Raw genomic sequence first — 57,671 nt, forward strand, 5'->3', positions numbered from 1 at the left:
GTTCAACTACTTGTTTCATCGGGTATCATGCTATGACTGAGAGTGCCATCTATGGTAAACCAACTCACCGATTATGGGTACTTTCCTTTTAACCTTACTTTTTTTGTATAATTCTTAGAACTTTTTCAAAGCACGCTAGTCTACATAAGTGAATATGATTCGAGCGACTGAGAAATCAGCATTTTAGATTTGGGAGAAGTCGGCTCGGATGAGTGGACAAATAAGTGATCAACAATTAGTTGAGCGCGTACAACGGGGAGATAAAAACGCTTTTAACCTGTTGGTGCTTAAATATCAGAGTAAAGTAGTGAGCTTGATTTCACGCTATGTGCGTAACCAAGCCGACGTTACCGATGTGGCACAGGAAGCGTTTATCAAAGCTTATCGAGCTTTGCCAAACTTTCGCGGAGAAAGTGCGTTTTATACCTGGTTGTACCGCATAGCCGTAAACACGGCTAAGAATTATCTCGTGTCACAGGGGCGCAGAGCGCCTGCAAATGATGTGGATGCCGAGGATGCCGAATACTACGAAGGCAGCGATGCGCTAAAGGAGTTTGCCTCCCCAGAGCGACTAATGTTATCGGACGAAATCAAAAAAGTGGTTTTCGAGACATTAGAAACCTTGCCGGAAGAATTACGTATGGCGATTTCGCTACGTGAACTCGATGGGATGAGTTACGAGGATATTGCCATCATCATGGATTGCCCTGTGGGGACAGTAAGATCTCGTATCTTCCGCGCCCGTGAAGCAATCGATAAAAAACTCCAGCCATTACTGGAAGAGTAACACCCTTAAATTTAGACAGGTGAACAATGGATAAATTAGGTCAAGAATGGGTATCTGCCGCTGTCGATGGAGAGACAGATCTGCAGACTATGGCAGAACTTGCTGCCGATACGCATTCACATAATAAATGGCGTAACTATCATGTGATAGGTGATGCTATGCGGGGTGAATTGCCCCAAGCTATGGCGTTAGACCTTTCCGCCAGTATTGCAGCTGCAATCGAACTTGAGCCTGCCATTGTCTCGCCTCAAGTGAGCGCACCTGAAGTTACAGCGGCTCCACAGCAAGTCGCCGTCAATGCAGGCCAAAGCCGCGTTGTGCCCTTATTCAAACAGTTTGGTCAGTATGCGATTGCCGCAACTGTGGCCATGTTCGCCATCGTAGGCGTACAGAACTTTAACCAAACAGCTGATGATGCCGCGTCGCCATCGCCTGTGCTCATTACCCGTCCCCTGGTTGGTAGTGCATCGCCAGTGAGCTTACAGACAGGTCCAGTGCAGCAAAATCAGAGCTACACTAATGACCAAATGAATGAGCAACGTCGCCGAATTAACACTTATATTCAGGACCATATGTTGCAACAACGATTGAATACGGGTGCCGTTGTAGAAGACAATAGCGAGGTTATCCCCGTTCCTGTCAATCAGTAGTAAGGAGTTAGCTTGCGTCTAATCCTGTTGGCTTTGTTAGCCTTGGTATTCCCTGCAGTGGCGCAGGAAGATATGCCTGCCAAAGTCTGGCTTGAGAAAATGAGCCTGGCTTTAAAAGAGAAAGAGTTTAAAGCATCGATTATACAACTTCAGGCCGACCATATTCGGCCTTTGGTTTATCTTCACGGTAAGGTGAATAATCAAGAAGTTGCGTTTCTTGAGTACCTCAATGGCCCGCCAAAAAATGCGGTCAGAGTGGGCAATCGAGTCACCTTTATCGAACACGATCAACCCGCCTATAGCATCCTTTCTAATCATATTCAGGGCGTATGGCCTGCGGCTTTTTCGTCAAAGATGAGTGATTTAGAAGTGGGTTATCAGTTTGTACTCGGTGGTCGTACGCGTATTGCGGGACGTCCCGGTCAAATGATCCGTTTACTGCCAAATGATGAGTACCGTTACGGTTTCCAAATTTGGCTGGATATGGACACCTATCTGCCCCTCAGATACGACATGCTGACTCAAGATAAACAATTACTTGAACAGCTGATGGTGATTGAGCTTATTGAGTTAAATGAGCCGCCATCGATTTTACAGGAAGCCTATAAGCAAGAATGGCCAGCGGTTATCGATCAGGCTGAACGCCAAGATGGACAAAATTGGCAGTTTTCTTGGTTACCAGCAGGATTTAGCGTTGTGGTGCGTGATCACCACCGTTTGATTGGCAGTCACGAGGCGGTTGAATATATTGCCTTAACCGATGGCTTAGCCAGTATTTCTGTCTATGTCGCGCGAGCAGGTTCCACGCCATTACCCGAAGAGTTAATCACTCGTAATGGCTTGTCTTTGGTATCTGAAAAAGTGGGTAATGCTGAAGTAGTTGCCGTGGGTAAAGTGCCGACTGAAACCTTGGCCCGTATCGCAAAAAGTCTGATGTTAGAATAAGGCCTCTTATTATGATGGAAGAAGTGGCGCGGGTTGTCGCCTGCGATAATCAGGGTTGGCTGACCGTCGAGGTAGAGCTTAAAAGTACTTGCAAGAGCTGCAGCAGTAGCGAGTCTTGTGGTACGTCGGCGGTAGCTCAGGCTTTTTCGGCAAAGACTCAACAATTCTCCATTCAAAGTGAACGAAACTGCGAGGTTGGCGAACTGCTCAAGCTCGGTTTGCCTGAGAGCGTGATCCTGAAAGCGGCGGCCTTAGTTTATTTGATGCCGCTGCTTGGTTTATTTGCTGGCGCGGTATTTGGCCAGTTTTTCGCAGGTTTGTTGGAAATCAATTCGGATCTCAGTGCGATAGCCTTTGCTGCCTTAGGTGCGTTAGCCGCTTGGTTCTTTGGAAAGCACAAGGCAAAACAACTCGAAGTCGATTCGCAACCTGTCATTTTGGCTTATTTAGGCTCAGGGATCAGTTTAGAAAAATTACCCGTTTAATTTCATATTGTTATTGATTTTAATCTGGCAATAAACTTCCTCTGAGAGCCACATTTTCCGACTTAAAGAGAAGGATGAGTGAATCTGATTGGTATTGAAACCGCAATCAGGTACAATTTCGCACCTTTGAACCGTATCCATTTTTCAGTATTAGTCATAGCAGCATAATGAAACACATTAGAAACTTCTCAATTATTGCCCATATCGACCATGGTAAATCGACGCTATCAGATCGTCTTATTCAGGTTTGTGGCGGGTTAAGCGACCGTGAAATGGATGCGCAAGTTCTTGATTCTATGGATCTAGAGCGTGAGCGCGGTATCACGATTAAGGCCCAGAGCGTCACGTTGGAATACAAAGCCAAAAATGGCGAAACTTACCAACTTAACTTTATTGATACCCCTGGCCACGTTGACTTTTCCTATGAAGTATCTCGTTCATTAGCCGCCTGTGAGGGCGCGCTGCTCGTGGTGGATGCGGGTCAAGGCGTTGAAGCTCAAACGCTCGCGAACTGTTACACCGCGCTGGATATGAATCTGGACGTAGTTCCTATCCTAAACAAAATCGACTTACCTCAAGCCGATCCTGAACGCGTAGCCGCTGAGATTGAAGACATAGTGGGTATCGATGCGATGAACGCTGTGCGTTGCTCGGCCAAAACCGGTGTGGGTATTGACGAAGTATTAGAAGTCATCGTTGATCAAATTCCGCCGCCAGAAGGCGACCCAGAGGCGCCGCTACAAGCGCTGATCATCGACTCTTGGTTTGATAGCTACTTAGGCGTTGTTTCTCTCGTACGTATTAAAAACGGCGTGCTGAAGAAAGGTGACAAGTTTAAGGTGATGTCTACCGGACAAAACCACACCGCAGACCGCGTGGGTATTTTCACACCTAAACAAACCGATAAAACCGAGCTGAAAACCGGTGAAGTAGGTTTCGTTATCGCGGGTATTAAAGAAATTCACGGCGCACCAGTGGGTGATACCTTGACACTGGCTAAGCATGGCGCTGAAAAGCCATTACCCGGCTTTAAGAAAGTGAAGCCTCAGGTTTACGCCGGTGTGTTCCCAATTTCGACCGATGAATATGAAAACTTCCGCGATGCGCTGAACAAACTCAGCCTCAACGATGCGTCATTGTTCTTCGAACCTGAAAGTTCATCAGCCCTAGGTTTTGGTTTCCGTATTGGCTATTTAGGCCTGCTCCACATGGAAATCATTCAAGAGCGTTTAGAGCGTGAATACGATCTTGACCTTATCACGACTGCACCTACCGTAGTGTATGAGGTGCTGTTGACCAGTGGTGAAACCATCTATGTTGATAACCCAGCAGACTTGCCAGCGATTAACAACATCGAAGAGATGCGTGAGCCTATCGTTGAAGCTAACATTCTGGTGCCAAAAGAATACTTAGGTAACGTGATTACCCTGTGTATCGAAAAACGTGGTACCCAAGTGAACATGGTTTACCACGGTAATCAAGTGGCCGTGACTTACCACCTGCCAATGGCAGAAGTGGTGATGGACTTCTTCGACCGCTTAAAATCGACCAGCCGTGGTTATGCATCGTTAGAATACAACTTCATCCGCTTCGATCCTGCGGACATGGTGCGCTTAGACATTCTGATCAACGGCGACCGCGTAGACGCATTGGCGATGATTATTCACCGTTCAAACATTCGTCACCGTGGTTTAGCGCTCGTTGAGAAGATGAAGGAGCTGATCCCACGTCAGATGTTTGATATCGCGATTCAAGCCGCTGTTGGCAGCCAAATTATTGCCCGTTCTACCGTAAAAGCACTACGTAAAGACGTAACGGCGAAGTGTTACGGTGGTGACGTTTCCCGTAAGAAGAAACTCTTGAATAAACAAAAAGAGGGTAAGAAACGGATGAAACAAGTGGGTAACGTTGAGGTGCCGCAAGAGGCGTTCTTAGCGGTACTTAAGCTAAACGAGTAACACTCGATATAACACAATTTAGCTATTATTGCGCCGCAGTTTGCGGCGCTTTACTTAGCTTATCGTATGTTTTGTGGTGTTTTTTTAGAAATACGGTAAGTTAACTAAAGTTCGCGAGTCGAAATACAATAGTCGCTGAGTTTGGATCTTTACATTTCAAGGCAGGAGTTCAATAAGCAATGGCAGCCTATTTTTCCATTATTTTAGTGCTAGTCACCCTGATTTCAGGGCTGATCTGGTTAATCGATGTGCTGGTATTTGCGCCTAAACGCCGCGAAAGCTTAGCCTTAGCCAAGGCTTCGCAGGCTAATTTAACCGAGGAAGCCGAATATAACATCATCCGCGAACCCACAGTGGTTGAAACCGCGCATTCCATCTTCCCTGTGATTGCCTTCGTGTTGATCCTGCGCTCGTTTATTTACGAACCATTCCAAATTCCCTCAGGCTCTATGATGCCAACCCTGTTAGTGGGTGACTTTATTCTGGTGGAAAAGTTTAGCTATGGCCTTAAAGATCCCGTATGGCGCACTAAACTGATTGAAACGGGCGAGCCGAAACGTGGCGATGTGATTGTGTTTAAATACCCTGAGAACCCTCAGATTGACTACATCAAGCGCGTGGTGGGTTTACCGGGCGACAGGATTATTTACCGCAACAAGCAGTTGATGATCCAAAAAGCCTGTGGCGCAGAGCAAACTAATTGCCCAGAGCCGGAACTGGTGGCGCGTACCGAAATCAGCCGTGGTGATTTCAGCCAAGATGGTGTGCCATTAATTCGTTTTAAAGAACAACTCGGTGAAGTGGCCCACGATATTTTAATCAATCCAAGCCGCCCCGATATGCTGGGATACTTCAAGCGTGAAGCTAACTTACCCGCGGGTGAGTTCCTTGTACCAGAAGGTCATTATTTTGCGATGGGTGACAACCGCGATAACAGTACCGACAGCCGTTTCTGGGGCTTTGTCCCAGAAGAGAATCTTGTCGGTAAAGCGGTCGCTATCTGGATTAGTTTTGAGTTTGACCGTTCTAAAGCCGATTTCCTGCCAACTTGGGTGCCAAGTGGGGTACGTTTTGAACGAGTAGGTGGAATTCACTAGTATGGAACCGATTAAAAATTTGCCACGTTTGTGTCGTACTTTGGGTTATGAGTTCAAGAACCTTGAGCTTCTCACCCAAGCGTTGACCCACAGAAGTGCGGCAAATAAGCACAACGAGCGGTTAGAGTTTTTAGGCGATTCGATTTTATCTATTGTGATTTCTGACGCCTTATACCATCAGTTTCCTAAGGCGACTGAGGGTGACCTGAGCCGGATGCGTGCCACCTTAGTGCGTGGCGATACGCTCACCTTGATTGCTAAGGCCTTTAAGCTTGGGGATTATCTATTCTTAGGCCCCGGCGAGTTAAAGAGCGGTGGTTTTAGACGTGAGTCTATCTTGGCCGATGCGGTCGAGGCGATTATCGGCGCAATCTATTTAGATTCCGATCTCGAAGTGTGCCGTAAGCTATTACTGCATTGGTACGCCGAGCGTTTGGCCGAGATCCAACCGGGCGTGAATCAAAAAGACGCTAAAACCTTACTGCAAGAATATTTACAAGGGCTAAAGAAGCCGCTACCCGATTACCAAGTAATCAATATAGAAGGCGATGCCCACGATCAAACATTCACCGTTGAATGTCGTATAGATGACTTGAGCGAAAGCGTGATTGGCGTAGCGAGTTCGCGCCGCAAAGCCGAGCAGATTGCCGCGGCTCAAGTATTGGAGTTACTGAAGAAATGACCAAAAAAACAGACTTGCCAGCTGTCGATGCCGCTAACGCGAGCAATGAGCCGAGCTTAGATGAATTACTGGCAAGGATGAATGCAGCGAGCGCGGCGGCGCCGTCTGTTCACTATGATGTGACCTACTGTGGCATGGTGGCCATTATTGGACGCCCTAACGTGGGGAAATCGACCCTGCTGAACCGTTTGCTTGGGCAAAAGATCAGTATTACCTCGAAAAAGCCGCAAACGACGCGTCATCGCATCATGGGTATCCATACCGATGGTCCACGCCAAATCGTGTTTATCGACACGCCTGGTCTGCATATTGAAGAGCAGCGTGCAATTAACCGTCTGATGAACCGCGCGGCGGCGAGCTCGCTTGCCGATGTGTCTATGGTGATTTTTGTGGTCGATGGTATGACATGGACCGCCGATGATGAGATGGTGTTAAGCAAACTTCGCCGTGGCGGTGAAGAGCGTAAAACCGTTTTAGCCATCAACAAAGTTGATAATATCAAAGACAAAGAAGCCCTTTTCCCTTATTTGGAAGAAGTGGCCAAGAAGTATCCCTTCGATGAGATCCTGCCGATTTCAGCCAGCAAGGGCACCAACGTTAAGCGCATTTTAGAGATGGCGGCGGAGTCTCTGCCCGAAAATCCCTTCTTCTTCCCAGAAGATTATGTGACCGACCGTTCGCAACGTTTTATGGCTTCTGAAATTGTCCGTGAAAAACTGATGCGCTTTTTAGGTGATGAATTACCCTATGATGCGACGGTTGAAATCGAGCAGTTTAAGATGATGGAAAACGGCGTTTATCAAATCAACGCCCTGATCTTGGTCGAGCGCGAAGGCCAAAAGCGGATGGTGATTGGTAGCAAAGGTGAGCGCATTCGTACCATCGCGACCCAAGCGCGCCTCGATATGGAAACCTTGTTTGATAACAAAGTGTTCCTCGAGGTGTGGGTGAAGGTCAAATCCGGTTGGGCCGATGATGAACGCGCCCTGCGAAGCTTAGGTTACGGTGACGATTAATCGTTACTGATAATAGGCCGAGCCTGACCATGAACGAGCGCGCAGACCGATGAAACGGGGCTATGTTTTGCATCATCGCCCTTACCGGGAGTCTAGCGCGCTGGTCAATCTCTTGGTTGACGGTATTGGTCGTGTCGATGCCGTCGCGCGAGTTGGGAGCGGTAAACGCTCCATCAAAAGTATCCTCCAACCCTTTCAACCGCTGATTTTTGAATTTAGCGGTAAGTCTGAACTCAAAAACATCAGCCAAATTGAAGCGGCCGCGCCAGCCGTGCCTTTATCGGGTTATAGCCTGTATGCTGGCATGTATATCAATGAATTGCTGATGCGTATTCTGTCGGTTCACCATAATGCCGAGGCGTTATTTCTCATCTACCACCAAGCCTTAGTAGGACTTGCGGCGCAGTTTTGTGAATCGAAGCTACGGTACCTTGAGCTGGCGCTCTTGCGGGAGCTTGGGGCTATGCCATCCCTTATTCGCGATACCCAGGGCGAACCGCTGATCCCTGAACATTACTATCAGCTTGTGCCAGAACTGGGTTTTCAATTTGTGTTGAACAGTAGAGCAAAGCATACCTATCAAGGTGCGATGTTAACCGCGCTTAACGATAATCAATTGTTGCAAGAGCAGTTTTTAGAGGCTAAACGGTTGATGCGCTCTATGCTGCAACCCCTGCTCGGAAACAAGCCGCTGGTGAGCAGGCAGTTGTTTATTCAAGCGGCAGCCTCTAACAGAGATGGGAATAATTAGCCCTAGCTCCTGTTTTTTACTGTCTGTCCCAGTACAATAGGGCGCAAATCAGCGTTAATTCTAGCCTTACAAACATAAAGGAGTTCCCGATGAGCCGTATCTTATTGGGTGTTAATATCGACCATATTGCGACCCTGCGTCAGGCTCGTGGCACCAGTTATCCTGATCCTGTCCATGCGGCGGCGGTTGCCGAGCATGCGGGAGCCGACGGTATCACGATTCATTTACGGGAAGACAGACGTCATATTATCGACCGCGATGTGTATCTGCTGGCAAAAACCTTAAAGACGCGGATGAACTTTGAGTGTGCAGTGACTGAAGAAATGCTCAACATCGCCTGCGAAGTCAAACCAACTTACGTTTGCCTAGTCCCTGAAAAGCGCCAAGAAGTGACGACTGAGGGCGGTTTAGATGTGGCTGGTCAATTAGATAAAATCACTGCCGCGGTAAGCCGTTTAGCCGCCAATGGTATTCAGGTGTCACTGTTTATTGATGCCGATAAGACGCAAATCGATGCCGCAGTCGCCTCTGGCGCGCCACTTATCGAAATCCATACCGGTTGCTATGCCGACGCTAAAACAGCTGAGGAAGAGGCCAAAGAACTTGCGCGTATCAGCGAAATGGCGAAATACGCCCACGGTAAGGGCTTAGTCGTGAATGCGGGCCACGGGCTGCATTATCACAATGTTAAGCCTATTGCGGCGATCCCTGAGCTGTATGAACTCAACATTGGTCATGCTATTGTCGCGCGTGCGGCCATTGATGGCTTAGCGACAGCGGTTAAAGACATGAAAGCACTGATGTTAGAAGGTCGTCGAGGCGAATAATGGCAATCGTTGGGCTTGGCACTGACATAGTTGAAATCGAGCGTATCACGGCCCATGTGGCACGTTCCGGCGATAAGCTGGCTAAACGTGTACTCACGGAGGCTGAGTTCGAAATCTATCAACAACATAGCCAACCGAGCCGTTATTTGGCGAAACGTTTTGCCGCCAAAGAAGCTGCAGCAAAAGCCCTGGGGACGGGGATTGGTCGAGGGGTATCTTTTCAGCATATCCATATTGGGAATACGCCCGATGGTGCGCCGACGATTGATTTTACACAAGGGGCGCAGCAGCGCTTAGCTTTGCTTAACGGCGTGGTGGGACACATTTCAATCGCCGATGAAAAATCCTACGCCATTGCGACGGTTATCCTCGAATCGCGCTAGTTTCTAACCCATTAGCACAAAGGGAGCCTTAGCTCCCTTTTTTATTGCGTAAAATGCGTGGCAACATTTTTGTTACTTTTTTCTGTTCAGTTTCGCATTTTTGGGCTAGGTTAGGTCAAAAGTGGTATCTAGACACTAATTTGCAGGGACACAGCAAAAGGACCCCAGATGAAATCCGCCGTAGAGCAGCTATCAACCTATAAGAGTGTGCATTTAAATCAGCGCAACATACTTACCCATTTCGTTGGTATTCCATTGATTATATGGTCTGCTTTTCTATTGCTGGCGACTATCCGTATTCCACTTGGCAGCGCGGGCGATGTCAGTTTAGGTGTGATTTTAGGGGCAGGTGTGCTGGTTTATTATTTTCGCTTACATGCAAAGTTAGCGATTGGCCTAGCTTTATTTATCGCCCCCGTCGTATATACCACTGAACTCATGGCAGACTCTCCCAACGCCTTCTGGTTGGCTATATCGGTATTTATCGTGGGATGGATTTTCCAGTTAATTGGCCATCAATACGAGAAGGCCAAACCCGCTTTTGTGGACGATTTAAACCAACTGCTAATTGGTCCGTTCTTCTTAATGGCCGAAGTGTATTTTATCTTGGGGTTAGAAAAGGCGTTAGATGCTGAGATTACACCTATTGCTATCGAGAAGCGCCGGGCTCTCGATAGCAAAAAAGTGTAGTTTCTAGTTTATAGCCTTTTGTCATGGGATCTGCACGGCTAATCATTTACAACTCAATAAGTAAATCAATTAGCTGTGCATTCATATCTTCTGACTCGAATGTTGCGGTGAGTGAGACATTGCCTTTTCGGTAAAATACTTGTTCGAAATTATCTTCCGAATCTTGATTTTTTGATAAGAAATCAGATTTAGTGATGGGAACGTTGTAGTTTTTCAACGTTTTTATAAATTCGTCTTTGTTTTGGTTTCTCGTTAGAGACTCTGTAAATCGAATTTTACTGACTTTTCTTGCCTCAATATCATTAATGCCGAGGAGAATGTTTTCAGTGGCGATGACCCATTGCTCACTGCGTGAGGAGTCAACCTGATTGGGTATTTTTATAATGTTGGCAAGTTGAGAGGGGCTTAGGATAAATTCATCCTCGTTTTTATTTGAGATGATTTGTTTTATTTTATTGTCATCAAATTTATTGAAATTTATCGAAGTACGCTTGCCGCTGTTTTCTCGTTGAACAAACGAAAATCCAGTTAACATCTCTGCTGTTTCATGTTTATTGTTTAAACTGAAGGTTTCGAAGTGCAATATTAGCTTATTGTTTTTTCCATCGAGGCGATAATTGTTGCCTTCTTGTTCTATTTTCTCGAGCGACTGTATTTGCGCTAACTTATCTTTAAATTGTATCTTGCCATCGATAATCCAGTTGTCTTGATCATAGTTATCACTAGGCTCAATCATATTACTACCATGATTATTTAGAATACTCTGGTTTTTATCGATCCTAACAATCTGGCTGTTTTTTGCATAAATCCACAGCGTTCTACCGTAAACATAGACAGTTGAACCGTCCTGCATAGACAATTTTACGCTCTCTGGCCCCATCAGTTGGTTTATAGATGATTCAGGGTCACCATTACTTAAGCCATAAGCATGATTTAATGTAACATTCGCTGCTGGAGCAAGATGGTTTTCTGCTTGTTTATATTGACTGACGTTGTTTGCGAATTCTACATTAACCTCTTCGGTCTTTTGTATAATCTGCTGACCTCTACTGTTATACGGCGTAGGTTTCGTTGTTAAACTTCTACCTTGGCATAGCTTGATATTTTTCACTGTGTTGAGAATTTTAAATTTCTTAACATATACTTTGTTCTTGATGGGTTTACTCTCAAAAATACCCAGGTTAATTTTTTCAATAATAATAGCGTCGGCACCTTGTGATAGTGCATCTTGTTGAATGCTTGATAGCATCTTGTCTAGATATCTTCCATCAAATGACGTTATGTTAGCGTCTTTACTTTCTAAGAGTTCATTTTCATCTAGCTCATACGTGTAATTGTTATTTTTTGTAGCTATTACTTTGTATTCACAGTCTGGATAATAATCCAGAATTTGAGGAAGATCGTCTGCTGCTAAAGTAAAGGTGGACGAAAATAGAGTGAATGAGAAAACTGAGTATTTAAACATGTTTCATCCTTGAGAGTTTAATCGTATCGTGGGGTAGCATTAAGGCTATGCAGTTAAGTTTATTTACTATCAAAGATTTAATATTGTTGCAAGCTTGTTATTCCCTGCGGAGCATTTCTACGATTAGCCGAGGGTGGTGTTTAGATAAAATTGATTCGTAAACAAAAGCGAATTAGAAAGAGAATGGAAGTTGGTTAGAGTTTTCTCTTAAAAATCTATAATATATTGAAAATTTTACGGCGACCTAAATACCATGATAACTGATGGTATTTAGGTCGTACACGGTATTGCGAGCTATTTGCTAAGGGGTAAATCAACCATGCATTTGGCGTAGAGAGGTAATCTAGTTACTTTTGAGACTGATAATGCTGTGGAATGATACGCACTGTTTTGACCATATTGTCAGCAACTTCAATGACTTCTAATGGATAACCGGCTAGACGAAGGCTAGTGTTTTCGGCAGGGATATCCTCTAAATACTCTAAGATCAGGCCATTGAGGGTTTTGGGGCCATCGGTTGGGAAGTCCCATTTCATTTCTTTATTCAAATCACGGATAGTGATACTGGCATCGACTAAGTAGCTTCCATCCTGCTGGGCGGTAATGTCTTCACTCGGTGTGGCCAGCATAGAGGTGGTGAAGTCACCGACAATTTCTTCGAGAATATCTTCGAGTGTCACCAATCCTTGGATATCACCGTATTCATCGACCACTAGGCCGATGCGCTCTTTATTGTGCTGAAAGTTGGCTAATTGCACATTGAGCGGTGTACCTTCGGGAATAAAGTAGAGTTCTTTTACCGCACGTAGCAATGAGGACTTACTGAACTGCTCTTTTGATTGCAGGCGCAGAGCGTCACGCAGATGAATAAAGCCGACGGCATCGTCAATGGTATCGCGGTATACCAACACTCGAGTATGTGGGCTTTGGATCACTTGGCGATTGATAAATTTAAAGTCATCGTTGACGTTAATCGCGTAGATATCTGAACGTGGCACCATAATGTCTTCAACGGTCACTTTTTCTAAATCGAGAATCGATAACAGCATCTCTTGGTGGCGTTGGGGGATCAAGGCGCCAGCTTCATGTACAACCGTCCTTAACTCTTCTTGGCTAAGTGCATCGCTGCTACTGATGGTTTTGATGCCGAAGAGACGCAGTATGCCTGTGGTTATCCAGTTAACGCTGGTGACGACATAGGCGAAAATCGTTGATAGACCAATGAGTAAAATACTCGATGGGAAGGCAATGCGTTCAGGGTTTAAGGCGGCGATAGTTTTGGGGGTGACTTCGGCAAAGACCAATACGACCAAGGTCAGCACACCAGTGGCGACCGCGACGCCTAAATCGCCCCAAAGGCGCATACCTATAATGGTCGCAATGGCCGAGGCGAGAATATTAACCAGGTTATTGCCTATCAGAATTAAGCCAATTAAGCGGTCTGGTCGTTCGAGTAACTTGAGGGCGCGTATGGCACCTTTATGGCCGTTTGAGGCGAGATGTCTTAACCGATAGCGGTTAAGGGTCATCATGGCGGTTTCAGAACCTGAAAAGTAGGCAGAACAAAGGATAAGCACTAGTAAGAAAATGAGGAGTGCGCTTGTCGATATAGCGTCCAAAAATAGGCTCCAATCAGGCCGATAAGTTTAAGTTGATACCGAGAAATAAACGGGGTGTCAAGTCAGCTCAGGGAATAAGCGCCTAAGCTGACTTGAAATTATTAACTAAGAATTAACTCTTTGACAATCCGAGCGCCAAAATAAGCTAAGGATAACAAGGTCGCGCCCGTTAAGGTGTAAATGACCGCGGTGCGAATTTTACAGCCGACCCAATACTGCTGCCATAGCATGGCGATATACACAAACCACGCGATGATAGACAGAATCGCTTTATGGCCTTTGCCATCGGCAAACATATCATCGAGGAAGATAAAGCCAGTGGCGAGGGATAAACTCAATAAAATTACCCCAATAATTACAAGATGATAGAGCTGCTTTTCTACCGTCATCAGCGGCGGAATGCCTGGGCTTAACATTAATTGTTTTTTCTTGAGTTTATTTTGGATCATCGCCAGCTGAATCGCGTACAGGGCGGCGATCATCAGGGCGCTGTATGCCATGAGAGAGAGCACAACGTGGGCCAAAACCTCAGGGTACAGCTCAAAGTGAGTAATAAATTTAGGCGGCAATAACCAGAGTAGTGCTACAGAGAGCACAGAGCAGGCGTAAACCACGGGCACAACCACAATCACTTTTAGCCTAAACATCATCACAGTAAAGGTGAAGGCGATGATCCAGTTCACTAACGAGATCACATTAGTGAGGCTGAAGTTTTGTCCATCGGTTGTAAAAATCGCTTGAGAAAGGGCGGCTGCGTGTAAAATCACGGCGATGGCGGCGACACCGGCAACGGCCTTACGATTAGGGCCTTCAGGATGGAACAGTCGACTTGTCACTAATACCAATGCGATGCAATAAAAAAACATGGCTGAGGCAGAAAAAATGACCATGGGTAATTAACCTATTCGTGTTGTTAATGGTGCCTTGAAAACGGGGCATACAGATCAATATTTTGCCTAGAATAACATGAGCCGTCGGCAAATGGGCAGTGACATAAGTTGCAAAATTTAGCAGATTCTTATTGTTAGACGTAAATAGTCGTAGGCGAATCGCAAAATATGACCTAAAGCAGGTTAGTTGCCGAAGTTAACGCAAGTAGGGCATAGCAGTAGCATAATACGCCCGCATCGTTATAATACAGCCCATTAATCGAGATCCTAAAGGTATAGAGCAGGACGATGTTTGAGAATCTAACCGACAGACTGTCACGCACGCTGAAAAATATCAGTGGCCGTGGTCGCTTAACCGAAGAAAACGTTAAGGAAACCCTGCGCGAAGTGCGTATGGCGCTGCTGGAGGCCGATGTTGCCCTGCCTGTGGTGCGTGAATTCGTTAACAATGTAAAAGAACGTGCCGTTGGTCAGGAAGTGGCGAAGAGCTTAAGCCCTGGTCAAGCCTTTATTAAGATTGTTCAAAGTGAACTTGAAAAATCCATGGGCGAGGCCAACCAAGCTCTGGATTTAGCCACTCAGCCGCCAGCCGTGGTGATGATGGCGGGTCTTCAAGGTGCGGGTAAAACGACCAGCGTTGCCAAATTGGGTAAGCTGCTGCGTACGCGCCATAAAAAATCGGTACTCGTCGTCAGCGCCGACGTTTATCGTCCTGCGGCGATTAAACAGCTTGAAACCTTAGCGACTGAAGTCGATGTGGAGTTCTTCCCATCGGATGTGAGCCAAAAGCCAATCGATATCGCCAAGGCGGCCATTGCCCACGCTAAACTCAAATTTATCGATGTGGTGATCCTCGACACCGCGGGTCGCCTGCACGTCGATGAAGCCATGATGGATGAGATCAAGGCGCTGCACGCGGCGGTTAAACCGATTGAGACACTGTTCGTGGTCGATGCCATGACAGGTCAAGACGCGGCAAACACAGCCAAAGCCTTTAACGAAGCGCTGCCGCTCACCGGTGTGATTTTAACTAAGGTCGACGGTGATGCGCGCGGTGGTGCGGCATTATCGATTCGCCACATTACCGGCAAGCCGATTAAATTCCTCGGTGTCGGCGAGAAGACTGATGCCCTAGAGCCTTTCCATCCAGACCGTATCGCCTCACGTATTCTCGGCATGGGCGACGTATTATCGCTTATCGAAGAAGTCGAGCGCGGTGTCGATAAAGACAAGGCGATGAAGCTGGCTTCTAAAGTGAAGCAGGGCGGCAGTTTTGATCTCGAAGATTTCCGCGAGCAGCTACAGCAGATGAAAAACATGGGCGGCATGATGAGCATGATTGAAAAGCTGCCCGGTGTGGGTCAATTGCCACCGGATGCCCTAGCGCAAATCCAAGACGGTAAAATGACCCGTCAAATGGAAGCAATCATTAACTCAATGACGGCCAAAGAGCGTAAAAACCCTGATTTAATCAAGGGCTCACGTAAGCGCCGTATCGCTGCGGGTTCTGGTACGCAAATTCAAGACGTGAACCGTTTATTGAAACAGTTTACCCAAATGCAAAAGATGATGAAAAAGATGTCGGCCAAGGGCGGCATCCAGAAAATGATGCGCGGAATGCGTGGCATGATGCCTGGCGGCATGAAATTTCCTGGCCGTTAATTCCAGTGATTTTCATCAAAGTTGATGTTTTATCAGTTGGTTGATTTTATTTGAAATGAAGCGGGCAATCCTAAGACAGGTTTAATAATCGCCAGATTTGGTTGCATTCGTTGAAAAGTCAGGTAAAATCTTCCGGCTTTCTATCTGGGACTCTTCGCGAACACGGGGTTCCAGTTTTTATTTTTGCTTCAAGCAAATCATTAGAGGATTGAAAACGCATGGTTACCATTCGTTTAGCTCGTGGTGGCGCTAAAAAGCGTCCATTTTACAACATCGTTGTTGCTGACAGCCGTAACGCTCGTGACGGTCGTTTCATTGAGCGTGTTGGTTTCTTCAACCCATTGGCTCGTGGCCAAGAAGAAACTTTACGTTTAGACCTAGCTCGCGTTGAGCACTGGGTTGCGAACGGCGCTGCGACAACTGATCGCGTAGCAAAATTGATCAAAGACGCTAAAGCAGCTGCTTAATAGCGTTAAGGTATAGATTGATGAGCAGTAACCAACAGCCAGTCGTACTGGGGAAATTAGGCTCCTGTCATGGCATTAAAGGTTGGCTGAAAATCACCGCCTATACCGATTCTGTTGAAGGTATCTTTGACTATTCACCTTGGCTTATTAAAGAAAATGGTGAATGGCGTGAAGTAAAAGTCATTCAGTGGCGTTACCAAGGCAAGGCGGTTGTCGCCGAGCTTGAAGGTGTCACCACGCGGGAGCGAGCACAAATGCTCACCAATTGCGAAATTGGGATCCTGCCAGAGCAGATGAACGCATTGCCAGAAGACGAGTTCTATTGGCGTGACCTCATCGGTTGTGAAGTGATTAATACCAATGGCTATAACATGGGTGTTGTCGATCAAATCGTGGAAACCGGTTCGAACGATGTGCTCTTAGTGAAAGCCAACGCGAAAGATAGCTTCGGCAAAGTGGAGCGTATGCTTCCCTTTGTTCCTGGACAATTCATCTTAAAGGTGGATATCCAAGGTAAACAGATTTTAGTGGATTGGGATCCTGACTTTTAAGTCGAGGTACAACATATGTGGTTAGGGGTAATAACCCTGTTCCCAGAAATGTTTCGTGCCGTAACAGACTTTGGGGTTACGGGTCGTGCCGTGAAAAACGGTCTGCTTGAGTTGCACACGTGGAATCCTCGCGATTTCACCCATGATAGACACAGTACGGTAGATGACAGGCCTTACGGCGGTGGTCCCGGTATGTTGATGATGGTGCAACCCTTACGCGATGCCATTCATGCTGCGAAAGCGGCGGCAGGCGAAGAGGCGAAGGTGATTTACTTGTCACCTCAAGGACGCAAGCTGGATCAGCAAGGCGTCACTGAGTTGGCTGAATCATCCCGGTTGATTCTGGTGTGTGGTCGATACGAAGGTATTGATGAACGCATTATTCAAACGGAAGTGGATGAAGAATGGTCGGTTGGGGATTACGTGCTTTCGGGCGGCGAATTACCTGCAATGACCTTGATAGATGCAGTATCGAGATTGGTTCCTGGCGTGCTAGGAAAACAAGCTTCGGCGGAGCAAGATTCTTTCTCCGACGGTTTACTGGACTGTCCTCATTACACGCGCCCTGAAAGCTTAGATGGACTCGATGTACCCGCAGTACTGCTAAGTGGCAACCACGAACAAATTAGACTCTGGCGTTTGCAGCAAAGCCTTGGTAGGACTTTTCTAAGACGGCCAGAATTATTTGAAAATCTAGCTCTGACTGACGAACAATCGACTCTTTTAGCGCAGTTCGTTGAAGCAATGGACAAGAATGCTTAGTCGTAGCTCAGTTAATTCTAGAACGGAGTAAGTTATGAACAACATCATTAAAATGCTCAACGATGAGCAAATGAAACAAGACGTACCTGCGTTTGGTGCTGGTGATACAGTAGTAGTTCAGGTTCGTGTTAAAGAAGGTGATAAAGAGCGTTTACAGGCTTTCGAAGGCGTTGTAATTGCTAAGCGTAACCGTGGTCTGCACTCTGCATTCACAGTACGTAAAATCTCTAATGGCGAAGGTGTTGAGCGTGCATTCCAAACGCACAGCCCTCTGATCGCTAGCATTGAAGTTAAGCGTCGTGGCCGCGTTCGTCGCGCCAAACTGTACTACTTACGTGATCGTTCAGGTAAATCTGCACGTATCCGTGAAAAGCTGGCTACTAAGTAATAGTACCCGCTACAGAAAACAAGACGTAGTGTTCGCACAGAAAACCGCCCTCGTGGCGGTTTTTTGTTGTCTGACGTTTATCTATTTAGCCATTTCGCGTGCGTTTCGGGTTAATACGGCTTTCGACAGAGAACCACTATGCCTTCAAGCCTTCGCCTTGTCTAAAGCGCGTTTAACTTCCGCGGAATGAACAGATATTTAATGCGATTGGTATAAATGCCGATTTTGTTAAATTCTTCCTTGATCTTCTGCCAATTAATAGGCATATTGGTCGCTCACTGTAATGGTGTAGCGTTACGATATTACATGGTGGCCTCGGCTATTTATTTTTCCCCGCAGCAGTTTGAGATCCAGACTCCTGATAATGTGGGGATATGACTTCAGTTTTAGGTGGTAAGCATGCAACAGGATACGATCAATAACGTACACATCAGTTCAGAGAAAGTTCTTATTACACCGCAGGAGCTAAAAGCGGTCCTGCCACTCTCTGAGCACGCGTATCGTTATATCCTCAATGCACGCAAAACCGTGGCGGATATCGTCCATAAGCGCGATAACCGCGTGCTTATCGTTACTGGACCCTGTTCTATCCATGATATCGATGCCGCTAAGGAATACGCCTTAAAACTTAAAAAATTACACGATGAACTCAGCGATGAGTTTTACATCTTGATGCGAGTGTATTTTGAGAAGCCTCGTACCACAGTGGGTTGGAAGGGGATGATTAACGATCCTGATATGGACGAGTCCTTCGATGTTGAGAAGGGTTTAAAAATGGCCCGTGAGCTGATGATTTGGCTAGCTGAGCTCGAACTGCCAGTGGCAACCGAAGCGCTCGATCCTATCAGCCCTCAGTACATCTCGGAATTAGTCACTTGGTCGGCCATTGGTGCTCGCACGACTGAGTCGCAAACCCACAGAGAAATGGCGTCGGGTTTATCTATGCCCGTCGGCTTTAAAAATGGCACAGATGGAAAGCTTGATGTAGCGATTAACGCGCTGAAATCGGCGGCCAGCAGCCACAGATTTATGGGGATTAACCAGCAGGGCCAAGTGGCGTTATTGCAAACCGCGGGAAATCCCGATGGACATGTGATCCTCCGTGGCGGCGCAACGCCCAACTATGATGCTAAGAGCGTTGCCGAGTGTGAGGCGCAGTTACATAAAGCCAAACTCAATGCTCGCCTTATTATCGATTGCAGCCACGGTAATTCCTCTAAGGACTACACCAGGCAAGTTCCAGTGTGTGAGGATGTATTTGACCAGATCTACAACGGCAATAAGTCCATCATCGGCGTGATGTTAGAAAGCCATTTAAACGAAGGTAATCAAAGTTGTGATAAACCATTGAGCGAACTGGCCTATGGGGTTTCTGTGACGGACTCCTGTATTAATTGGGAAAAAACCGAAAGCGTTTTACGTGCGGGCGCATCGAAGTTATCTTCGGTATTAGCAACCCGTTTCGATATGCTCAAAGTGGCCAATGCTTAAGAGTCAATCTTAAGAGCCGAATGTTTAAACACCTTATTTTAGGTGTGTAGTGGACTGATAAGATGAACGAAAAAACCACAACTGAATTAGAACACCTTCGCGGTCTCATCGATGGTGTCGACCAGCAATTGCTGCATTTACTACGTAAACGCTTAGATTTAGTCGCCCAGGTAGGGACGGTAAAACATGCCGCAGGACTGCCGATTTATGCACCGCAACGTGAAGCGGCAATGCTGGCAAAACGTCGCGAAGAAGCCAAAACCATGGGCATTGCGCCGCAACTGATTGAAGATATTTTGCGCCGCTTGATGCGTGAATCTTATCTCAACGAAAAGGATGTCGGCTTTAAGCAAGTGAAAAACGATCTCGGTTCGATCGTGATTGTTGGTGGTAAGGGTCAGCTTGGTGGACTGTTCCAACAAATGCTGTCGCTCTCGGGTTATCAGGTCAAAGTGTTGGATAAAGACGACTGGCAGCAAGCGGAAACCTTATTTGCCGATGCTGGATTGGTATTGGTGACTGTGCCTATCGCCATCACCTGCGACATTATCCGTGAGAAACTGACTCAATTACCACAGGAATGTATCTTAGCCGACTTAACCTCGATCAAGACTGAACCCATGAATGCCATGTTAGCCGCTCACAAAGGGCCCGTTGTCGGCTTTCATCCCATGTTTGGCCCAGATGTCGGCAGTTTGGCTAAGCAGGTTGTGGTGGTGTGCCATGGCCGCGAAGCCGATAAATACCAATGGTTGCTCGAGCAAATTGGAATTTGGGGCGCACGGATTGTCGAAGCTGAGCCTGAACGTCACGACAATGCGATGCAGCTGGTACAGGCGATGCGTCACTTCTCGACCTTTGTGTATGGCTTGAATCTTTGCAAAGAAGAAGCGGATATTGAAACCCTGCTGCAATTTAGTTCACCTATCTATCGCTTAGAACTCGCCATGGTAGGGCGTTTGTTTGCTCAAAGCCCTGAACTCTATGCCGATATTATTTTTGCCCAGCAGGATAGCCAGCATGCGATTGGCGATTATTTGGATAACTACCGCGAGGCATTAGAGCTGTTAAAACGGGGCGATAGGGACGCGTTTATCAGCCAGTTCCAAACGGTTGCAAAATGGTTTGGTGATTTTGCTCCGCAGTTTCAGCGTGAAAGCCGCATGATGCTGCAATCGGTCAGTGATATGAAAACAAACTGATAATGAATGAGTTAGCCATAAAAATGCCCATCTTTGATGGGCATTTTTTTTAGGATTTCAGGCTGATTTTACCCTGTTAATTAGCAATTGCTGAAGGTGATCTCTCTCTAAGATTTCGCATTCGAACCAAGAAAATGCTATCGCTTATTCATGGTTTCGGTAGACTTATTTTAAACATGCAAAAATAAAGCATGAATTTAAATTAGGAGTCTATCCATGTTTTGTATTCAGTGTGAGCAAACTATTCGTACCCCAGCTGGCAACGGTTGTAGCTATGCCCAAGGCATGTGTGGCAAATTGGCCGCGACCTCGGATCTGCAAGATTTGTTAATCTATATGCTGCAGGGTGTTTCAGTGTATGCGACTAAGGCGCGTGAACTGGGCGTCATTAACCCTGAGGTGGATACCTTTGTTCCTAAAGCTTTTTTCTCGACCTTAACCAACGTTAACTTCGATGATGAACGCATCATCGCCTATGCCAAGCAGGCCGCTGAATACCGTGAAAGTTTAAAAAATGCCTATGAAGCGGCGTGTGAAGCTGCGGGTAAACGGGCTGAATCACTCCCTCCTGTGGCGCAATTTGTACTGGGTACCAGCAAGCCCGAAATGTTGTCTCAAGCGCCAGTCGCCTTACTCAATAAAGATAAAAATGAGATCCACGAAGATATCCTTGGGCTGAGACTGCTGTGCTTATATGGCCTTAAAGGGGCGGCGGCTTACATGGAGCACGCCCGTGTATTAGGTAAAACTGATGCTGAGATTGCTGGTCGCTTCCATGAGATCATGGCGTTTCTTGGTGAGCCGAGTGTCGATGCCGATAAACTGTTCACAACAGCCATGGATATTGGTCAGCTGAACTACCGTATCATGGCGATGCTCGATGCGGGCGAGACCGAAGCCTTCGGTCATCCAGAACCGACTGTCGTCAATACTAAACCTGTTAAAGGCAAAGCGATTCTGGTTTCTGGCCATGATATGAAGGACTTAGAGCTTATCCTCGAGCAAACGGCGGGCAAAGGCATTAATGTTTATACCCATGGCGAAATGCTGCCTGCGCTTGCGTATCCCGCCTTTAAAAAATATGCCCATTTAGTGGGTAACTACGGCAGTGCATGGCAGAATCAGCAAAAAGAATTCGCTAATTTCCCCGGCGCTGTAGTGATGACGTCAAACTGTATTATCGACCCGAATGTGGGCCAATACAGCGACCGTATCTTTACCCGCAGTATCGTGGGTTGGCCTGGTGTGACCCATGTAATTGGGGATGATTTTTCAGTTGTGATCGACAAGGCTCTCTCACTCGATGGCTTCCAATACGATGAAATTCCACACAATATCACCATTGGTTTTGCTCGTAATGCCTTAATGGCCGCAGCGCCGACTGTGGTGGAAAACGTCAAAAACGGTTCTATCAAACACTTCTTCTTAGTTGGTGGTTGTGATGGTGATAAGTCGGAGCGGAGTTATTTCACCGATTTAGCGAAATCGGCGCCAAAGGATTCCGTCATCCTGACCTTAGGTTGTGGTAAGTACAAATTTAACAAGCTGGAATTTGGCGATATCAACGGCATTCCGCGCTTACTCGACATTGGCCAATGTAACGATGCCTATTCGGCTATTCAGTTAGCTATCGCGCTATCACAAATCTTTGAATGCGATATCAATGAATTACCATTGAACCTCGTACTTTCATGGTTTGAGCAGAAAGCCATTGTCGTGCTGCTGACGCTGTTGTCGCTTGGGGTGAAAAACATCCGCACCGGCCCAACACCGCCGGCGTTTTTAACGGCTAATCTTGCCAAAATTTTGGAAGAAAAATTTGGCCTGCGTAACACCACCACAGTTGAAGCCGATCTGAAGACCATGCTGAACGTGGCCTAGGCCGATTTATGCATGGAGTCACTGCGGCTTTCGCGTTAAAGCCGCAGTGTTATGGATACAAAGACGATGAATATCAGTACTATGCAAAATATCATGCCAAGTCCCGCTTTATCTTCTGCGCCTGCAAGTGTTGTGGGTTTTAGCCAGTTAGTGTGTGTGGAGCGCTGGAACGAAACCGCCGATGTGGTGAGTTTTCGTTTTCAAGCCGGTGAGCCGATGAAGTTTGATTATAAGCCGGGGCAATTTATGACCTTAGTGCTAGAGATCAACGGTGAGCAGGCTTGCCGCAGTTACACCTTGTCCTCAACCCCTTCGAGACCTTACTCCTTAATGTTAACCATTAAGCGAGTCGATGGTGGACTGGTGTCGAATTACTTGATTGATCATTTACACCCGGGGCAAACGGTACGCGTCTTACCGCCAACGGGGCAGTTTAATCTGTTTGATATTCCTGCCAAAAAATACCTATTTTTGAGTGCAGGCTGTGGGATCACGCCCATGTATTCGATGTCGCGTTATTTAACCGACAGCCAAATGAATGCCGACATTGCTTTTGTACATAGTGCTCGCACCCAGGCCGATATTATTTTTAAAACGTCATTAGAGACCATGGCTACGCGCCATCGAGATTTTAAGCTGCGTTACATTGTTGAGGATGTCACTGCGGACACGGCTTGGCATCCCGAGGCGGTATTGCATGATATCGGCCGTTTAAGTGCCAATAATCTTCGAGCTTTAGTCCCTGATTTTGCCGAGCGAACCGTATTTTTGTGCGGGCCAGAGCCTTATATGCAGGCGGTCAAAACGATTCTTGCTGAGCTTAACTTCGATATGACTCAGTTGTATCACGAGAGTTTTGCCACAGCGGTGAAAGAGGCGCAAAGCCGCGTAAAACAGGCAGAAATGCAGACTGAGGCTCCTGTGAGTGGCAGTAACAGTTTTATGTTATCCATAGGCGATAAAAAGCGGGCTTTAACGGCCGAGCAAACCTTGCTTGAAGGGATTGAAGCCGAAGGCTTACCGATTATTGCAGCCTGCCGTTCGGGCGTATGCGGTGCGTGCAAATGCCAAGTGCTCGAAGGGGAGACCGAGTCCACAAGTAGCATGACCTTAACACCTACCGAAATCGATGCCGGATATGTGTTAGCTTGCTCGACTAAACTCAAATCGGATGTGACTCTGTCTTTGACCTGATATATGCCAGCGAAGGGCATTGGTCGATTCATTACATTGGTGGTTTAAAAACTCTCGCGCGGAAATATTTTTGCGCCTTAGTTGCGATTATGTCTGCGAGAACGTAAGGTTAAAGACGAGGGCGGAGTAACGCCCAGTCCCATCGTCTGGCTGGAGTCTCTCAATGACAACGACAACCACATATGCCGCAAAAATTGAAGATCGCAGCTTAGGCCATTTGCTTTACGCCTTAATGTCAGGCTTCCCGCTGTTACTGCTGCCGGTGTTGTTGAGTCTATTTATCAACTTGTCTCAACGGCATACGCAAGGTAATGCCTTGCTGGCATCGCATTTACGCTGGCAACGTCATTCCAATGTGATATTTCTCGGCCTGTTGGTGTTGGGCTATTGCCTGCCGATCACTTGGCTCAGTCTTTCGATTTATCTCTTTGGTATCATTTGGTTTTGCCATCGGATTATTAAAGGCTGGTTAAGTCTGTTGGATGGTTTAGAAGTCTAAAACTTGTGCTAGAGTCTCTTCATCTTAGGGTGATTAGAGACTCTTATGACGAGTTATCAAATTCTCTGTATTCTCTGTGCGTTAGCCTTAGTCACGTCTGTGGCATCCTCGCGTTTGCATAAGCTGCAAGAAACCGTCGCCATTACCGCATTGGCGTTGGGCATGAGCCTGTTACTCTTACTGGGTGGTAAAGCGCTTGGCGGCCATGTTTATGGTTACTTTGTGGCTGGGCTGGAGAAGCTCGACTTTCAGGCTCTGTTACTTAACGGCATGTTGGGTTTTCTCTTGTTTGCTGGGGCATTACAGATCCGCTTAAAAATCTTAAGGCATCAGAAGTGGGAAATTCTCATTCTTGCCTTTGTCAGTACCTTGCTCTCGACTTTTATCGTCGGTGGTTTGCTTTACTACATTGCTCCCATGCTGGGATTGCCCTTGGCCCTAAGCCATTGTTTGCTCTTTGGCGCCTTGATTTCACCCACAGATCCAATTGCCGTGTTAGCCATTCTGAAGAAGATGGGCGCGCCCGAAGATATTGCCATTCAGGTAGAAGGGGAGTCACTCTTTAACGATGGCATAGGGTTAGTGATTTTTGTGGCCATCTCCCATCTGGCCTTTTCAACTGAGCCGCTGACCTTTTCGCAAATCTCGCTATTGTTCGTCCAAGAGGCGCTCGGGGGCGTCGTTTATGGCGCCGTGCTGGGTGTATTGTTGCACCATTTCTTTCGCTACTGTGAGGAAGAAACCCAGCTGATGTTGGTGACTTTACTGATCCCGACGGCGGGTTATGTCATCGCCGAAGTGTTAGGTGTGTCGGGACCGCTGGCGATGGTGAGTGCGGGGATAATTATCGGTAACTACAGCGTGCCTAAGTATTTTGCGCGTCAAGAGCGGGTAAAACTCTACACTTTTTGGTCGCTGATTGAATCCTTCTTCAATGCGCTGCTGTTCCTTCTGCTGGGATTATTACTCCTGCTCGTCACCTTTAAGGCGCCATTATGGTGGTTTATGTTAGTGGCCATTCCATTGGTGTTAACTGCTCGGGCGGTAAGTGTATTGCTGCCCTATATCGGGTTTAGGTTGGTTAAGTCGTACAATCCCTATGCCGAGTCGATACTCATTTGGGGAGGACTCAGGGGCGGTTTAGCCTTAGCTATGGCGATGAGTTTACCCGAGGGCGTGATTATCGATTCACAAACAGGTGCCGAGCTGCGAGAGCTTGTGCTCGTGATGACCTATGCCGTGGTGGTGTTTTCAATCCTAGTGCAAGGCTCGAGTATGACGGGGTTAATTCGCCGCAGTAATGCGGTGGCAACAGAGGCTAATAATCAGATTGCAACTGAGCGAACCTAGGTCAGCTGGGATTACCCTCGAGGGATAAACCCAAACGCGAAGCGCTAAATCCGCAGCCCTAAATCTACAGTCTTAAATCCTAAGCCCTAAACAATACAGCCACGATATTCGTGGCTGTATGTTCTTCAGTATCCTTATACACGCAAATTAGCGATATAACTCCCTTACGACCTCGCTCATCAGCGCCAATGAGTCATGTGTTTTATCTTCTTCAAGGGAGCAATTTAGCACTAGGCCATCGGCTTTCAGCTGTTTAATCCCTTGAGTTTGCAGTGGCAGCGCATCTTCGCTGATGGCATAACAAGGGTTAATCACTATGGGGAGATGACTGTTGGCTTTTATTTGAATGAGGCTTGCTAAATCCAAGGTGGGTAAGTTGGCATTGTTATAGGTTCGAATACCAGAGTCACATAGGATAAGCTGTTGGTTCCCTTGACTTAAAATCGTCTCCGTGGCCGCCATAAATTCCTCATAACTTGCCATATCGTTACGTTCGAGGAATAGCGGAATCGGCAAGGTGCCTGCCTGAGTCAGCAAGGTCTGATTAAACATTTGTTTGCCCGTTAAGAACAGCATGTCGGCATGACCAGTCGCCAATGGCATATCCGTCGCCTGTTCGATGGCGATGACACAGAGCAAATCATACTGATGTAGGGTTTGGCGCAGCTTAGGGATGATGGCTTCGGCCGAGGCGAGTGAGTGACATCCATCTAAAATCACCGCTTGGAAACCCGCTTCTTTTAGCTGTTTTACTCTGCGCTCAAAGGCGGATAAGGCGGCCTGTGACGACTCTTGCTGCAGTAGGCTTTTGCTCAACGTGATTTTGGCTATAGCACCAATATGGCCTGCGCCAATGGTAAAGGGGCCGCAGTGAATTTCACTCGCCTGCGCCTTGTACGCCTTACTGAAGCGATAGGGCGACGGGTCAAGGCTCACCGTGCTTATCACCTCAGCTTTTGAGGTGTTCGGCTCGATGAGTAATTGGCTATTACTGAGTTGCGTCGGTTTGACGGTTTCGCAGGGGTAACATCCTAATACTTTGATAAAGCGCGTGATCCTCTCGAGCTGCTTTAGCCCTTGCTGCATGGCTTCGCTGGAGATATTGGCATCGATATCCAGATAGAACATTTCTTCCCACGGCGTGCCTGGAATAGGGCGAGATTCGAGTTTGCTCATATTGAGCTGATGCGCTTTAAGTACCAATAGGGCTTCTACCAACGCCCCTGCCTTTTGGCCAGTAGCCATAATCAAGGTGGTTTTAGCGGGCAATTGCTCGGGTACGGCTACGGCTTTTCGAGCCACCACGATAAAGCGGCTCTGGTTAATCTTTTGATTGGCAAGGCCTGACTCAATCGACTCGAGTTGGTAAAGCGCGCCACCTTCGGTGCTACCAATCGCAGCGGCGCTATTGTCGGCAGATTGATTGACCTTCTCCATTGCTTCGGCGCTGCTTGAGCAATATTCCAGTCTTAAGTCCTTGTGCAGGCTCAGATAACGGCTGCACTGACTGATTGGCTGCGGATGGGCATAAACAGTTTTGATATCGCTCAGTTTGCTACCCGGTTTGCCCAACAGGCAATGGCTGACTTCGATAGTCGTCTCGCCTACGATGGACAGACTCGTATGTTGCAGCACATCATATACTTCGTTGATTGAGCCAGACGAAGTGTTTTCAATCGGCAAAAAGCCATAGTCGGCGTGGCCTGACTCAACGGCTTGGACAATCTCATCGAAACTTTGGCAGCCTAAGTCGAGCATCTCAACCTGACGACGTTGGCAATAGCGAGAAGCGGCTAAGTAAGAGTAGGAGCCGCGGGCGCCAAGGTAAGCGATACAGTACTGCTGTTTTTGGGTTTCTGGATTAGCACGGCCGTGGAGATAAGCCTGTTGATTAAGGACTGAGTCTTCGATAATGCTTTGATACAGTGAGATCACGTAATGGGCATCTAAGCCTTTTTCTCGACCAGCTGTGACTAATCTTGCCAGCAGTTCTTTTTCCCTTTGGGTGTCGCGAATGGGTCTCACATCCACTTCTTTACTGCGGGCCACTTCAAGGCTTAGGCGTCGACGTTCGGCGAGTAACGAGAGAAGCTCATTGTCGAGGTGAGTAATTTGTTCTCGCGTTTGATTTAAAGGCTGTGGTTTTTGCATTCTGACCTCATTTGCCACCGTATTATCGAGCGTTTAAGACGAAAAAGCCTCCCAGTGGGAGGCTTTGGATTTTTACTTTCGTTTTTACACAGTAAATCCGCCTCCTAGAGTGGGGGTGTAAAAAAGAAAGTAAAAAAAGCTGCGGTATTTGTTTTCATAGGGAGTAAAACTAAAGGGCGAGGGCGTGGCTGTCAATCAAAAATTATTCAATCGTGATTTTCTTTCCTCTTGGCGTTGCTAGGCTGCAATTATTCCTGAGTCAATCGTCATTTTGCCTTCGAGCCAAATAAAAAAGGCGAAGAAATTCTTCGCCTTTTCAGTGTTGTTAGCGATTATTCGCCTAATTCTACGCCTGCGCGATTGATCAGGAACTGAGTCAAAATTGGCACAGGACGACCCGTTGAACCCTTATTCGCGCCGCTGTTCCAGGCAGTACCGGCCACGTCTAAGTGAGCCCAGTTGTACTTCTTGGCGAAACGAGACAGGAAACAAGCCGCAGTAATCGCGCCCGCTGGACGACCACCTAAGTTGGTCATATCGGCAAATGGGCTATCGAGCATATCTTGGTACTCATCCCACAGTGGCATACGCCATGCGCGGTCACCACTCTGCTCACCTGCGTTGAGTAGCTCGTGCGCAAGTGGATTATGTGATGAGAACAGACCCGATGCATGTTTACCTAAGGCAATCACGCAGGCGCCAGTGAGCGTAGCAGTGTCAATCACTAATTCAGGATCGAAACGTTCAACATAGGTTAACACATCACACAATACTAGACGGCCTTCGGCGTCGGTGTTCAGAACTTCAACAGTTTGCCCTGACATGGTGGTTAAAATGTCACCTGGGCGGTAAGCGTTGCCCGATGGCATGTTTTCACAACCTGCGAGAATACCGACGACGTTGATAGGTAGCTTCATTTCACAAATGGCTTTCATTGTGCCGATAACACCTGCTGCGCCACCCATGTCGTATTTCATTTCATCCATGGCTTCGCCCGGTTTTAATGAAATACCGCCTGAATCGAAAGTCAAGCCTTTACCAATCAATACGATAGGTTTTTCCGTGCTGTCGACGGCACCCTTATATTCCATCACTGTCATAATGGATTCATTGGCGCTGGCGCGGCCTACGGCAAGGTAAGAGTTCATGCCGAGTTTCGCCATTTGCTCTTCACCTACAGTTGATACATGTAGATTTTCGTGGACTTCGGCCAATTGGCGAGCTTGAGAGGCTAAATAGGCTGGATTGCAGATATTTGGCGGCATGTTAGCCACATCGCGGCATAAATGCATACCGGCAGAAACGGCCATGCCGTGCTCAATCGCGCGTTCACCTAAGGTTAATTCGCGACGTGTTGGCACATTAAATACTAATTTACGCAGCGGACGACGGGTCTCACCTTTACGGGTTTTGAGCGCATCAAAGCTGTATAAACTGCTATTGGTGGTTTCGACCGCTTGGCGAACTTTCCAATAGGTATCGCGACCTTTAACGTGTAACTCGGTTAAGAAGCATACGGCTTCCATTGAACCTGTTTCATTTAAGGTGTTGATGGTTTTAGTGATAATCTGCTTGTACTGGCGCTCGTCTAGTTCTCGTTCTTTGCCGCAACCGACTAACAGCACTCGTTCACTCAATACATTAGGAACGTGGTGCAGTAATAACATCTGCCCAGGCTTACCTTCTAAATCGCCGCGACGCAGTAGATTACTGATATAACCTTCGCTAATCTTGTCTAATTGCTCGGCGATACCGGATAGACGGCGGGGTTCATAAACACCGACAACGATGCAGGCTGAGCGTTGTTTTTCGGGGCTACCGCTCTTTACGCTAAACTCCATGAGCACTCCTAGATTCTTAAAGACAAATTTTTATATTTATTGGATAATGTCTGCTTGTCCCGAAAAGGGCCTAAGTTATTACTCCAAAGGTGATTTATTCTCGGCACTTGAGTCACGTTTTTGTGAAAAAGCCGTGACATTTAATGTAAGCCAGGAACCCCTGAAGTTGGTCAGAAAACTACCAAAAGTAAACAGTTTACATGAAAGTTAGTCTGTTACCAGCAAAAAGATAAGTTTAGAGACCGGATCCTACCTGTGATTGTATTTAGATACCTTATTCGAGAAGTTTTAAAGGCGCAAATTGCGGTACTTTTTGTACTGTTAACTATTTTTATTAGCCAGCATTTCGTGCGCATATTAGCCGACGCCTCAGACGGTGAATTTCCCGCTTCTCTCATCGCCACCTTGATAGGCCTCAACTTACCCTATCTGGTTGTTCTGGTTTTACCTTTAAGTCTGTTCCTTGGGATCCTCATGGCCCATGGCCGCATGTATGCCGAGAATGAAATGGTCATTCTGCACGGTGTTGGTGTGAGTGAATGGTATGTTACCCGAGTAACTTTGATTCTCGCCGTTATTAACATGTTGTTTACTGGGTATTTATCCCTTTATGTTGCGCCTTGGGCCGAGGAGCAACAAAACCAAGTGCTGGAGAAAGCACAATCTGAAGCAGGCCTTGCCGCGCTCGTGCAAGGGCGTTTTCAGGCCAGCCCCAATGGCCGTGCGGTACTGTTTGTCGAACGCATTGGCAAGGATAATGAGCTTGAAAAAGTATTCGTGGCCCAACTCCCCGATCCAAATGACGAAATCGGCTTGACTAACGTCGTTGTTGCCAAGGGGGGGCGCGTTAATGAAGATCAAAATGGCTCACAGCAGTTACAACTCAATGATGGGGTGCGTTATCAGGGCAGCCCACAACAAAAAGACTACCAAATGATTGAATTTGGTGGCTATAAGATGCAAATCAAAGAACAACAGGTCGATGAACGTCGCCGTAAACTTTCAGCTTTACCGCTGGCAGACTTGATGAAAGTGGAAGGTTCTGAAGCCGTGGCTGAGTTTCATTGGCGTCTAGCAATTCCGTTGGCGATTCCTATTATGACCTTAATTGCAGTGCCTTTGGCTCGCGTCAATGTGCGACAAGGCAAGTTCGCCAAAATGCTCCCCGCTGTTCTCTTGTACCTAGGTTATTTTGGTCTGATGGTTGCGGGTCGTAAAGCGCTGCAAGATGGCGTTATTCCACAGTATTTAGGCATGTGGTGGATCCATTTGTCGGCACTGATTATGGGGATTTTACTGCTCGGTAAAGACAGGCCCCTATTTGCCCGTTTATCAGCGGCAATGGCGCGTAAAAAGGTGGCTGCATGAAGATTTTAGACCTTTATATCGCCCGAGTTTTATTAAGCACTTCGGCGCTGTGTTTGCTGGTGTTGACGGGCTTGTCGGGCATCATCAAGTGGGTTGACCAGCTGCGCTTAGTGGGACGTGGTTCCTACTCCATGATGGATGCGGGCATTTATGTGTTATTCCTCGTGCCTCGCGATATTGAAATGTTTTTCCCGATGGCGGTGCTGTTAGGCGCGCTGATCGGCATGGGGATGCTGGCCTCGAACTCTGAGCTGGTGGTGATGCAAGCCTCGGGCATGTCGCGGTTGCAAATCACGTTATCTGCGATGAAAACTGCAGTGCCATTGATGTTGATGGTGATGGCCTTGGGAGAGTGGGGCGCGCCTGTGGCCGAGCAAAAGGCCAATGAACTCCAAGCCATTAAACTCTCCGGCGGCAGTTTGATTAAATCCCACCGAGGCATTTGGGCAAAGGATGGTGATTTGTTCGTGAATATTGGCGAAGTCGCCGATATTGATAAGCTGAATAATATTACTTTGTATAAGTTTAACAGTGAGTTAAAGCTTACGAATGTTGTGCATGCCAAGAGTGCCTTGTTCAGTAAGGACAGCTGGCATCTTATGGATGTAAAGCGTACCGACCTAAGCTACGACGAAGTGAAGCTCGAACACTTAGATGAAGATATTTGGCGCTCAAGTCTCACGCCCGACAAACTTAGCGTAGTATCGGTCAAGCCCGAGGCCTTATCGATTCGCGGCTTAATGGGTTATTTAGATTACCTTAAAAATAACAGCCAAGACCCAAGCCGTTACGAATTAGCCCTGTGGCGCAAGGTGATGCAGCCTGTGACGGTCGGGGTGATGATGCTGGTGGCCTTATCCTTTGTGTTTGGGCCGCTGCGGACCGTGACTATGGGCGCCCGGGTGCTGCTCGGTGTAGTGGCTGGGTTTAGCTTCTATATCAGTAACGAGATCTTTGGCCCTATGAGTATGGTCTATGAGTTGCCGGCCTACGTGGGGGCCATTGCGCCGAGTCTGCTGTTTACTGGCATTGCCTTCTACTTTATCCGGCGGTGATAAACGCGGATAATAAAAAACGACGCCATATGGCGTCGTTTTTTATTGGGGCAAATTAGCTTAATCACGGTTGTGAGGCTTAGGTGCTAGGTTTAAGCGCTACGCTTTATGCACCATGCCAATTGCGCATTTGGTTGGCTTCCTTGGATAACACTACGACCTCTGAGCGAGTCATCATATCCTGTAGTGCGAGTTTATCGTCGTTGATCAGCACCCACAGATTACCAATGCCGAGTAATGACCAGACGATGCGTGCATAAGCGGTGATAAGGCTTAGGTTTTGGCCATTAGGATGTTGGATCTTAAGGCGCCAAGCGCGCATCCCGAGGGTTTGACCGCCCTTACTCCAAAAAAGCGCATAGAAGGTGCCTACACAGAGCACTAACCAGAGTTGATAAATCCCATGGTAAATCGGTGTGCCATTGAGGGCGTCGGACACATGTTCAAAGCCATTCATGCTAATCAGGCCGGAGGCTGTGAGTCCGAAGAAAATACCAAAGCCGATGGCGCCAGCAAACATATAAACGGCTACTGCGAGCAGCAGGTCATAGATCATTGCCCCTAAGCGGCGGAAGAATCCTGCACGGGGAAAGTTAGCATGTTCAGCATTTAACATCTGCAATCCTAATTCTAAATGGATAAATGACGATAAGGCTTAGGCCTCGGGTTCTTCATCGCGTACAAAGTGGATATTGCTAAACCCAAAGCGCGCAAACTCGACCTTACGATAGTCTTTTTCGGCCTTGGCACCTTTGCGTGAGGTCATGGCAATTTGTTGTTCCATCGCGAGAAACTTGGTTAAGTCTATGCCTTCGGCTTCGGCCACGGCTTCGTATAAATCGCGGTGTTTATCATAACTAAAGGCGATGGTTTTCGTCTCACCTTTGAAGGTGTAAGTCACTTGACGCGCCATGGTTTTCTCCTGAAAAAGTCCTGAAATAAGTCTGGAATTAGTTAAATTCGCTTCTAAAAATAAAATACACCGCACCGAGGATACACAGGCCAGCCCAGAGATAGTCGAGTTTGAGCGGTTCCTTCATGTAGAAATAGGCGAAGGGCACAAACAAGCTTAAGGTGATGACTTCCTGCAGGATTTTTAATTGGCCGACATTCATCACTGTGTAGCCGATGCGGTTAGCGGGCACTTGCAGTAGGTATTCAAATAAGGCGATGCCCCAACTGACTAAGGCGGCAATAATCCAAGGCTTTGAGCCTAAGGATTTTAAATGCCCATACCATGCAAAGGTCATAAAAATATTGCTAAGACAGAGTAAACCAATAGTCGTTAGGGTGGGGTTCATCATTCTTCTCGATGATTAAGCTTATAAATCATATACATTGCATCGTCGGTATAGCTGCCAAGGCATTTCTCAATGGCTTTAGGTTTAAAGCCCATTTTACGCCAGTAGCTATCGGCACCTTGTACCGCGACCAGAGAGAGGGAGCTCAAGTTAAAGCGATCCGCGAGTTGCTTTAAGCGCATTAGGGCTTTGGAGCCTGCGCCTAAACCTTGGGCCTTTACCGAGATGGCAATATCGTGCAGATACAAGGTATCAGCCTTAGGTAACTGAGTGATGGGCTCATACAGTGCGGGAGGCATATTGGTGGTCCAAGGGTGGGCGAGGCAATAGCCCACCACAGCCTCATTTACCTCAAACACAAAGCAGGATTGAGGTGAAACGTGCCACTTGCTTTGCAATACATGCAGGGGTTCAGGATCCAGTTGGGAGTAACATTCTTCCTGGATCTGTAAAATAGCATCCCAATCCTCTGGGGTGATTGCACGCAGTAACATGGTCGACCTTTTTCCGTCCAAAACAGTGTGAATAAATAAGTTGGGGATTATATACCCAAATCGCAGCAAAAGCTTTGAAACTCGCCAGTGCTGCGATTATCTCGGCTGCTTACGGCGTTTACCCCAAATAACGTTGCTTCAAATGTTTGGCAAGATACTGGCTATTGAGCGGTTCGCCTGTGGCTTGAATGATGAGTTCATCCGTTGTCAGTAATGAGCCTTTGGACCAAATATGGCTGCCAAGCCAGTCAAATACTTGGGATAACTGCCCGTTATCGATAAGGTTTTCAATCGGACCTAAGCTTCGCTCCAGCGCAAAACGGCATTGGGCGGCATACATGGCGCCTAAGGTATAACTTGGGAAATATCCCAATTCACCTACAGCCCAATGGATATCCTGCATACAACCATCGCGATAGTTTCCATCGGTATTGATCCCGAGCAGTTGTTGCATCTGGCTTGACCAAAAATCGGGGAGATCATCCACACTCAGGCTACCGTCGACAAAGGCTTTTTCGGCTTCAAAGCGCAATAGAATGTGGCAAGGGTAAGTGACTTCATCGGCATCGACACGGATAAGCCCGGGATTGACGCGGGTATAGTGTCTTGCCAAGTCTTGGGCGCTAAACTCACAGCCCAAATGCTGTTTAATCAGTGGTTGTAATTGGCGTAAAAACGCGGGATTGGCACCGAGCTGCATTTCACAAAATAAGCTTTGGCTCTCATGGACGCCCATGGAGCGAGCCAATCCTGCGGGCTGACCGCGCCATTGTTTCGGTAAGCCCTGTTCATAACGGGCGTGGCCAGTTTCATGCACTATGCCCATGATAGCGCTGCTAAAATCGTCTTCGTTATAACGCGTCGTGATGCGTACATCGCTTGGCACTCCACCACAAAATGGGTGGCTGCTGATATCGAGCCTGCCATGGTTAAAATCAAACCCTAAATAGGCCATCACCGCTTGGCCTAGGGCTTGCTGTGCCTTGATTTCGAAGGGGCCGTTAAGGTTAAGCTTGGGTTCACTGGCTTGTTTTGCCAGCACATCTTGGATAAGACTGGGTAACCACGTTTTTAAGTCGCCAAAGGTCTGCTCAAGCTTTGCCGTGGTCATTCCAGGTTCAAATTTATCGAGCAGGGCATCATAGGGGGAGATGTTCAGGGCCTGCGCGCGAATTAAGGCTTCTTCCCTCGCGAGGGAAATCACCGCTTTTAGATTCGGTTTAAAACCTTGCCAATCATTGTTTTTGCGTTGCTCGCGCCAGGCATTCTCACACTGGTAGGCCATTTTCGTTTTGGCCTGTACTAGCTCACCCGGCACTAAGGTCGCCTGTTGATACTGATATTGCATTTCCCTCAGATTGGCCTGTTGTTCTGGGCTCAGCGCCTCTTGCGAGGCTTGTGCGAGGTTATCGCCAAGCTCTGGCGCCGTTTTAAGGCTGTGGATATGTAACGCCAGCTCTGCCATCGCATCGCCACGCTCGCTGCCACCACCGAGGGGCATCATGGCGGCCTGATCCCAATCACCAAGCGCACTAAAATGTTCAAAATGTGAAATTTTCTGGAAATGGGCCGTGAGTTTATCGTAACTTGGCGTAGGTTCTTTGGTGTTCATAGCGGTATCCATAGACTCAATCTTAAGGTGCTGTCGTTATCTATTAGCACGAAAAAATAACAATAACAGGATGATAATATCATGCAGCCAAAATCACATCACACTAAAACCCTTAAAGTCATGACCATGGCGCTGTTGGCTGGCTTATCCAGTGCCGCCCATGCCGGAGCCGAGAGCTTTGCGCCTGGAACGGCTATCCCCGAATTTGGTCAAGTGGCTAAGGTCGAAAGCAACCTTGCGATCCCTGCTGGGATGAAGTTTAAGGTGGCATTCGATATGAGTAAGGCGGCCGATGTCGGCCAAGTGAATCGTCAGCTCGACAGCCTTGCCCGTTTTATTAATATGCACGTGGCGGCTGGCGTTAAGGAAAGCGATATTGAGCTAGCGATGGTGGTGCATGGCAGTGCCGTTGGCGATTTAGCCGATGATAGCTTTTATGCCAAGCAGCACAACGGGGCGCAAAACCCCAATAAAGCCTTAGTGAAAACCTTAGTGGCCCACGGGGTGAAGTTTTATATCTGTGGTCAGAGCGCCGCTTATTTTGACTTACACAACGCTTCTTTGTTATCGGGCGTCGATATGGCCCTGTCTGCGATGACAGCCCATGCGATTCTGGCGCAGCAAGGATTTAGTCAAAATCCGTTTTAGGGTGAATTTTTTGTTTGGAAACTAGGCTCGCCTTGCTATTCTGTCACTCGTAAGTTGATAATTACAGTGAAGTAAATGGAATGCTGTATCGTTCAAGGAGATGACTATGTGGGCGTTTTTAGTTGAACAGCCTAACCTACCTTACACTATTGCCTTCGCCTGCGTGCTTGTCCTTGGTGTGTTTGAAGCCTTAGCCCTAGTCATAGGGTTAAGCATGATGAGTGCGCTCGACCAATGGGTGCCCGCCGATGTGGATTATGATGCCGATATTGGTGGTACTGGCCTGACGGGGATTGCGGGCTGGCTATGTCTGAATCGATTACCCTTACTTATCTGGTTTGTGCTGGCACTGACCAGCTTTGCGATTGTCGGTTATATTGCAAATTACCTGAGCCTGCTATTCACGGGCATCTTGTTACCGCAACTCTTCACCTTACCTATTGCTGTGGTCGGCAGTGCGTTTGCCTGTCGCTATCTCGGGCGGATCTTGGCCGATTTACTCCCTAAGAATGAGTCCACCGCCATATCCCTTGATGATTTAAGTGGTTACGTCGGTACTATCACCTTAGGCTGCGCCATGAAGGGCATGCCATCGGAAGCCGTGGTGCGGGATAAACATCAACAAAAACATTATGTATTAGTCGAACCCGAAACCTCGGGTATCGAGTTTGCCAGTGGCACGCAAGTGGTGCTGCTAAAACGAGAAGGAAGAGTCTGGTCTGCGACTCGCTTTGATAATTAATTTTCCAAAGCCATTAACGAAAAAGGAAAGCAAATGGATGTGTTAAATGATGTAACCAGTTCGAGCAACTTCGTGTTGTTAGTTGCCGGAATGGTATTGGTTGGCCTGATTGTGATTGGTCTGATTTTCGCCAAATTATATAAACGTGCGACGAAGGAAATGGCCTTTGTACGTACGGGTTTTGGTGGTGAAAAAATTATTAAGGACGGCGGCGCAATCGTCTTACCCGTGCTGCATGAAACCATAGCCGTAAATATGAATACCCTGCGCATCGAAGTGGAGAAAACCCAAAAAGATGCGCTGATCACTAAGGATAGAATGCGTGTCGATGTGAAGGCCGACTTCTATCTGCGTGTGGCGCCCAATGCCGAAGGCATTTCGATGGCGGCACAAACCTTAGGTACCCGTACCACGCGTGTGGAAGAGCTGAAAAAGCTGATGGAATCTAAGTTTGTTGACGTGTTACGTGCGGTCGCCGCGGAAATGACCATGACTGAAATGCACGAGCAGCGCGCCGATTTTGTCCAGCGGGTACAGAATAACGTCGCTAACGATCTCGAGAAAAACGGGTTAGAACTCGAATCCGTTTCGTTGACGGGTTTTGACCAGACTGATCTGCAATTCTTCAATGAAAATAACGCATTCGACGCCGAAGGTCGTGCACGTTTAGCTAAGATTATTGAAGAAAAACGTAAAGAGACCAACGATATCCAGCAGGAAAACCGCATCAAGATCGAGCAGCGTAACCTAGAAGCTGAAAAAGAATCGCTGGAGATTGAAAAGGCCGAAGAAGAAGCGCGTCTGGTGCAGCAGCAGTCACTCGAATTTAAGCGTGCCGAGCAAAAAGCGGAAATTATTAAGCAAAAAGAAAACAAGTCCCGTGAAGAACGCGAAGCTGAAATTGCCAAAGAGCGCGCAATCGAAACTGCGGAAATTGAAAAGACCAAAGACATCGAAACCCGCGAGATTGAAAAGCGCAAATCTATCGAACAGGCCCGTATTCAACAGCAACGTGATATCGAAGTTGCCGAGCAGGAAAAACACATCGCGGTAGCCGCGAAGTCGGAAGAAGAGTCTGCTGCCCGTGCCCGCGCCGCCGAAGCGGAAAAAACCAAGGTAGAGAAAGAAGAAGCGGTTATTACGGTGCGCCAAGTGGCTGAGGCGAATCGTCGTAAAGAGATTGAGGTCATCGATGCGCGCAAAGAAGCGGAGCGCGATGCGGTAGGCGTGACAGTACAAGCCGAGGCGGAAAAACGTGCCGCCGAAGACAGATCGAGCGCAATTCTGATTGAAGCCCGCGCCAGTGCCGATGCCAAGAAACTGCAAGCCGAGGCCGACGAGAAGGTCTATGCGGTTGAAGCGGCGGGTAAACAAGCTCTGTACGAAGCGGAAAACGTGCTGCGTGATGAGCAGATTGCGCTGCAAAAATCCCTCGCTATCTTAAAAGCACTGCCTGAGATTGTCGCGCAGGCGGTTAAACCGTTGGAAAATATCGAAGGTATTAAGATCCTTCAAGGTTATGGCGCAGGTAATCAATTGGCATCGGGAGCCGATGGCGCAGTCGCACATCAAGGCGGTATCGCCGAGCAAGTCACCAGCGCCGCGTTAAACTACCGCGCCAATGCGCCAGTGGTGGATGCTATGTTGCGAGAGTTAGGCTTAGTGCAATCGGAGTCTGGCACGTTAAATGATTTACTCAATGGCAATAATGCCTTAACCACCGAAGCCTTAAATGTCGTGAAGTCGGCCAATAGCGGATTAAATGGTTATAGCCAGCAACATACAGTGATAGAGCCAAAGATAAGTAATTGATATTAATAGTTTAGATTAAAGCGCCTGCGGGCGCTTTTTTTATGTTTGAAACCGCAGCGCCAATTTGTAGTATTCCACTATTACCCTAAATTTAATGGTCGGAGTAGAGTGAAATCCGATGTTGCGTTTTCCCTTATCGAATAAAAGGAGTTTCTCATGGCCAATATTTTGATCATCGCCGGTGATTTTGTTGAAGATTATGAGCTAATGGTGCCGTTCCAAGCCCTCCAAATGGTGGGTCACAGCGTAACGGTTGTCTGCCCTGATAAAGTGGCGGGACAAACCATTAAAACGGCAATCCATGACTTTGAAGGCGACCAAACCTATACCGAAAAACCAGGGCACTTATTTGCCCTAAATGGCAACTTTGTCGGTACCAACGCCAGTGATTTTGATGCGCTGCTGCTTCCCGGTGGCCGTGCACCTGAGTATTTACGCCTAAACCCTACGGTGATTGCCTTGGTGGCGGAATTTGCCGCCCAAGATAAACCCATTGCCGCCATTTGCCATGGCGCGCAGTTACTGACGGCGGCCGATGTGGTACGCGGTAAGAAAGTGTCAGCCTATCCAGCTTGCGCGCCCGAAGTGAAACAAGCGGGCGCCGAGTACTGTGATATTGAAGTGACGGCGGCAATCACCGATGGCAAGTTAGTCACTGCGCCCGCATGGCCTGCGCATCCTGCATGGTTGGCGCAGTTTAACAAGTTACTGAATTAACGATATTCATCTAGCATTATTTATGGCATAACAGTTCAGGTAGAGGCTTAAGTTGAGTATTTGCTAAGGGCTTAAGCAAGACGCAATGGCTAGAGCTAAGCGCAATAGCTGCTTGGGGAGTAATATTGTGTGTGAAATCTATTCCGGTGCCGAACCCGAACTGTTTGAACTCAAAACCCGCTCCATTCGAATCGATGGGGTCGTGACGAGCGTGCGGCTTGAGGCGATTTTTTGGCAGATTATTGAAGAGATTGCCGAAGATGCTGAGCTGAGTGTGGCGGTGTTTTTAACCCGTATTTACCGTGAAGTGTTAACTCGACAGGGCGAAGTGGCTAACTTTGCTTCTTTATTGCGGGTCGCCTGTACCACCCATCTGAATCAGGGGCAGCGTTTGGTGTTAAAACCTAAGGTTGCGCTAAACGCGGCATCCTCTTAACTATCCATTTCATCTTTGCTATTTGAAAAAGACAAAGCTTGCCGCGTTATTGCAGAGCCATTTTCTGGTGAGCACTTGGAAACATGCGCTTTTATCGGTTTAGCTGGCAAAGGCTTGGGTGTATTTCTGGATAATCTGTTCCACTTTTCCATCGGCTTTTAGCTGTGCTATCGCGTGATTGAGTGCTGGCAGTAGATCGGCATGCTCCTTACGTAGCCTTAACACCAATACGCCATCGGAATGCACCGTGGCCAATCCAACGGGGATCTTAAGCTTGTTCGACCAATATAAGGCGGGATAGTTACCTGCTATAATGGCCGTGATGCGGTGTTTATCCAATGCCTTAATCAGCTCTTGCTCCGAGGTAAAATCGACACGGATAAACTCTTTGTCGTCGTGGTACAAATATCCCCTGACGGTACCGATTTGTTTGCCTTTAATTTCAGCGACTTCCTTAAAGGATTCGACATTCTCGGGTCTGGTCACTACGTATTCTGTGATGGGCATAATGGGATCGGATTTAACGAACGAGGGGCCAAAGTCTTGATCCGCAAACCAACTTGGGCTGACCACATCAAAGTCTAACTGGCCGGTTTCAAGGGCGTTGTTCGTCCGTTTCGGTGGCAAGGACAGGTTTTCGCCCTCGATATTGGCTAAGGATAAAATCAGTGGGATTAACTCAGACACCATGCCAGGGGCTTCGGGTTGGTTAGCAATAAAATAGGGATACCAAGAATAGGAGCCAGTGATGTTGTATTTGAGTAATTGGGCAAAGGAGGGAGTCGTAAATAATAGAAGTAATAACACGGCGTGCGCTCGCCAACGATAGAGAATACTTCCTTTACCCATCTTGTCCTTCACTCCTTGGTTGAACGAGCTTCGCTTTGACTGCGCTACATCTTACCTAGCCATTGTGAAAAATTTGTTATCCGTAGCGCAGTTTCCCTATTCAAGCAGCTTTTTGGGCTTAAGCCAAGAGTAAGCACAAGGCGGGCAGCTGATTGTGCGGGTAAATTTGGTAGGTTTTATGGTGCTTGATCGGGCTGGTCTTTTTATTGCCTTGGCTTATCAGCAAACCATGGGAGAGGGCGATTTGAGTCAACAGCTGCTCATCGGCGCGAACATACAAGTTGATAGGCTTGATGAGCTGATTAGCTTGGATGTGTTGTGTAAACTCTTTTACATCAATTACTAAGCTCGATTGACCATCGGCGTCCAGCTTGAGTTTGGTGTTAATTTCGGTGTCAGTAAACACTAGCCATTCGAGCTGAGTTAACTCGGCAATCATAGCGTTTAATGCCGTACCTAACTCCACGTGCGAGTTTTCAACGCTCTGATATTGATGAACAATTCTTTCCAATAACCGCTTAAGTTCGGCGCCAGCACCTTGGCTGCGCGCCATACGGATCCATGCCGTGAGATCGTCGGCCACCAGTTTCGAGAAACGCTTTTCCTTGAGCGCTTCAACCATCCAGTTACACAGAAAATGACTCTCCTGCGCAGGTGTGCGTTGGGCTTTTTTAGCTTGGGCTGAGGCGGTTAAATCGGCTAGACCCGCGCGGGCGAGTTCGAGTACGGCTTGGTTATAGGTTTGAGAATTCATTGTGGCTCCGCCGCGGGCTAAAGGATTGATCTAATGGAACGTGTCGTATCGATTGCGGCCAAGCTAGTTTAGCAAAGCAGCCGCTAAATCGATAACGATTCTTAGCGGCTGTTTGGACAGGGGATGGATTATTCTGGTGCTCCGACGAGGCTGGCGGCCGTCAGAATCAACTTAGGTGCAGGTCTTACCTTATAGTTGGGATTCACATATTGGAAATGGATTAATCCTTGAGTGTCAGCAATATAAATTGCCGGAACAGGCAGAACTAAGCGCTTATCGCCTTCGGGCGTTGTCCACAGTGGGTTATCCAGTTTTAAGCGACTCAAATAAGTATCAGTGACTTGTTTGCTGGTGTAAAAGGCAAGACCAAAGGCTTGCGATGCCTGCATTTTTTCATCGGAAAGCAGCTGGTATTTAAGCTCGTTTTTAGCGGCCGATGCCTTTAACTGTGCGGGCGTATCAGGGGAAATCCCCACCAGTTGAAAGCCCATGTCGATAAGTTTAGGTTCGATGGCTTTTAGTTGCCCCATTTGGTTGTTGCAAAACGGGCACCAGCCGCCACGGTAAAAGAAGAAAATGGTTGGTTTTTGTGCGGTTAATTTTGCTAAATCAACGCTTTGGCCATTCATATCTTGTAAGGTAATTGCGGGAATTTGCTCGCCATTGAGCAGGGGGCTAACCGAATATTCATCCTTAGCAATAGGTTGAGCTAGCGTGGTAAAGCTGCCAAGCAGTAGGCTGGTGGTCAGTAAAAAGCGCTGTAGTAGGGACGGCATAAGTAATCTCTCTGTGTTATGGGTTATTCTATCAATTCAAGCGATTGGCTCTGGTTTGTACGCTTGTTGGGTCGTGAATGGGGAAGACTGTTATAAGAACGGCGAATGCAGCAATTTATTGCAGTGTGTATCCAGATTTTGTGGTGTTTTTAAAGTAATGCTGCTCAATCCCGCGAGCTCGTTTTAGTCTCATATAAGCCAATGGTGTGAGCCGATAACGTGGGCTAATTGAGTGAGCTAATGGAGTCAGCAGCTCGAGTGAGCTAAGGTGGGGCGCCGAACGCGAAAGTGGTAGTATTGCCACCGCCTTGAAAGGCTGAAATGATATTTGGTAATTTTTTCAATAGGAAAGCCGTAAATGGATAAGGGATTATTTAACGCATTAAAGAAAGTCTATTATAAAAAGTCGTACCGCAAAGACGAGCATGGTTACCAACAAAGAATCGATAATGGCGATGTGTTTGATGTCGATACGGGAACCTATATCTACTCCTATCAAGGCCTATCTGATGCGGAAATCGCATTGATTGAACAGAGTGGCTATCCGGTCAACGACAAGATTAACCTGAGTCATGATGATGTGGTGCTCGGCTATAAAGCGATACTAAAGCAGCCGAATCTTTACCTCGAAAATGTACTGGCGGCCTATTTATGTGGTTTTTCAAGCTTCCCTCGCGGTCGTCAACCCATTCTCAGTTATTTGTTTGCTAAGGCGCTACCAGAACATTCGATGGCAACCGATAGTGACATTTGTCCTGTGTGTTCCATCAAGCGCGTTGACTGGATTGAGCAGGGGCAAAAAATCTTTTCCTGTTACGCTGGCAGTGTGTGGAACGAGCGCTGGGCGCACAATCTCATAGAATTACAAGAGTTTTGTACGCTATCGCCTTGTAAACCCAGTGCCGAGGATGTGGCCATCTTCAGTGCGTTAATTGAAGCTATCCGTCAGGCTCCTTTAGATGAAACACCCGGAAAACTCGAGCAAAGGGTGAAGAAAGCCAAGATTATCCCCAATTTTAATCAGTACAGTTTCCGTGGCCAATTGATGGTGTTAGCGGAGCTTGGCATCATGCCAAATCCCTATGTTGCGCCGCTTTATGAGGCATTTACGCCATTTGAAGCGATCTGCAATATCAAATATCCGGGCAGTATTTGCTCTGACATCATCTTACCGCTTGCGGGTTGGCGCGGCGAAAATCCCATTGATGAGCACAGGCTTAAACAGATATTTGGCCTGTTTATATCCTAGAGCCTGAGCCATGTTGGGTGTTAAGCACTCGGTTGGAGTTGAGTTGTCAATTGAGCAACTTATTCAATCTTGTGGTCGAGCATAAATGGCTTTAGGATGAATCACGAGTCCTATGTGCTCATATTTGTTGGCATCTTTATCGGTAGAACACTGCACTATTGATGTTGAACGATGAGTTTGGGTTTTTGGCTATTTTCAATCTATACAAGGAGTTGTTGATGAAAAAAGTACTGTTATCCCTCGCCGCAATCATGACGAGCCAAGTTGTTTTTGCACAATCTATTTCGGATAAAAATGCACAGGATGCATTTATTTATGGTTATTCCATAGATGAAGCCTATAAGTTTTTCTACGAAACAGCAGTTAAAACCGATACTCCGCTAAATCGTTTCCAAAATATTCGCCATATTGCCGATGATACTTACACCGCGCATCCCACAATTAACAACGATACCCTGCACTTAATGGGATGGTTGGATGTGGCGACCGAACCTGTGATCGTAAGCGTGCCCGATATGGATAAAGGACGCTATTGGATCCTCCATACGATGGATATGGGCCATTACACAACCTCTATGATTGGTTCTCGTCTGAGGGGGAATGAAGGTGGGCGCTTTATGTTTGCAGCCCGCTCATGGAAGGGAGATGTCCCCGCGAGTGTAGACGAAGTGATTTATGTGGATTCGAATCTGATCAAGCTGATGGGGCGTATTATGGCCGTTGGCAAAGAGGATGAGAAAATTGCGTTAAATTATATGGATGATTGGAATATCCGTACTTTGTCTGCCTATCTTGGTGTGGCAGGTCCTAAACCTAAGGTGCGTACCTACCTCGATCCAGAGAAGACTAATTGGTTGCAAAGGGTCAATTATATGCTCTGCGATGGTGATATGGGGACTGCAGATAAGCAATGGTTGGCCCAGTTTAAGGATATTGGTCTGGCCCCTTGTAAGGAAGACTTCACGGCAGCCCAAATTGCTGCCGCTAAGGTCGGCGAAAAGTTAGGTATGAAACACATTATTGATTTAGCACCTAAAATGACCAATGCGGGTAAGTTATTAGGTACTCGTGAGCAGTTGAGTGATGGTGCTCGTGACCTTTTCGCCGAAGGCACTTATCTTGGTCAATGGGGATTGCCACCCGATGAGTCCGTTTATCTGAAGGAGGAAAAGGGCGATGACGGTAAATCTCTCAATGGTTCAAATGGCAAAAAATACGTGATGCATTTTAAAGCACCAGAGGTGAGTCAATTCTGGTCATTTACGGTTTATGGTTCAGATAACCGCTTGATGGCACACAACGCAATTAATCGTCATAGCCGTGGTGATCGCAACCTTAAACCCGATGCCAATGGTATGTATACCATTGAACTGAGTGCTAAGGGGGATGAGAGTAACAGTAATTGGTTGCCTATCCCGGAGAAGGACGCTTACATCATTATGCGGATGTACGGCCCGAATAAAGACATCCAAGAGGGAAAATATCCGTTCCCTAAAATTCAAGTTGTTAAGTAATTTTAAGCCCATTATTGGCTCAATAAAAAAGCGTCCCTTGGGACGCTTTTTTGCTTTTGATGACTAGACACCTTGGTGAGGTTTAGTTGCCTATATCGGGAGTTATTTCAGCTTTTTTGCCTTGCTTGGGGCTTGGCCAACTTTCATTTTCACGCGGCGGCCCTGCATGCTTTTTTCGGCGATGATCTGCTCGCTCACGTTGTCGAGTCGCTGTTGTTTCTTGGCAAAACTGCGGCGGGTTTGTAGCTGCTTTAACAGCAAGTCGCGGCTACCAACTTCGTATCCGGGAACGGTAATACGACGAATTTTTTGGCCGATAAGCTTTTCAATATCCGCCAAGGTGCGCTCTTCTTCACGGCTCACAAATGAAATTGCGACCCCTGATTTACCCGCGCGGCCGGTACGGCCAATACGGTGCACATAGTCTTCGGCGAGGAAGGGTAAGTCGAAGTTGACCACATACTCAAGGCTTGGAATGTCTAAGCCACGGGCGGCGACTTCGGTCGCGACTAAGACACGTACCTTACCCGACATAAACTCACGCAGTGCGCGGCGACGGCTACCTTGCGCCTTTTCACCGTGGACGACTTCAGAGGGAATGCCGTCTAAATTTAATTCTTTCACTAAGGTGTCGGCCGCATCGCGCGTCGCGGTAAAGACCAACACTTGTTGCCAGTTCTTCTTGCCAATCAGTTCGGATAAGAGTTCGCGCTTACGGCGCTGCTCAACCGGATACACCACTTGGCTCACGGTATCTGCGGTGGTGTTTTGCTTATCGGCGCTGATCACCTGAGGCTTGACCATCATGTCGTTGGCCAGTTTTTTCACCGCACTCGAGAAGGTGGCCGAGAATAATAGGTTTTGACGCTTCTTATTCACCGCTTGGAGGATTTTTTGAATATCCGCATTAAAGCCCATGTCTAACATACGGTCGGCTTCATCGAGCACTAAAAAGTCGATGCTAGAGAGGCTTAAATTACAGGCGGTAAGGTGCTCGAGCAAACGCCCTGGCGTCGCGACAATAATATCGGCACCGCGTTTAAGTTTTTGCGCCTGAGTCTCAACCTTTACACCGCCGTAAATGGTTAACACGCTGAAATTTAAATACTTGCTGTAGGCTTCAACATTGTCGGCGACTTGAGCTGCGAGCTCGCGAGTCGGCGTTAAGATTAATACCCGTGCGTTCGATTTTAAGGTCTCGCTGGGATTTTCTACCATCTTTTGCAGTATAGGTAATGCGAATGCCGCCGTTTTACCTGTGCCCGTTTGCGCGCTGGCGAGCACATCTTGCCCGCGGCGGATGGCGGGGATCGCTTGCTGCTGAATAGGTGTCATTTTTTGATAACCGCAATCTGAGATAGCGCGTAAAATCTCGGGGCAAAAACTAAAAGATTCAAATCTCATTTTGGATTCCTGTTGTTCACTTATTCAATCACTCAAACGCTTAGACTCGAATGCAATCACTTTAACATCTGAGTCAAACTATCATGCGCTTGGTCACGCATTTCCTCATCCAGTTTTACTGCACGGTGAGCATAAAAATGGCGGGCGCGGAGTATAGCAAAATTTTCGGTTAAAACCTGTACTTTTTAACCTTTTGGGCTTTATGACGCAGTGTTAGCAGGTTTTGATATGGATAAAGGCGTTGGAAAGGCTGAGGAGAGCGATTCGCACCATTGCCTGCATCGACAATGGTGCGATAGGCATGTTAACCAAAGGCGCGGCGCAGACCGAGTGCCTTTTCGGCGTTTTGTTTGAGGTGATTGGCGGCATCACCAATTTGATGGGTTGCCGCGAGGTTTTCGCTGCTGGTTTGGGTGATAGAGTGAATATTGTTCGTGATTTCATGCACCACTTGACGCTGCTGATCGGCGGCCACCGCGTTTTGCTGAGCAAAGGTGTGGATCTCACTCACCTCTTGGTAAATGGTGTTGACGTTTTCGGCGGAGGTTTGAATATCGTTAGCGCACAGCTCGGCATGTTGCCGACTTTGCTCCATCTCCTTCACCCAGGCATTTAGCATGCTGAACATCTTGTCGACGCTTTGGGAAATACTGTTGGTCGATAATTGGGTACGGCTCGACAGTGCGCGTACTTCGTCGGCGACCACCGCAAACCCACGGCCTTGCTCACCTGCGCGAGCCGCCTCAATCGCGGCGTTGAGCGCGAGCAGGTTAGTCTGTTCGGCAATCGAGTCAATCTCGCCCATGGCACTGGCCACCCGTTCGGCTTCTTTATTGAGTTGATGGGCATTATTGGCTGCATCGGCCACGGATTTGGCTAATTGCTCAACTTTTTGGGTGTTGGCCTTCATATTGGCGCTGCTTTTCAGGCAGAGATCGTAGGCGGTGTTGATGCTGGTCGAGGTCAGTTGAGTATTTTGTGCGACCTCGGCAATGGTTGAGCTCATTTCTTCCATCGCACTGGCGAGTTGCTCAAGCTGGTTTTTTTCTTGGTCTAGGCTGACATAGGTTTGTTCTGTCGTCACCACCAGCTGATCGGCAATCGCATGTAAGTGGTGGGCCTGATCTTGGGTGCGGCCAAGCACGCCGTTCATCTTGGCTTGCAATAGGATCAATTGGAAATCGAGAATCGATGAAGTGTCGGCGCCCGAGTAGATGTAGCGACTGATTGAGTCATATTTCTCTTGCATTTCAATCAATTTGGCTGGAATGCGGAAGGCTTCATCGTAGAAAATGGCCAGATTGAGGCTCATTAAAATCGCCCCTGCGAAAATCACACCCCAACCCCAAAAGTAACCAGCAATCAGTAACCCTGTGGTGGCCACCACGGCTGACACAAATCGTTTTTGCATCAAACTCAGCGGCTTAGGTATTGGCTTGTTTTGCACTAGTCTGCGGTATATATCCGTGGCTTTGCTGACATAGGCCGCCTGCGGCTGGATACGCACCGACTGATAGCCGATGATAGTCCCATTCTCAAACAGTGGAGAGACGAAGGCATCGACCCAATAGAAACCGCCATTCTTACAGCGGTTTTTGACTATGCCTCGCCAGGATTGGCCGGATTTCAGCTTTTCCCACATTTCTTTGAAGGCGGCGCTGGGCATATCTGGGTGGCGCACTTTGCTGTGGGGTTGGCCGATTAACTCTTCGGCACTGTAACCCGATACTTCGGCAAAACGTTGATTAACATAGGTAATGATCCCACGGGTATCCGTTGTGGAAATCAATTCGTCTTGTGGTGTGAGGCGGACTTCTTGTGCGTTACTGTGGAGTTGACTGGTTTTACTGCGGCTAGGGTTACTCTGGCTCATTTAGTGTGTCCATTCAGGGCCGATACGACTTTTTGGGTAAATGTAACTGGTAAAACAGGTGCCAGCTCTCATTGGAGTCGGCTTATTATGTGATAATGGTATCATTTTTGTGTGGTTATTGGAGAGCGGTTTTTCGCTTTACCCGCAACAAAAGTAATGATTTTTAAATTTTGTAAGTTTCTGCAAATATTGCATTTTTAATTCGCTTTCAAACGAGTGTTTATCCTGTTTAAAAGCAAATTTCAGAGTTTTGTATAAGGTCTGTTTTTAGCTTATGCCGGGCTAAGGCTGTTATAGATTCATTTGCCTAAATAGTGGTAGGAGCTTAGGTGAAAAACATCAGCCCGACTATTGGACTAATGTCGTGATTTAGCTTGTCAGAACAGTAACATCATAGGTGGAACGGGTCTTGAAGCGACTCTCAATAAAAAGCCCAAGCATTGGCTTGGGCTTTAGTGTTTGTTGCCACTTAATGCTAAATGGCTTTTGTTGCCTTTGTCAGCCACTCAAGCTCACTACCCGACATTAATGGCGATAAGGTGTTAAACACTTTCTGATGGTAAGCATTAAACCAGTCGATTTCGCCTTGGGTTAACAGGCTCTTATCAATAAGGCGAGCATCCATTGGGATCAGCGTTAAGGCATCGAATTCATACATTTCACGCTCTGCGCCCTTTAAGGCTTCGCAGTGTTGCACTACCACTAGGTTTTCTAAACGGATCCCAAAACTGTCGGCGCGGTAATAACCTGGCTCGTTAGATAACACCATGCCTGGCATTAAGGCGATGGCATTGAGGTTTTTACCGATACGCTGCGGGCCTTCGTGCACGCTGAGGAAATGACCAACACCGTGGCCTGTGCCGTGGTCGTAATCAAAGCCATGTTGCCACAGATATTGACGGGCGAAGGCATCGAGTTGTTGCCCCGTGGTGCCTTTAGGATAGCGGGCCTGATCTAAGGCGATATGGCCTTTTAATACCAAGGTGACCATTTTCTTCTGTTCATCGGTCACGTTACCAATGGCGATGGTACGGGTGACATCCGTGGTGCCGTCCAGATACTGAGCGCCAGAATCCACAAGGTAGATGCTGTCCATCGTCATCATGGCTGGCGTGCCATTGTTATGGTTGTAGTGGCACATGGCCGCATTGGCGCCAGCAGCGGAAATGGTATCGAAACTGGGCTCGCGATATTGTGGATCTTCGAGGCGGAAACTTTCCAACTTGTCAGCGAGGGTTGCTTCATCGTGCAGACGATTGGCCGCGACCTCGGCATCGAGCCAAGCGAGGAAACGGCTCACGGCCACACCATCGCGGATATGGCTGGCGCGCATGCCCGCTAATTCGGCGGCATTTTTCTGTGCCTTAGGCAGGGAGACCGGGTCAATTCCGGCAATTAACTTGGCGCCTGCATCGCGGGCAATATTTTGTGCCCAAGCGTTGGCAGAATTGGGATCGGCGAGCAGTTTCACGCCCTGTAAGCTTGCCAAGGTATCGGCAAGGGAAGCTTCGCTCTTAAAGCTCACACCCGCTCCAACGTGTTCTTCAATGCCTTCTGGGAGTTTGCTTAAATCGGTAAACAGCTGCATATCGCCATTGGCGTGAAGTAGCGCGCAACCGAGCACGACTGGCAGACGCGGCACGTCATTACCACGGATATTGAGCAGCCAGCAGAAGGAATCTAAAGCGGCAATCAGCGCGACATCGGCGCCGGCTTTTTTGACTAGTGCACCAATCTCGGTGCGTTTTTGCAGACTGGTCTTGCCCGCACTTTCATTACTAAATAACGTGATAGTTGCGCTCGATGGTGCAGGTCGATTTTGCCAGTGCTTATCAATCGGATTCTGTTCGACGGCAACCAATTCAATTTGGGCTTTCGCTAACGTGGCTTTGGCGTTTTCAAACCAAGCTAAGGTGTGTAAACGGGCATCGAAGCCTACACGTGAACCAGCGGCAAGCGTATCGCATAGCCATTCGATTTGCGGTGTGTCGGTCAGGCTCTCATAACTAAAGAGATTTGCATCCACCTGCAGACGCACTTGTACCGTGTAACGACCATCGGTAAAGATGGCGGCTTTGTCTTTTAAGACAATAGCCATGCCCGCTGAGCCAGTAAAATCCGTTGCCCAGTACAGACGCTCGTTATGCTCAGGCACATATTCGCCTAAGTACTCGTCCGCGCGCGGGATGATAAAGGCATCTAAATTGGCACTGGTGAGTTCGCTACGAATGGCGGCAAGACGGTTAGCAATCTTATTCGGTTGTAGGGATTGTGATGAAGATGGTAACGACATAGGGGCTCCAAATATTGGCATTGGCGGCTGACGTAGGCGGCCAAAATTATAATGCGTAATGCTGGCGAAAAGGATGCGAATTGGCGGCGATTATCGCAAGCTCAACGGCTAAGATGCAAGGGGATGGAATAAAGGATTTTGTATACAATTTTGTTTTTTCGGCATCACTTTGCGATAACAAGGGTTGTGATCTTAAACTAATTTCCAAATTGAAATGTTATCTTTATCACTCAGTTCTTCCGACTAATTCTTACAAATTAGCTACTTAAGTTTTATTCAATCGCTAATATTTACCCATTATGCTAACATTCGCCATCTCCGCTCGGGGTCAGAGGGGAGCACATGTATCAGTGGAGTTGGCGATGCAAACATTAACAATAGACGTGGGCGGTAGCAAAGCCCTGTTCGAACTTCAACTCAAGGGGCATACAGAACAATATAAAATCCCCACGGGTGAAGGCTTTAAAATTGAAGATTTAAATGATCAAATCGCGGCGCTGGAACGGGATTATGATTTACAGCACTACCAGTTAGCGATCGCTGTACCTGGACTCGTACAACAGAATCGTTTGGTGTCCTGTAAATCGCTGCCCGGTCTCAATGGGCTAAGCTTTGAAACCTTGAAAACCCAAGGCGAACTTAAGTTTATCTGCAATGATATCGACGCCGGTATGCAAGCAACTTGTGATGAAAAATATGCCTGTGAGTTGTTAGTCATGTGTGGCACTGGAATTGGCATGTCGATCGCGTTGAGCGGCAAGGCTTTTACGGGGGCTACGGGAGTGGCGGGGGAGCTTGGGCATTGCCGAGTGATGACGGACGCGGGGGAGTTTAGTCTCGAGCAGCTCGCCAGCGGCGATTCTATTCGCAGCCGTAAGATCTCCACCGCCGATGATTTATATCTCGCCGGTACTTATCTGGGGATGGGGCTAGCGTGGGCGGTCAATCTGTTTAATCCTAATCGGATTTGGTTAGCGGGCGGCATGATGAACAGCGCGCCGTACTACAAGGGTTGTCTGGATAGTTTAAGACGCATGGCTCTCAGTGCACCGTTAGCCGAAATGAAGATTAATCGTGTCGATGATATGGAGACCTTAGTCTGCCGTGGCTTATCGGTGATCTTGGCAAGGGATTACTCGAAGGACGCCGCCTAACGGCTTTCGATTGAGGTGCGAATAGGTCAAGATTGGGCGTGATAAGTTCGTTCAGGCTATTAATCTTGGCTTACTTACGCTGATATTGGTTCAGATTAGGTCGAGAACAACAGCATGCGGCCATCGGATTTGTGTGTTTGCAGTGCACTCTGCATATCACCTCATTCGATGACCGCATTTTTGTTTGCACGAGTTATCAAGTTGCGCCTTGCAAACCGTTTTCTTAAGACTTTCGATTTATTTTTATTGCCTTCCCTATTGGCGATACGAGTCGATGATAGGGCTCCATGGCATAAGCAATCCTTTTAAATACAATTCATTGCTTATTTTTTGTACTCAATGATTTTACTTTTCTTTAAAGCCAATCCTGCGTTGATAATCGGTATAACGGCCCGTTTGTTAATATTTAGTTGCAATTTAACGCTGTAGCGGCATATGCTAATCAACGTAATGACAACGTTGTCATTAGTGAAAAAGGCAAACCAATCGAAAGATTGGGACGCAAAGCCTCCGGTCTAAGGGTTCGTTTGTACCTATGATAGCGGGGATACCACAGGTTGTTTCTTCATGCTGCCGTTGTACGCACATGGTTTTAAGAGTGTTGTTTCCTGTCTACGCTTTGTTTGCCTTATTGATGCATAACTTACTCAATAGGGAAATCTCATGTTTAAGACTCAAATCTCCACCTCGGCGATGTTGGTGGCCTCGGTGCTGGCATCCGCTGCCAGTTTTCAAGCCTTTGCGGCGCTCCCCGGTAAACCGACTTTAGGTTGGGGGGAAACCAAGTTTGCCATTATCGAGGTGAATCAAGCCGCCTCAGCCTATAACCAATTAGTGACGGTAAAAGATGCCGCCGATGTGTCGGTGACGTGGAACTTGTATAACGGCGATATCGGCAATAAGGCGCAGGTATTACTCAATGGAAATGTGGCATGGGAAGGTCCATCGAGTGCGGCGGGTACGGCCAATTTCAAGGTCAATAAGGGCGGGCGCTATCAAATGCGTGTGCAGCTTTGTAATAACGAAGGTTGCAGCGCCAGTGATGCGAGGGAAATCTTAGTCGCCGATACCGATGGCAGTCATTTACTGCCACTCAATGCGCCCTTGAAGGAAAACAATCGTCCCTATGCGAATAAATCCGGCAAAGTGGTGGGAAGTTACTTTGTGGAGTGGGGTGTTTATGGACGTAAATTCCCCGTCGATAAGATCCCAGCACAAAACTTAACCCATATTTTATATGGCTTTACCCCGATTTGTGGTGGCAATGGCATCAACGACAGCTTAAAGGAAATCGAAGGCAGCTTTGAGGCATTGCAGCGCGCCTGTGCTGGCCGTGCCGATTTTAAAGTGGCGATCCACGACCCTTGGGCAGCAGTGCAAATGCCGCAGGCGGGTGTGAATGAGTATTCCGATCCCTACAAAGGCAACTTCGGCCAATTGATGGCGTTAAAACAAGCCTATCCCGATCTGAAGATCCTCCCCTCTGTTGGTGGCTGGACGCTCTCGGATCCCTTCTACTTTTTAGGGGATAAAACCAAGCGCGACACCTTTGTCGCCTCAGTGAAGGAATTTTTACAAACTTGGAAGTTCTTCGATGGTGTCGATATCGACTGGGAATTCCCGGGCGGCAGTGGCGCTAATCCAAGCTTAGGAAATGCCAATGACGGACAAACCTATGTCACCCTGATGCGTGAACTGCGGGCGATGCTCGATGAGCTCAGCGCCGAAACCGGACGCACCTATGAGCTGACGTCGGCCATCAGTGCGGGCGGCGATAAGATTGCTAAGGTCGATTATCAGGCGGCGCAGCAATATATGGATTACATCTTCCTGATGAGTTACGACTTTAACGGCGGCTGGACCAATACAGAGCTGGGACATCAAACCAATCTCTATGAGGCGAGCTGGGATCCTAATACCCGTTACTCCACGGACAAAGGCGTAAAAGCCCTGCTCTCTCAAGGGGTGACCCCGGGTAAGATTGTGGTCGGTGCTGCTATGTACGGCCGCGGCTGGACTGGGGTCAATGGCTATAGCGGTAACAATCCTTTCACGGGCACTGCAACGGGCAAAGTGAAGGGCACTTGGGAAGCGGGCGTAGTGGATTATCGCCAGATCGCCAAGGATTATATGGGCGCAGGTTGGAGCTATGCCTATGATGAAACCGCTGAAGCACCATCGGTGTTTAATGCATCTACGGGTGATTTAATTACCTTCGATGATGCTCGTTCTGTTAAAGCCAAGGGTCAATACGTGCTGGCCAATCAGCTCGGTGGTCTGTTCGCCTGGGAAATTGATGCCGATAATGGCGACATTCTCAATGCCATGCACGAAGGTCTAGGTCATGGCGAGGGCACAACGCCACCAGCGAATAAAGCGCCGATTGCCAACGCGGGAGCGGATATCACGGTAACCGGTACAGCGGATGTCACGCTAAACGGCAGCGCGTCGCGGGATCCTGAAAACGGCGCCTTGAGTTATCAATGGAGCCAAGTCTCTGGCCCAAGCTTAAGTATCACTAATGCGGATATGGCCAATGCTGCGGTGCAACTGAGCGGGGCGGCGTCGGATGTGGTGTATGTGTTTAGCCTGCGAGTCACAGATCCTGAGGGATTATCTTCAACCGACACTGTGACTCTCACCCATAAGGCCGAGACGGCAAACCAAGCGCCAGTGGTGACTGTGCCAGCCAGTGTGACGGTTGAAGCGGGGCAATCGGTGAGCATCAATGCGACGGCGACCGATGCCGATGGCGACAGCCTCACCTACGCATGGACAGTGCCAAACGACGTGGCGGCGAGTGGACAAAACAGTGCCACATTGGTGGTGACGGCGCCAGCTGTTACTCAGTCGACCCAATACAGTTTGAGTGTATTGGTCTCCGATGGTGCCTTAGATGCCAGTGCTGCCTTGACCTTAACCGTGACGCCTAAGGCGACGGGCGGTCAATGTGACGCAACTGACCCTAATGCGGCCAACTATCCCGCTTGGAATGCGACAAGCATTTACAACACGGGTGATACCGTGAGTTATAACCAACTGGTTTGGAAGGCGAAATACTGGACTCAAGGTAACACACCTTCAAGAACCGCCGACCAATGGCAATTGTTGAGTCAGGTTGAGTTAGGCTGGGATGCGGGCGTTGCCTACAACGGCGGAGCAACGACTAGCTATAACGGTCGTCAGTGGCAAGCCAAATACTGGACTAAGGGTGATGTTCCCGGTGTCGCTGCAGTATGGACGGATATTGGCGCGGCGTCTTGCCCTTAGTCGATAGGGATTAAAGACAAAAAAGCCCTGCAATGCAGGGCTTTTTATTAAGGAATACAGCGTAAGATTAATTTATCTTCAGCAGCTCAACATCAAAAATCAGTACCGAACCGCCGCCAATTTTGCCAGTGCTGCGGTTGCCATAGGCCAGTTCGCTAGGAATAAAGAAGCGATACTTGTCGCCCTCGACCATCAGTTGCACGCCTTCAGTCCAACCTTTAATCACACGATTGAGTGGGAAGGCTATGGGTTCGCCGCGCTCTACCGAGCTATCGAACACTGTGCCATCAATTAAGGTGCCGTGGTAATGCACAGTCACTGTATCACTCGCCTTAGGATGAACTGTGCCAGTGCCTTGCTGTAACACTTGATATTGCAATCCAGAGGCGGTGGTTTTCACCCCTTCTTGGGTTTTGTTTTGCGCTAAAAACTCATTACCTAAACGGATATTTTCTTGGGCCGCTTTTTGGTTATTCATCGAGGTAAAGAAGTAAAAAATCACCCCAGCAATCACAACAACGGCAAGTAACATTTTCATTTTAAGGAGCACCTCAGTCAATTTTGATCATGTTATCAGTTTTTTAGCCGAAGTGGCTAGCGCCTCAGTTGGGCGCGGTACTGGATGATTCGCGTTACATTTTCTCACTTTTTTAAAATGGCTAAAGGCTTTATCCCGTTTTAGAGATCGCTTAACCTGTGACATTAGACTCTACAAAAACTCAATAAAAACAGATAAGAAGAATAAACAAGGACAGTCTTATGTTAACCAAAGCGGCAAAACCTCTGGTCAAGCTCGTCGACCGTTATTTACCCGACCCTTATATCTTTGTCTTGCTCTTAACCTTAGTGGTGCTGATTTCGGCCGTGGTAGCCGAGCAGAAAACCCCACTCGAAGTCATCAATTACTGGGGCGATGGCTTTTGGGCGCTGCTGAGTTTTTCGATGCAGATGCTATTAGTGCTGGTGGCGGGATTTATGCTCGCCAGCTCGCCACCGATTAAGAAATTACTCGATGGCATCGCAGGATTTGCCAAGTCGGCGCCACAGGCGATTATCTTAGTGACCTTGGTTTCCCTCGCCGCCAGTTGGATTAACTGGGGATTTGGTTTAGTGGTCGGCGCCTTATTCGCTAAGGCCTTAGCGCGTAAAGTACGTGTGGATTACCGTTTATTGGTCGCCAGTGCTTACTCGGGATTTGTGGTTTGGCACGGCGGTTTAGCGGGCTCGATTCCGTTAACTATTGCCACTGCTGGGCATTTCTCAGAATCACAAATCGGTATTATCCCCACCAGCGAGACCATCTTCGCTAGCTTTAACCTGCTGTTAGTGCTGATTTTATTTGTGGTGATGCCATTGGTGAACCGCTTTATGTTGCCAGAAGACAAAGACTGCATTTATGTCGATCCTAAGGCGCTTGAGGATGGGGGCGCAGACGATAAAGCGGCGCAGTTAACGGCCAATACGACTCGCCCTGCGGATAAATTAGAAAACAGTCGCTTGCTCGGTTGGAGTGTCGGCGGCGCGGGACTCGTTTACTTAGGCTATTACTTTGCGGTGCAGGGCGGCAGCTTAAACCTTAACCTAGTCAATTTCTTATTTTTATTCCTCGCCATAGTGCTACATCAAACGCCACGCAGTTTATTACTGAGTCTCAACGAGGCCATTAAAGGCGGCGCGGGTATCGTCATCCAGTTTCCTTTTTACGCCGGCATTATGGCGGTGATGGTGCAATCGGGGTTAGCCCAGAGTATTTCCGAAGGTTTTGTGGCCATCGCCAGCGCCGAAAGCCTGCCATTTTGGAGCTTTATCAGTGCAGGGATTGTGAATATTTTCGTGCCTTCGGGGGGCGGACAATGGGCAGTGCAGGCGCCGATTATGTTGCCTGCGGCCGAAGCCTTGGGCGCCGATGTGGCACGGGTTGCCATGGCTGTGGCTTGGGGTGATGCGTGGACTAACCTTATTCAGCCTTTCTGGGCGCTGCCAGTGCTGGCAATCGCCGGATTAAAGGCGAGGGATATCATGGGGTTCTGTTTAATGCAGTTGCTGATAACCGGGGTGATTATCAGTATCGCCCTAAGCTGGTTTTAAGTTTAAAGTGAGCAGTTTTGATACAGGGCAATCTCACTTGCCCTTTATTTTTATCCTGTTCTTTATTCTCTTTTTTTAGCCACTTCACGCCTGAATGTGTTAACACGTTAAGGTTTTAGTGTTTTGACGCTGCTTAAAACCATTTCTGCGGATAGGGGCGTCGACACAGCAGATTATGATACAGCCAGCCAAAGGATAGGATTAGCACCAGACCACTGGCGACCGGCGAATATAAAAAGTCCCACCCTTGCGCGGTCAGCATAATAACTAGCGGGTTTGCTCCTGCAGGAGGATGCACTGTGTGGGTCAGCATCATCAATGCGATTCCCGCCCCTACGGCCAACCCTAAACTCAGCGGCGAGACGCCCACACTGTGAAGGATGATAAGTCCTATCAGACTGGTGAGTAGGTGGCCGCAGACAATGTTTCTTGGCTGCGCCAATGGGCTATCGGGAAGGGCAAATAAAATCACCATAGTGGCGCCAAAAGGGGCCATCAGCCACAACAGGTGCGAACTCATTTGCTCCAAGCTTGCTAAGGCACTGATACATAACATGGCACCTATGCCTGCGAGCAGT

Annotated in this window: 54 protein-coding genes, 1 riboswitch and 1 other annotated feature (2 of these 56 running past the window's edge); of the genes, 35 read left to right on the forward strand and 19 right to left on the reverse strand. The window is 47.7% G+C overall.

Going from position 1 to position 57,671, the window contains the following annotated elements; genetic code table 11:
- Nucleotides 1–19: the 5' portion of an L-aspartate oxidase gene (nadB, locus tag ACUZ8J_RS05880; protein ID WP_446693331.1), read on the reverse strand. Its footprint begins 1,595 nt before the window's first position; the window shows 19 of its 1,614 coding nt (coding positions 1–19); it begins with the start codon at nt 17–19; its stop codon lies beyond the left edge, outside the window.
- 189 nt (nt 20–208) lie between these two features.
- On the opposite strand from nadB, the gene rpoE reads away from it, so the two are divergent.
- The 12 genes from rpoE to ACUZ8J_RS05940 all read left to right on the forward strand — a co-directional run bounded on the left by rpoE (nt 209) and on the right by ACUZ8J_RS05940 (nt 10,271).
- On the forward strand, nt 209–787 hold the full coding sequence (gene rpoE / locus ACUZ8J_RS05885; RefSeq protein WP_011623604.1) for an RNA polymerase sigma factor RpoE: 579 nt from the start codon (nt 209–211) through the stop codon (nt 785–787).
- A 26-nt stretch (nt 788–813) separates the two neighbouring features.
- Nucleotides 814–1,437: a sigma-E factor negative regulatory protein gene (locus tag ACUZ8J_RS05890; RefSeq protein ID WP_088210499.1), complete on the forward strand. Its 624-nt coding sequence runs from the start codon at nt 814–816 to the stop codon at nt 1,435–1,437.
- 12 nt (nt 1,438–1,449) lie between these two features.
- The gene (locus tag ACUZ8J_RS05895) at nt 1,450–2,382 is read left to right on the forward strand and encodes a MucB/RseB C-terminal domain-containing protein (protein WP_374917057.1); all 933 of its coding nucleotides are present in this window, start codon (nt 1,450–1,452) and stop codon (nt 2,380–2,382) included.
- 11 nt (nt 2,383–2,393) lie between these two features.
- Nucleotides 2,394–2,867, forward strand: a complete 474-nt coding sequence (locus tag ACUZ8J_RS05900; protein ID WP_446693332.1) for a SoxR reducing system RseC family protein — start codon at nt 2,394–2,396, stop codon at nt 2,865–2,867.
- Nucleotides 2,868–3,034: 167 nt separating this feature from the next.
- Nucleotides 3,035–4,825 (forward strand): translation elongation factor 4, encoded by a 1,791-nt coding sequence (lepA, locus tag ACUZ8J_RS05905; protein WP_011717874.1) that lies wholly within the window; start codon nt 3,035–3,037, stop codon nt 4,823–4,825.
- A 179-nt stretch (nt 4,826–5,004) separates the two neighbouring features.
- Nucleotides 5,005–5,922 (forward strand): signal peptidase I, encoded by a 918-nt coding sequence (gene lepB, locus ACUZ8J_RS05910; protein WP_089067266.1) that lies wholly within the window; start codon nt 5,005–5,007, stop codon nt 5,920–5,922.
- A gap of 1 nt (nt 5,923) precedes the next feature.
- Nucleotides 5,924–6,604 (forward strand): ribonuclease III, encoded by a 681-nt coding sequence (gene rnc, locus ACUZ8J_RS05915; protein WP_011626882.1) that lies wholly within the window; start codon nt 5,924–5,926, stop codon nt 6,602–6,604.
- On the forward strand, nt 6,601–7,620 hold the full coding sequence (era, locus tag ACUZ8J_RS05920; RefSeq protein ID WP_011623597.1) for a GTPase Era: 1,020 nt from the start codon (nt 6,601–6,603) through the stop codon (nt 7,618–7,620). Before rnc ends, era begins: the two co-directional genes overlap by 4 nt.
- 49 nt (nt 7,621–7,669) lie before the next feature.
- Nucleotides 7,670–8,371, forward strand: a complete 702-nt coding sequence (recO, locus tag ACUZ8J_RS05925) for a DNA repair protein RecO (protein ID WP_446693333.1) — start codon at nt 7,670–7,672, stop codon at nt 8,369–8,371.
- 89 nt (nt 8,372–8,460) lie between these two features.
- Nucleotides 8,461–9,198 carry a pyridoxine 5'-phosphate synthase gene (pdxJ, locus tag ACUZ8J_RS05930; RefSeq protein ID WP_133178708.1) on the forward strand — a complete coding sequence of 246 codons (738 nt, stop codon included), beginning with the start codon at nt 8,461–8,463 and terminating at the stop codon, nt 9,196–9,198.
- On the forward strand, nt 9,198–9,581 hold the full coding sequence (gene acpS / locus ACUZ8J_RS05935; protein WP_011626879.1) for a holo-ACP synthase: 384 nt from the start codon (nt 9,198–9,200) through the stop codon (nt 9,579–9,581). Before pdxJ ends, acpS begins: the two co-directional genes overlap by 1 nt.
- A 168-nt stretch (nt 9,582–9,749) precedes the next feature.
- Nucleotides 9,750–10,271, forward strand: coding sequence for an Mpo1 family 2-hydroxy fatty acid dioxygenase (locus tag ACUZ8J_RS05940; RefSeq protein ID WP_374917053.1), 522 nt, complete (start codon nt 9,750–9,752; stop codon nt 10,269–10,271).
- Between the two features lie 46 nt (nt 10,272–10,317).
- Here ACUZ8J_RS05940 and ACUZ8J_RS05945 read toward each other — a convergent pair whose 3' ends face one another.
- The 3 genes from ACUZ8J_RS05945 to ACUZ8J_RS05955 form a co-directional block, all read right to left on the reverse strand.
- The gene (locus ACUZ8J_RS05945; RefSeq protein ID WP_446693334.1) at nt 10,318–11,736 is read right to left on the reverse strand and encodes a hypothetical protein; all 1,419 of its coding nucleotides are present in this window, start codon (nt 11,734–11,736) and stop codon (nt 10,318–10,320) included.
- A gap of 347 nt (nt 11,737–12,083) precedes the next feature.
- Entirely contained in the window at nt 12,084–13,355 is a 1,272-nt protein-coding gene (locus tag ACUZ8J_RS05950; RefSeq protein ID WP_249555983.1) for an HlyC/CorC family transporter, read from the reverse strand.
- Nucleotides 13,356–13,456: 101 nt separating this feature from the next.
- Nucleotides 13,457–14,245 (reverse strand): cytochrome C assembly family protein, encoded by a 789-nt coding sequence (locus ACUZ8J_RS05955; RefSeq protein WP_011717866.1) that lies wholly within the window; start codon nt 14,243–14,245, stop codon nt 13,457–13,459.
- Nucleotides 14,246–14,533: 288 nt separating this feature from the next.
- On the opposite strand from ACUZ8J_RS05955, the gene ffh reads away from it, so the two are divergent.
- The 11 genes from ffh to ACUZ8J_RS06010 all read left to right on the forward strand — a co-directional run bounded on the left by ffh (nt 14,534) and on the right by ACUZ8J_RS06010 (nt 25,692).
- Nucleotides 14,534–15,907 carry a signal recognition particle protein gene (gene ffh / locus ACUZ8J_RS05960; protein ID WP_011623589.1) on the forward strand — a complete coding sequence of 458 codons (1,374 nt, stop codon included), beginning with the start codon at nt 14,534–14,536 and terminating at the stop codon, nt 15,905–15,907.
- 218 nt (nt 15,908–16,125) lie between these two features.
- On the forward strand, nt 16,126–16,374 hold the full coding sequence (gene rpsP / locus ACUZ8J_RS05965; protein WP_011071566.1) for a 30S ribosomal protein S16: 249 nt from the start codon (nt 16,126–16,128) through the stop codon (nt 16,372–16,374).
- Between the two features lie 20 nt (nt 16,375–16,394).
- Nucleotides 16,395–16,925 (forward strand): ribosome maturation factor RimM, encoded by a 531-nt coding sequence (rimM, locus tag ACUZ8J_RS05970; protein WP_011623587.1) that lies wholly within the window; start codon nt 16,395–16,397, stop codon nt 16,923–16,925.
- Nucleotides 16,926–16,940: 15 nt separating this feature from the next.
- On the forward strand, nt 16,941–17,687 hold the full coding sequence (gene trmD, locus ACUZ8J_RS05975) for a tRNA (guanosine(37)-N1)-methyltransferase TrmD (protein ID WP_011623586.1): 747 nt from the start codon (nt 16,941–16,943) through the stop codon (nt 17,685–17,687).
- A 34-nt stretch (nt 17,688–17,721) separates the two neighbouring features.
- Complete coding sequence (rplS, locus tag ACUZ8J_RS05980) at nt 17,722–18,075, forward strand: 50S ribosomal protein L19 (protein ID WP_006080791.1); 354 nt, start codon at nt 17,722–17,724, stop codon at nt 18,073–18,075.
- 399 nt (nt 18,076–18,474) lie between these two features.
- On the forward strand, nt 18,475–19,566 hold the full coding sequence (locus ACUZ8J_RS05985) for a 3-deoxy-7-phosphoheptulonate synthase (protein WP_446693335.1): 1,092 nt from the start codon (nt 18,475–18,477) through the stop codon (nt 19,564–19,566).
- 62 nt (nt 19,567–19,628) lie between these two features.
- Entirely contained in the window at nt 19,629–20,768 is a 1,140-nt protein-coding gene (gene tyrA / locus ACUZ8J_RS05990) for a bifunctional chorismate mutase/prephenate dehydrogenase (RefSeq protein WP_446693336.1), read from the forward strand.
- A gap of 216 nt (nt 20,769–20,984) precedes the next feature.
- On the forward strand, nt 20,985–22,649 hold the full coding sequence (hcp, locus tag ACUZ8J_RS05995) for a hydroxylamine reductase (protein ID WP_011717862.1): 1,665 nt from the start codon (nt 20,985–20,987) through the stop codon (nt 22,647–22,649).
- A gap of 51 nt (nt 22,650–22,700) precedes the next feature.
- On the forward strand, nt 22,701–23,843 hold the full coding sequence (locus ACUZ8J_RS06000) for an FAD-binding oxidoreductase (RefSeq protein WP_446693337.1): 1,143 nt from the start codon (nt 22,701–22,703) through the stop codon (nt 23,841–23,843).
- Between the two features lie 163 nt (nt 23,844–24,006).
- Nucleotides 24,007–24,342 carry a hypothetical protein gene (locus ACUZ8J_RS06005; RefSeq protein ID WP_011623581.1) on the forward strand — a complete coding sequence of 112 codons (336 nt, stop codon included), beginning with the start codon at nt 24,007–24,009 and terminating at the stop codon, nt 24,340–24,342.
- Between the two features lie 45 nt (nt 24,343–24,387).
- Entirely contained in the window at nt 24,388–25,692 is a 1,305-nt protein-coding gene (locus tag ACUZ8J_RS06010) for a cation:proton antiporter (RefSeq protein ID WP_446693338.1), read from the forward strand.
- Between the two features lie 147 nt (nt 25,693–25,839).
- Here ACUZ8J_RS06010 and ACUZ8J_RS06015 read toward each other — a convergent pair whose 3' ends face one another.
- Nucleotides 25,840–27,843: a chorismate mutase gene (locus ACUZ8J_RS06015; RefSeq protein WP_446693339.1), complete on the reverse strand. Its 2,004-nt coding sequence runs from the start codon at nt 27,841–27,843 to the stop codon at nt 25,840–25,842.
- Nucleotides 27,844–27,880: 37 nt separating this feature from the next.
- Nucleotides 27,881–27,999 (reverse strand) — a sequence feature (Phe leader region).
- A gap of 176 nt (nt 28,000–28,175) precedes the next feature.
- Entirely contained in the window at nt 28,176–29,684 is a 1,509-nt protein-coding gene (pepA, locus tag ACUZ8J_RS06020; RefSeq protein WP_047538030.1) for a leucyl aminopeptidase, read from the reverse strand.
- 255 nt (nt 29,685–29,939) lie between these two features.
- On the opposite strand from pepA, the gene lptF reads away from it, so the two are divergent.
- Nucleotides 29,940–31,052: an LPS export ABC transporter permease LptF gene (gene lptF / locus ACUZ8J_RS06025; protein ID WP_037415652.1), complete on the forward strand. Its 1,113-nt coding sequence runs from the start codon at nt 29,940–29,942 to the stop codon at nt 31,050–31,052.
- Nucleotides 31,049–32,107 carry an LPS export ABC transporter permease LptG gene (gene lptG / locus ACUZ8J_RS06030; RefSeq protein WP_086903315.1) on the forward strand — a complete coding sequence of 353 codons (1,059 nt, stop codon included), beginning with the start codon at nt 31,049–31,051 and terminating at the stop codon, nt 32,105–32,107. Before lptF ends, lptG begins: the two co-directional genes overlap by 4 nt.
- Nucleotides 32,108–32,213: 106 nt before the next feature.
- Here lptG and ACUZ8J_RS06035 read toward each other — a convergent pair whose 3' ends face one another.
- The 5 genes from ACUZ8J_RS06035 to ACUZ8J_RS06055 form a co-directional block, all read right to left on the reverse strand.
- Complete coding sequence (locus ACUZ8J_RS06035; RefSeq protein ID WP_011717856.1) at nt 32,214–32,723, reverse strand: RDD family protein; 510 nt, start codon at nt 32,721–32,723, stop codon at nt 32,214–32,216.
- A 39-nt stretch (nt 32,724–32,762) separates the two neighbouring features.
- On the reverse strand, nt 32,763–33,020 hold the full coding sequence (locus ACUZ8J_RS06040) for a DUF2960 domain-containing protein (protein WP_011626864.1): 258 nt from the start codon (nt 33,018–33,020) through the stop codon (nt 32,763–32,765).
- Between the two features lie 37 nt (nt 33,021–33,057).
- Nucleotides 33,058–33,408 (reverse strand): DMT family protein, encoded by a 351-nt coding sequence (locus ACUZ8J_RS06045; protein WP_037415674.1) that lies wholly within the window; start codon nt 33,406–33,408, stop codon nt 33,058–33,060.
- Nucleotides 33,408–33,902, reverse strand: coding sequence for a GNAT family N-acetyltransferase (locus ACUZ8J_RS06050; protein WP_011623571.1), 495 nt, complete (start codon nt 33,900–33,902; stop codon nt 33,408–33,410). Before ACUZ8J_RS06050 ends, ACUZ8J_RS06045 begins: the two co-directional genes overlap by 1 nt.
- A gap of 118 nt (nt 33,903–34,020) precedes the next feature.
- A complete protein-coding gene (locus ACUZ8J_RS06055; RefSeq protein WP_446693340.1) occupies nt 34,021–35,526 on the reverse strand; it encodes a carboxypeptidase M32 in 1,506 nt (501 codons plus the stop codon).
- Nucleotides 35,527–35,595: 69 nt separating this feature from the next.
- On the opposite strand from ACUZ8J_RS06055, the gene ACUZ8J_RS06060 reads away from it, so the two are divergent.
- The 5 genes from ACUZ8J_RS06060 to ACUZ8J_RS06080 all read left to right on the forward strand — a co-directional run bounded on the left by ACUZ8J_RS06060 (nt 35,596) and on the right by ACUZ8J_RS06080 (nt 39,869).
- Nucleotides 35,596–36,162 (forward strand): DsrE family protein, encoded by a 567-nt coding sequence (locus ACUZ8J_RS06060; RefSeq protein WP_446693341.1) that lies wholly within the window; start codon nt 35,596–35,598, stop codon nt 36,160–36,162.
- A gap of 106 nt (nt 36,163–36,268) precedes the next feature.
- Nucleotides 36,269–36,904 carry a YqiJ family protein gene (locus ACUZ8J_RS06065; protein WP_446693342.1) on the forward strand — a complete coding sequence of 212 codons (636 nt, stop codon included), beginning with the start codon at nt 36,269–36,271 and terminating at the stop codon, nt 36,902–36,904.
- A gap of 33 nt (nt 36,905–36,937) precedes the next feature.
- Complete coding sequence (locus ACUZ8J_RS06070; RefSeq protein WP_011717851.1) at nt 36,938–38,716, forward strand: flotillin family protein; 1,779 nt, start codon at nt 36,938–36,940, stop codon at nt 38,714–38,716.
- A gap of 156 nt (nt 38,717–38,872) precedes the next feature.
- Nucleotides 38,873–39,433: a DJ-1/PfpI family protein gene (locus tag ACUZ8J_RS06075; protein WP_086903321.1), complete on the forward strand. Its 561-nt coding sequence runs from the start codon at nt 38,873–38,875 to the stop codon at nt 39,431–39,433.
- A 127-nt stretch (nt 39,434–39,560) separates the two neighbouring features.
- Nucleotides 39,561–39,869 (forward strand): ribbon-helix-helix domain-containing protein, encoded by a 309-nt coding sequence (locus ACUZ8J_RS06080; RefSeq protein WP_086903349.1) that lies wholly within the window; start codon nt 39,561–39,563, stop codon nt 39,867–39,869.
- Between the two features lie 99 nt (nt 39,870–39,968).
- Here ACUZ8J_RS06080 and ACUZ8J_RS06085 read toward each other — a convergent pair whose 3' ends face one another.
- The 3 genes from ACUZ8J_RS06085 to ACUZ8J_RS06095 all read right to left on the reverse strand — a co-directional run bounded on the left by ACUZ8J_RS06085 (nt 39,969) and on the right by ACUZ8J_RS06095 (nt 42,248).
- Complete coding sequence (locus ACUZ8J_RS06085) at nt 39,969–40,718, reverse strand: substrate-binding periplasmic protein (protein WP_109285479.1); 750 nt, start codon at nt 40,716–40,718, stop codon at nt 39,969–39,971.
- Between the two features lie 118 nt (nt 40,719–40,836).
- A complete protein-coding gene (locus ACUZ8J_RS06090) occupies nt 40,837–41,472 on the reverse strand; it encodes a DUF2913 family protein (protein WP_446693343.1) in 636 nt (211 codons plus the stop codon).
- 128 nt (nt 41,473–41,600) lie between these two features.
- Nucleotides 41,601–42,248 carry a peroxiredoxin-like family protein gene (locus tag ACUZ8J_RS06095; RefSeq protein WP_445782369.1) on the reverse strand — a complete coding sequence of 216 codons (648 nt, stop codon included), beginning with the start codon at nt 42,246–42,248 and terminating at the stop codon, nt 41,601–41,603.
- A gap of 358 nt (nt 42,249–42,606) precedes the next feature.
- Here ACUZ8J_RS06095 and ACUZ8J_RS06100 point away from each other — a divergent pair, with 358 nt between their 5' ends.
- Complete coding sequence (locus ACUZ8J_RS06100; RefSeq protein WP_446693344.1) at nt 42,607–43,497, forward strand: hypothetical protein; 891 nt, start codon at nt 42,607–42,609, stop codon at nt 43,495–43,497.
- A gap of 218 nt (nt 43,498–43,715) precedes the next feature.
- Nucleotides 43,716–45,011 carry a DUF1254 domain-containing protein gene (locus tag ACUZ8J_RS06105; RefSeq protein ID WP_126511680.1) on the forward strand — a complete coding sequence of 432 codons (1,296 nt, stop codon included), beginning with the start codon at nt 43,716–43,718 and terminating at the stop codon, nt 45,009–45,011.
- 102 nt (nt 45,012–45,113) lie between these two features.
- Here ACUZ8J_RS06105 and ACUZ8J_RS06110 read toward each other — a convergent pair whose 3' ends face one another.
- The 3 genes from ACUZ8J_RS06110 to ACUZ8J_RS06120 form a co-directional block, all read right to left on the reverse strand.
- Nucleotides 45,114–46,415: a DEAD/DEAH box helicase gene (locus ACUZ8J_RS06110; RefSeq protein ID WP_279769550.1), complete on the reverse strand. Its 1,302-nt coding sequence runs from the start codon at nt 46,413–46,415 to the stop codon at nt 45,114–45,116.
- Nucleotides 46,416–46,719: 304 nt separating this feature from the next.
- On the reverse strand, nt 46,720–48,288 hold the full coding sequence (locus ACUZ8J_RS06115; protein ID WP_446693345.1) for a methyl-accepting chemotaxis protein: 1,569 nt from the start codon (nt 48,286–48,288) through the stop codon (nt 46,720–46,722).
- Nucleotides 48,289–48,763: 475 nt separating this feature from the next.
- Nucleotides 48,764–50,581: an aminopeptidase P family protein gene (locus ACUZ8J_RS06120; protein WP_446693346.1), complete on the reverse strand. Its 1,818-nt coding sequence runs from the start codon at nt 50,579–50,581 to the stop codon at nt 48,764–48,766.
- A gap of 362 nt (nt 50,582–50,943) precedes the next feature.
- On the opposite strand from ACUZ8J_RS06120, the gene ACUZ8J_RS06125 reads away from it, so the two are divergent.
- Together ACUZ8J_RS06125 and ACUZ8J_RS06130 are read left to right on the forward strand one after the other, a co-directional pair.
- Entirely contained in the window at nt 50,944–51,735 is a 792-nt protein-coding gene (locus ACUZ8J_RS06125) for an ROK family protein (RefSeq protein ID WP_446693347.1), read from the forward strand.
- A 466-nt stretch (nt 51,736–52,201) separates the two neighbouring features.
- Nucleotides 52,202–52,290, forward strand: a riboswitch (cyclic di-GMP riboswitch).
- Between the two features lie 108 nt (nt 52,291–52,398).
- Nucleotides 52,399–55,005: a glycosyl hydrolase family 18 protein gene (locus ACUZ8J_RS06130; RefSeq protein WP_446693348.1), complete on the forward strand. Its 2,607-nt coding sequence runs from the start codon at nt 52,399–52,401 to the stop codon at nt 55,003–55,005.
- A gap of 67 nt (nt 55,006–55,072) precedes the next feature.
- Here ACUZ8J_RS06130 and ACUZ8J_RS06135 read toward each other — a convergent pair whose 3' ends face one another.
- Entirely contained in the window at nt 55,073–55,543 is a 471-nt protein-coding gene (locus ACUZ8J_RS06135; RefSeq protein ID WP_374896848.1) for an FKBP-type peptidyl-prolyl cis-trans isomerase, read from the reverse strand.
- A gap of 221 nt (nt 55,544–55,764) precedes the next feature.
- On the opposite strand from ACUZ8J_RS06135, the gene ACUZ8J_RS06140 reads away from it, so the two are divergent.
- A complete protein-coding gene (locus tag ACUZ8J_RS06140) occupies nt 55,765–57,093 on the forward strand; it encodes a short-chain fatty acid transporter (protein ID WP_446693349.1) in 1,329 nt (442 codons plus the stop codon).
- Between the two features lie 133 nt (nt 57,094–57,226).
- Here ACUZ8J_RS06140 and ACUZ8J_RS06145 read toward each other — a convergent pair whose 3' ends face one another.
- Nucleotides 57,227–57,671, reverse strand: partial view of an HPP family protein gene (locus ACUZ8J_RS06145; RefSeq protein ID WP_446693350.1) — the 3' portion only. 35 nt of this gene lie beyond the right edge of the window; the window shows 445 of its 480 coding nt (coding positions 36–480); the start codon falls outside the window, past its right edge; the stop codon is at nt 57,227–57,229.

This window comes from Shewanella sp. Koi 1, assembly GCF_052907445.1.

Bases quoted from the DNA above. Each gene is read 5' to 3' on its own strand.
- ACUZ8J_RS06070 (WP_011717851.1), top strand. From the start codon at position 36,938: ATGGATGTGTTAAATGATGTAACCAGTTCGAGCAACTTCGTGTTGTTA.
- ACUZ8J_RS06065 (WP_446693342.1), top strand. From the start codon at position 36,269: ATGTGGGCGTTTTTAGTTGAACAGCCTAACCTACCTTACACTATTGCC.
- rimM (WP_011623587.1), top strand. From the start codon at position 16,395: ATGAGCAGTAACCAACAGCCAGTCGTACTGGGGAAATTAGGCTCCTGT.
- era (WP_011623597.1), top strand. From the start codon at position 6,601: ATGACCAAAAAAACAGACTTGCCAGCTGTCGATGCCGCTAACGCGAGC.
- ACUZ8J_RS06005 (WP_011623581.1), top strand. From the start codon at position 24,007: ATGACAACGACAACCACATATGCCGCAAAAATTGAAGATCGCAGCTTA.
- ACUZ8J_RS05955 (WP_011717866.1), bottom strand. From the start codon at position 14,245: ATGGTCATTTTTTCTGCCTCAGCCATGTTTTTTTATTGCATCGCATTG.
- ACUZ8J_RS06135 (WP_374896848.1), bottom strand. From the start codon at position 55,543: ATGAAAATGTTACTTGCCGTTGTTGTGATTGCTGGGGTGATTTTTTAC.
- ACUZ8J_RS06035 (WP_011717856.1), bottom strand. From the start codon at position 32,723: ATGTTAAATGCTGAACATGCTAACTTTCCCCGTGCAGGATTCTTCCGC.
- ffh (WP_011623589.1), top strand. From the start codon at position 14,534: ATGTTTGAGAATCTAACCGACAGACTGTCACGCACGCTGAAAAATATC.
- rpsP (WP_011071566.1), top strand. From the start codon at position 16,126: ATGGTTACCATTCGTTTAGCTCGTGGTGGCGCTAAAAAGCGTCCATTT.
- lptG (WP_086903315.1), top strand. From the start codon at position 31,049: ATGAAGATTTTAGACCTTTATATCGCCCGAGTTTTATTAAGCACTTCG.
- trmD (WP_011623586.1), top strand. From the start codon at position 16,941: ATGTGGTTAGGGGTAATAACCCTGTTCCCAGAAATGTTTCGTGCCGTA.
- ACUZ8J_RS06010 (WP_446693338.1), top strand. From the start codon at position 24,388: ATGACGAGTTATCAAATTCTCTGTATTCTCTGTGCGTTAGCCTTAGTC.
- ACUZ8J_RS05940 (WP_374917053.1), top strand. From the start codon at position 9,750: ATGAAATCCGCCGTAGAGCAGCTATCAACCTATAAGAGTGTGCATTTA.
- tyrA (WP_446693336.1), top strand. From the start codon at position 19,629: ATGAACGAAAAAACCACAACTGAATTAGAACACCTTCGCGGTCTCATC.
- rplS (WP_006080791.1), top strand. From the start codon at position 17,722: ATGAACAACATCATTAAAATGCTCAACGATGAGCAAATGAAACAAGAC.
- ACUZ8J_RS06120 (WP_446693346.1), bottom strand. From the start codon at position 50,581: ATGTCGTTACCATCTTCATCACAATCCCTACAACCGAATAAGATTGCT.
- ACUZ8J_RS05985 (WP_446693335.1), top strand. From the start codon at position 18,475: ATGCAACAGGATACGATCAATAACGTACACATCAGTTCAGAGAAAGTT.
- rnc (WP_011626882.1), top strand. From the start codon at position 5,924: ATGGAACCGATTAAAAATTTGCCACGTTTGTGTCGTACTTTGGGTTAT.
- ACUZ8J_RS06050 (WP_011623571.1), bottom strand. From the start codon at position 33,902: ATGTTACTGCGTGCAATCACCCCAGAGGATTGGGATGCTATTTTACAG.
- pdxJ (WP_133178708.1), top strand. From the start codon at position 8,461: ATGAGCCGTATCTTATTGGGTGTTAATATCGACCATATTGCGACCCTG.
- ACUZ8J_RS05945 (WP_446693334.1), bottom strand. From the start codon at position 11,736: ATGTTTAAATACTCAGTTTTCTCATTCACTCTATTTTCGTCCACCTTT.
- acpS (WP_011626879.1), top strand. From the start codon at position 9,198: ATGGCAATCGTTGGGCTTGGCACTGACATAGTTGAAATCGAGCGTATC.
- ACUZ8J_RS06140 (WP_446693349.1), top strand. From the start codon at position 55,765: ATGTTAACCAAAGCGGCAAAACCTCTGGTCAAGCTCGTCGACCGTTAT.
- hcp (WP_011717862.1), top strand. From the start codon at position 20,985: ATGTTTTGTATTCAGTGTGAGCAAACTATTCGTACCCCAGCTGGCAAC.
- lepB (WP_089067266.1), top strand. From the start codon at position 5,005: ATGGCAGCCTATTTTTCCATTATTTTAGTGCTAGTCACCCTGATTTCA.
- recO (WP_446693333.1), top strand. From the start codon at position 7,670: ATGAAACGGGGCTATGTTTTGCATCATCGCCCTTACCGGGAGTCTAGC.
- ACUZ8J_RS06055 (WP_446693340.1), bottom strand. From the start codon at position 35,526: ATGGATACCGCTATGAACACCAAAGAACCTACGCCAAGTTACGATAAA.
- ACUZ8J_RS06075 (WP_086903321.1), top strand. From the start codon at position 38,873: ATGGCCAATATTTTGATCATCGCCGGTGATTTTGTTGAAGATTATGAG.
- lepA (WP_011717874.1), top strand. From the start codon at position 3,035: ATGAAACACATTAGAAACTTCTCAATTATTGCCCATATCGACCATGGT.
- ACUZ8J_RS06125 (WP_446693347.1), top strand. From the start codon at position 50,944: ATGCAAACATTAACAATAGACGTGGGCGGTAGCAAAGCCCTGTTCGAA.
- pepA (WP_047538030.1), bottom strand. From the start codon at position 29,684: ATGGAGTTTAGCGTAAAGAGCGGTAGCCCCGAAAAACAACGCTCAGCC.
- ACUZ8J_RS06060 (WP_446693341.1), top strand. From the start codon at position 35,596: ATGCAGCCAAAATCACATCACACTAAAACCCTTAAAGTCATGACCATG.
- ACUZ8J_RS06040 (WP_011626864.1), bottom strand. From the start codon at position 33,020: ATGGCGCGTCAAGTGACTTACACCTTCAAAGGTGAGACGAAAACCATC.
- ACUZ8J_RS06095 (WP_445782369.1), bottom strand. From the start codon at position 42,248: ATGCCGTCCCTACTACAGCGCTTTTTACTGACCACCAGCCTACTGCTT.
- ACUZ8J_RS06130 (WP_446693348.1), top strand. From the start codon at position 52,399: ATGTTTAAGACTCAAATCTCCACCTCGGCGATGTTGGTGGCCTCGGTG.
- rpoE (WP_011623604.1), top strand. From the start codon at position 209: ATGAGTGGACAAATAAGTGATCAACAATTAGTTGAGCGCGTACAACGG.
- ACUZ8J_RS06085 (WP_109285479.1), bottom strand. From the start codon at position 40,718: ATGGGTAAAGGAAGTATTCTCTATCGTTGGCGAGCGCACGCCGTGTTA.
- ACUZ8J_RS05890 (WP_088210499.1), top strand. From the start codon at position 814: ATGGATAAATTAGGTCAAGAATGGGTATCTGCCGCTGTCGATGGAGAG.
- ACUZ8J_RS06000 (WP_446693337.1), top strand. From the start codon at position 22,701: ATGGATACAAAGACGATGAATATCAGTACTATGCAAAATATCATGCCA.
- ACUZ8J_RS06045 (WP_037415674.1), bottom strand. From the start codon at position 33,408: ATGAACCCCACCCTAACGACTATTGGTTTACTCTGTCTTAGCAATATT.
- ACUZ8J_RS06105 (WP_126511680.1), top strand. From the start codon at position 43,716: ATGAAAAAAGTACTGTTATCCCTCGCCGCAATCATGACGAGCCAAGTT.
- ACUZ8J_RS06100 (WP_446693344.1), top strand. From the start codon at position 42,607: ATGGATAAGGGATTATTTAACGCATTAAAGAAAGTCTATTATAAAAAG.
- ACUZ8J_RS05900 (WP_446693332.1), top strand. From the start codon at position 2,394: ATGATGGAAGAAGTGGCGCGGGTTGTCGCCTGCGATAATCAGGGTTGG.
- ACUZ8J_RS06110 (WP_279769550.1), bottom strand. From the start codon at position 46,415: ATGAGATTTGAATCTTTTAGTTTTTGCCCCGAGATTTTACGCGCTATC.
- ACUZ8J_RS06090 (WP_446693343.1), bottom strand. From the start codon at position 41,472: ATGAATTCTCAAACCTATAACCAAGCCGTACTCGAACTCGCCCGCGCG.
- ACUZ8J_RS06015 (WP_446693339.1), bottom strand. From the start codon at position 27,843: ATGCAAAAACCACAGCCTTTAAATCAAACGCGAGAACAAATTACTCAC.
- ACUZ8J_RS06115 (WP_446693345.1), bottom strand. From the start codon at position 48,288: ATGAGCCAGAGTAACCCTAGCCGCAGTAAAACCAGTCAACTCCACAGT.